A 57,671-nucleotide genomic window follows, 5' to 3' on the forward strand; every position below is an offset into this window, starting at 1 on the left:
TACCAACGGAATCAGGGAACTGTTCGGCTTTTCCGTCAGGACGGCACGCTGTACTCACATGTTGTTCCAGAACGGTAAACTCCGCCTTGATCCTGCGCGACTCTCGTATGTAGGGATACATAGCCAGTCCGTCATCTGTACCGACGATATCTGGACGCAGGCGAAGACCAGGGTAACCTTGCCCGCCATCAGGTCGAGGAGCTTCCGTTTGCAGCCAATAAAGCAGGGATAAGCTAAGTTGTTTCGCATCCCATAGGTGCTTCTCTCTGTCCTCTGCGCTGACATCAATCACAGAGCCCAGCCAGTAGTCGTTCTGCGGCCAATTGACCAATGTAATGTCTCCAGGATAAAAGCCTTCCTCGAAGTTCCGGCTATCGATAATGCGCCGATAGAAGAATAAGGAGTATTTGTCCGTGCCCTCAAACAGTTCATAGGAGACATGTTCCAGAGTACTCGGGCGAACACCGGACCAGCTGAGCAGACGATCAGGCCAGAATTCCGCTTTGTATGCCTTCCAGAAGTCATAGCGCTCAGGGCGCGCAATGGTGTGATCTTCGCCTTCGATGTAATCCATAGCGAAGCAGTAAGTGAATCCTTGCATGTCTTGCGGTAGTGCGTCGCCCTCTACGGCATTCGGCTCACCGGTCTGACTTTTAGACTCAGCCCCTGTCACATATTCCGCACCCGCAAGTGGCAGCGCATCGCCGCATTCGGTAGCGTCAAGGAAATAAGCAGCATGGAGCGTAATGCTATCGCCGCTAGTCAAATTGCGCACCGTGACGGAACGCACATCATCGCCGTCCACAGATACGGATTCTAGGCGATGGCGAGTTAAAATCTGTAAACGCCCGCTGTTGACATAGGGAGCGAGCATATCTTGCAGGACAGCTAACGCAGCCCGCGGCTCATGGCATAACCGTGAAACGCCGCCATTACCAGGATTAAGCAGCGTTCGTGAACGCGCCTCTGAGGTAAGTGGGAAATGGTCGCGGTAATAATCACGCACGCCATCTCGAAACTGACGATAACTGCGTGTGCAACCAAATTGTTCGATCCATGGGTGCTCATCTGGCGGAACGGCTTGGCTCGTTAATTGCCCGCCGATCCAGTCGGTTTCCTCGGTCATGATCACTTTTTTGCCGGATTTGGCAGCGGCAAGCGCAGCTGCGAATCCGCCAGTTCCACCGCCGATCACGACGATATCAGCCTGGTAGTTGTACGTATGTGGATTGCTTTTTGTGTTAACCAACGATGATTGTCCCTCCTTTAACCAATTCGCCTGCTAGCATTCACAGGTTATCCCTATTGTATTACAGCTGGTAAATAGCCACAGCGGAGGACCATGACTTCTTTTGGTACTTTAATAACCCATTCGTTGTGAAAAAAAAGGGATTAAACAAGCGAGGGCGAAGAATGAATACCTAGCAGGATAACCGTGTGTGAATGTAAATTCGTAATAAGGGGAGATAGTTAGAATGAAAAATCAACAACAATCAAGTGACGTCTTAAAATTGGATGCCAATATGAGGATTCCGCAACTGGGTGACCAACAGTTCGAATGGTACTCACCGATGGAGCAACCTTTTTCTTTAGCAGGTTTTGGATGGCTGAGGGAGGAACAGCTGTATCGTAGGCTGCCAGTAAATCCCGCTTGGAAGCTGCCTGAGGCAGTGGATAACTTGTCGAACTGTACGGCTGGTGGACAAATTCGCTTTACAACGAATGCGGTCTCACTTTCTATTAAGGTAAAGCTGGCCAGCGCTGCGAACATGTATCATATGCCAGCAACAGGTCAATGCGGATTCGATTGCTACATCGGAGATCCAGGTGAACAGTACTATTACAGTACGGCTCGCTATGATGCGAAGCAAACCGAATATGAAAGCGTTATGTTTACAGATATGGAACGCGCAGATAGAAGCATTACGTTGAATTTCCCACTATACCAAGGCGTTCAAGAGGTATGGATCGGTTTGGACCCATCTGCATCAATCTCCTCTCCACCAGCCTACGATAACAGCGAGAAGATCATCTTGTATGGGACTTCAATCACGCAGGGAGGTTGTGCGACCCGTCCTGGCATGGCCTATCCCAATATCCTATCCAGGCGAGTTAATATGGAATTTCTAAATCTAGGCTTCTCGGGTAATGGTAAAGGAGAGCCTGAGCTTGCGCACGTTATAGCAGAAATTCCGGATCCTGCCTGTCTCGTCTTAGACTATGAGGCCAATTGCGTATCTACGGAGCTCCTGCAAACGACTTTGCCGGAATTCATTCGTATCTATCGAAATAAACATCCATATACGCCGATTCTCGTGCTATCTTGTATTACTTATGCGAAGGAAAGGTATAGCAAGTCGTTGACGTTAGAAAAGGAAGAGCGTAAACAATTCCAACGCCAGACCGTCGAGCAGCTACGTGAAAAAGGGGATGCCAACATTTATTTCTTCGATGGCTCAACGTTACTAGGCGACAATGCGCACGAATGCACCGTCGATGGTGTACATCCGACTGATCTCGGATTTTTGCGAATGGCGGACGGGCTCACTCCTTTTCTCAAGAAAATACTCGCTTAATTGTTTACCGGTTGGTTACGATGGAAGGGGATTGGAAGGATGAAAAGAATGAAGGCAGCTGTTCTAGTCATACTCGCTTGTTGTTCAACTGCTGGCTGCGGCATTCCGAATCTGACATTGAAGGAAGAGAATAAGGTGGGTACAGCAAGCGAACCCGCTATTCGAATCGTTGTAAACGGCCTAGGTATGAATTTCCCGGAGGGAATGGATGAGAATCATAATCCTTATCTTCGTTATATTGAGAAAAACATTGGTGTTAAGGTCAATGTGACGCTCCCTCCGCTCAATGGTTACGATGAAAAGCTAAATGTCATCATGGCGTCTGGCGAGCCCCCGGATTTGTTGAATACAAGTGATCCATCGTGGTTTATCCATTTCGTCAATCAAAAGGCGCTGACGCCTTTGAATGAGTATATTGAGAAATACGGGGCCAATCTGAAGGCCAAAATCCCCAAGGAAGCTTGGGATAATGTCACCGTGGATGGCAAGATCTATGCGATACCGAGTTTGAACGAGGTGAAAGGAACCGAAATTATCTATGCCAGGAAGGATTGGCTGGATAAGCTTGGGTTGCAGCCTCCTAAGACGATTGAGGAGTATACAGCGGTGATGAAGGCATTTGCGGAGAGAGATCCAGATGGCAATGGGAAAAAAGATACGTATGGCTTATCGATTCTGGAACGGCTTCGCAGAACTTCGCCATTTCTAGGCGCATTTGGTGTACAGATGAAAGCTTGGTACGAACGCGACGGGAAGCTAGTTTATTCCGGGGTTCTCCCTGAAATGAAGGAGGCGCTTCTGTATCTACGTGGCTTGTATGACGCTGACCTACTAGACCCCGAATTCCCTTTGAATAAAATTGACGTGCTTGGCGAAAAGATTGTTAGCGGTCGCGTCGGTCTATTCTCAGCAGCATGGTCGGATACGCGCGCACATATTGCCGCAAACCGTAAAATCGATCCGAAAGCGGAATGGATTCCGCTGGATTTCCCCATCGGCCCGAATGGGAAGCATGGTGTCTACAGCACGTCCAACGTCCGTTCCTATAACGTGATTCCAAACAAGAGCAACAAAGCTGAGGATGTTGTTAAGTTCTTGGATTTCGTCGCTGGTCCAGGACAAACAAGCTTAAAGCTCGGTTTTGAGAACGAAATTTGGACGAGGGTTAACGGGAAATTGTCCATTCGCTTTGATGAACATACGAAGCATGGCTATCGTGGAATTTATGGCGCTTTGGCGGATATGGCAGATCCGAATGTCACGCGAGATCGGCTGGATGCTCTAGGTTCACAGTTCCGCCTCTATGATAACATCCAACGGATCGAACAGAATTTGATGGTTGACCGATTCAATGGGCCCCCAACACCAGCTATGGGCAAGCATCAAGTTAAGCTGTCTAAGCTGCAAGAGGATACATTTACGCGAATTATTGCAGGCTTAAGCCCCATAGAGGAGTTCGACGCTTTTGTGAAAAAGTGGAAGGAAGCCGGCGGTGATGAAATTACTGGGGAAGTGAATGAATGGTGGCGAGAAACCAACAAATGATTAGAGAGTTCCTATCCAAAATTCGTAAATTACTAGCCAGTTATATTCAGGTTCGGCTAACCTGGTATTTCCTTCTCATATTGCTCCCATTAGCTGGATTTAGCCTGTTTGCCATAGCCAAATCGCAAGTCATTCTGGAAGTGCAGACTGGGGAAAGAACGCAGGGAGCACTACATACAATGACGGATTATCTCGACCTGACCTTGCAAAATATTGAACAACTGTCCTCCTTGATCGCGTTTGATACGAATGTCAACACAACCCTGCAGTCGGTTGGTCAAGAGCCGGAAAAGCAGTCGTTCGTTCACTTTGCCCAAGTGATGGATCAGATTACAAGTATGACGACGGTCAATCTGATTGTTGATCAAATCACGATTATCCATATGCCTTCACGTACGGTTATTTCCACCAAATTCGGTGGAGGCAAGCTGCCATCCGGGGCTGAGAATCAAGAATGGTATCAGCATTTGATGGAGGCTAACGGGGGAACGATTTTTTTTACACCGCAGGCGGGTGAATCCTATTTCGATTCAGATAGTGTGCATCTGATTCGGACGATGGATCCGTATAACCGCACGCTGATGAATCCGAATTTACTTATTTTATCTGTCAAAAAGAGTGCTCTTATCGAGCTTGCGAAACCGCTGCTGCCTTCCAAAAACGCGAATATTTATCTCTTCGACAATGACGGGAAATCGATCACAGGGACAGGTGGAAGTGTAAATGCTCAAACGTGGGAGAAGGTTGACCAGGTAAGAACGATTCGTAAATCACCACAAACAGGAACGGAGATGGTCACGATTAGCGTGAAATCGAAGTTGTCTGGGTGGTCGCTTATGATGGAACAGCCTCTATGGGAAATTCGGAGTCATACCGACTCGTTGAAAATATTTTCTTATGGTATTTTAGTCGTCAGCTTAGTCTTGGCGATTTGGACTTCTTGGATCATTTATCGAGGCATATCTGCGCCGCTGCGTAAATTAGCTTATGGGATGAAGCAGCTCCGCACGGGAAATTTCACCATCCAACTGGAGGATACAAGGGTTGATGAATTAGGTTATGTGATCGAATCTTTTAATCGGATGGCGGAGAATCAGAAAACACTGATTCGGGATCACTACGAGAAGCAGCTTTTATTGTCCAAAATGGAACTGAAATTTTTGCAGTCTCAAATTAACCCGCATTTCCTCTACAACACATTGGATTCGATTTATTGGACAGCCAAAAACTATGAAGCTGATGAAATCAGTGAAATGGTGTTGAATCTATCGAAATTTTTCCGTTTAAGCTTGAATAAAGGAAATGAGACCTTTACGGTTAAGGAAACGATCGAACATTTGAAGTATTATATTAAAGTGCAGCAGCTGCGATTCCTAGACCATTTCACGGTACGCTTCGACATTGCAGAGGAAAGCGCGCACTATCATGTGCTCAAATTACTCCTGCAGCCATTGGTAGAAAATGCCGTACTGCATGGCTTAGAGAAACAGAGCAGCGGCGGGGAACTTGCCATTTCCTCCTATGTGGAAGACGGTCATCTCGTCCTAGAAGTTCGCGACAATGGTGTCGGTGTCAGCGAGGAAAGGCAGATCTATATTTGCGGCAAATTAGAAGAGGCGGCTACGCAAGCGGCCGAAGGGAATTCTACGAATACTAAAAAAGAAAAGGATCTGTTCGGGTTGCGAAATGTTGTCGCGCGAATGAAGATGTATTATGGGGATGACTCCCAATTTCTATTTGAGAGCGGTCATCAGATGGGGACACGGATTACACTCCGTCTCCCACTGGGCATGTGTGAATCACCGATAGAAGAGCAGGCAGGGTAACGCTCACGGATGTAATCAGCATGATAAATATAAATATAAATATAAAGAAAAAGAAGATGATGTGATGGGACCTGCATTTAGCTTGAGACGAAAAGCTTTTATGCATAAGTATTTCTCCGGTAAAGTGATGGATTATCAACAAATTATTGGCTTGTATATACCGATTCTTATTGATCAGTCTTTCCTTGTCGGACTTAACTTGGTGAACATTGCGATGATCAGTTCGTCGGGTGTTGCCGCCGTTAGCGCAGTAAGCATGATTGATTCGCTTAACATATTTCTGATCAGCGTATTCGTGGCCGTTTCGACAGGTGGAACAGTTGTGGTCGCCCAGTATAAAGGTAGCGGAAACGACGGCATGGTAGCCAAAGCTGCAGCTAGCTCGATTTCCTTGGTGTCATCATTTGCGCTTGGTATTAGCTTGTTAATGATTGTGTTTCATACGCCCGTCTTGACGCTGCTGTTTGGGACAGCCTCTGCAGAAGTGTTTGCTTATGCCAAGACCTATCTGATCGGGAGCTGCGTATCCTATGTGGGTATTGCCATAGTAGAGGCAGTTTGCGGTGCATTGAGGGGAATCGGAAAGTCCCGAACTTCCTTGAAACTCTCTTTAATCATGAATTTATCGTATGTGTTTCTGAATGTCATCTGTATTCTTTTCTTACATATGGGAGTACAAGGGTTGGTCATCGCTGTGAATGTGTCCAGATTTCTGGCGGCTTTCGTAGCTATCCTGTATGTGGTGAAATTAGATACGAATTTCCGTATGCGATTGTATGACTTACTGCATGTTAATATAGTCATGATGAAGAAAATTTTATTTATCGGGCTGCCCTTTGCGGCGGAGCAGATGTTCTTTAATGGCGGTAAAATTGTAACGCAAGTGTTTATCGTGAGCCTTGGCACGCATGCGATGGCGACGAATGCAATTGGCGGCACGCTCGCAGGTGTGTTGCAGATTCCGGCTGCCGCGTTATCGCTGACTACGGTAACTGTGATTGGACAATGTATGGGAGCGCAAAATGTGAAAGACGCCCGCAAATTTGCCAAATCGTTTCTCTGGCTTGCGTCGTGTACACTCTTCCTAACGGCTCTGATTCTCCTTCCGTTGTTTAAGCCGCTAGTCAGCTTATTTCACCCACCGGATGATATCCTGCGGGAGCTTTTCATCATCGTGTTGATTAACGCCGTTGCACAAATCCCGCTCTGGCCAATCAGTTTCCTCTTACCAGCAGCGCTTCGAGCCGCAGGGGATTCTAAATTCACATCCGTCACTTCGATGCTGTCGATGTGGCTGTTCCGGGTCGTTCTGGGCTACGTGCTTGGCATCGTATTTCATATGGGCATTATCGGTGTATGGTTAGCGATGAATATTGAATGGGGCGTTCGTGGGCTTATATTCCTTTGGCGATTCAAGGGGGATCAATGGTATCGTCATCGATTGATCGAGCCAGTTACGGATACAAAGTAAGGAAGACACCTTCTTAGCGAAGGTGTTTTTTCTTGGCGTGTGGGTGTTTGGGTGTCTGTAAATCGATAATTTCGACTTACAGGTGGGAGCGATTGGCGTTTGGAGCATGTAACTTCTACATTGACGTATATCTCACATAAGAACACGACAAATAGGGTGTCCCGAAGTAGATTTCTCTACTTCGGGACACCCTATCCCTTTAAGGCACTAAAGTTCCCATGTCATGTTCAATTGTCGAAATAGCACTTATTTTGCATGTGAGTTCTCTTGACAATTGAGTCTAAACGACACCTTGAGCGATCATTGCGTCAGCTACTTTCGTGAAGCCTGCGATATTGGCGCCGACTACGAGATTGCCAGGATGGCCATATTCCTCGGCTGCTTGCACAGCGCTTCTGTAAATATTTTTCATAATCGCGTGGAGCTTATCGTCTACCTCATGGAACTGCCAGGAGTATCTCATGCTGTTTTGAGACATTTCTAGCGCCGATACAGCAACGCCGCCTGCATTTGCCGCTTTAGCTGGCCCGAACAAAACGCCGGCCTGTAGGAATACATCAATCGCATCTAAGGTGGATGGCATGTTCGCGCCTTCGCCTATGGCTTTTACCCCATTGCTGACAAGCAGTCTTGCTGATTCTTCGTCGATTTCGTTCTGTGTGGCACTCGGAAGCGCGATATCACATGGAATGGACCAGATACCATTACAGCCTGCATGGTAAGTTGCATGAGGATGTTCCTTCACATACTCACTGATTCTCGTACGCTCAACCTCTTTCAAGCGACGAACGGTTTCGAGACAGATGCCTTTTGGATCGTGGATATAACCATTGGAGTCGCTGCAAGCAACAACTTTAGCGCCTAATTGAACGGCTTTTTCAATGGAATAGATAGCCACGTTGCCAGATCCAGAAACGACAACTGTGCTTCCGTCGAAGCTAAGACCTTTGGAGTTCAGCATTTCATTTACAAAGTAAACACAGCCGTATCCAGTCGCCTCTGTCCGGCCTAAGCTGCCACCATAGATTATGCCTTTCCCAGTGAGCACACCAGACTCGTAAGCGCCGCTTATGCGCTTGTATTGACCGAACATATAACCAATCTCACGCGCGCCTACACCAATGTCCCCTGCTGGCACGTCCGTATCCGGTCCAATATATTTATAAAGTTCTGTCATGAAGCTTTGTGTGAAACGCATAATTTCATTATCGGATTTGCCTTTAGGATCGAAATCGGATCCACCTTTACCGCCGCCGATCGACTGACCCGTAAGGGAGTTCTTGAGTGTTTGTTCAAAACCTAGAAATTTGATAATGCTAGCATTAACGGAAGGGTGAAAACGCAACCCACCCTTGTATGGTCCAATTGCACCGTTAAATTGCACACGGAAACCACGATTTACTTGCGTAATCCCTTGGTCATTTACCCATGGAACTCGGAAAGTGATTAAACGCTCTGGCTCCACAAGGCGCTCAAGAATGCCGTGTTTCATGTACTTCGGCTGCTTAGTGAGAACTGGAATTAAAGATTCAATAATTTCTTTAACAGCTTGATGGAACTCTGTCTCATTCGGATTACGTTTGACTACGGTTTCGTATATACCTTGTACATATTCTCTTGCAGCTACATCATTTTCAACTTGAACTAACACGCTGTCATCCACCTTCGCAATTTAAATATAATAAAAAAGTTTATTAGTATAGTTTTACCTTATTCGAGCCATTTGGGCAATCAAAATTTACATGTCATGTAAGCTTACTAAATGATGTTACGAAAGTGCCCATTGGATTAAATTTACAAGTTGTAGTATACTTTGCAAAGTGTGAATTAGGTTTGAGAATATGCAACATTCTGGCATATAAGCTTATTATGGAAAAGAAAAGGAATTGGGATACATGGATAATCGAACACCACGCGTAGATCCTCGGGTTCTTCGAACACGTCAACTGCTTAAAGACGCCTTTGTCGAATTGCTTCAGGAAATGGATATCGAGAAAATTTCGGTTAATCGCATAGCAGAGCGCGCCACCATTAACAGAGTTACGTTCTATCTGCATTATCGAGATATTCCGGATATGTTGGGGAAGATGGCGGATGAAATGATTGAAGACGTCAATCGCATTTTGAATAATGTGTCGGCGAATCAGATTTCGAAGGAAGAAGAGGATTGGCCGATGTTGGTGAACTTGCTGGAGCACTTTGCCGAGCATGCGAAGTTTTATAAAGTCGTACTGGCTTCAAGAAGAACCCCGATTTTTACAGATCGCATGTTAAGGCTTCTGACGGAATTGGTAACCTCACGCATTGAGAGGATGGGGGATGAATCCGTTTTAGCCACAGCGGGTATTCAAAAGGATATTGCCATATGGTACGGTTCATCCGCTTTAATTGGTACAATTGTTGCTTGGCTTCGTCAAGATATGCCTTATACACCTGTCTATTTGGCCAAGCAATTTATTTTGATGCGTACGCTTTCCTAGGAATGAATAGAAAAACAGCGGGAGCCTTGGACAAATGTAGTCGTTCAGGGCTTCGGCTATTTTCATTTTTAACGGGATGAATTTCTATCTGATGCTCCTGATATGCATCTCATGACATAGTCAATCAGTGGAAACTGATATCACGAATTAGCGATTGTCACCTAATTGGCTGCTAGATATACTTAGGGCGAATCGATGAAAGACGAACATGATGGCATGTAACGGCGAGAGATCGAATCACGATCCGCAGGTGAAAATCACGAAGCATGTCCTTGTCATTCACGGCTTAACATTATTAAGGAGGTCTTCTCGAATGAGTTTTAGAAAAAAAACGGCTCCTATTAAATTGGCTTCTGTCGTTGCCTTATCCATGATTGTTGTAACGGGTTGTGGCTCTAGCACAAATGTTGAATCTTCATCAGAAGCACCAAAAGGTACGACTGCACCAGCAGCGCCATTGAAACTGTCATATTGGGTCGGCATGCCTACAGACGGCGCTCGGGTAATGAAGAATTATAATGATTCGCTGTTCTATCAGGAATTAGAGAAAAAAACGAGCGTAAAGGTGGATTTCCAACACCCCGCGATTGGCTCTGAGAAGGAACAGTTCAATCTGCTTATTGCCTCGGGTAATTTACCGGATGTCATTGAATACAATTTTATGAACTATCCTGGTGGCCCTGAGAAGGCGATCTCCGATAAAGTTGCTATTCCACTTAACGACCTCATTGCGAAGAATGCGCCGAATTTGAAAAAGTATTTGGATGAGCATCCCGAGTTGAAGAGGGACGTGACCACCGATTCTGGCACGATCTATGCATTCCCTGCGATCGGTGTTGGAAACTCTAACGTGAGCAGCGGGTTAATGCTGCGTAAGGATTGGTTAAATGAACTAGGGCTGAAGACACCGGAGACGATGGAAGAATGGACTACAGTGCTTCGAGCGTTTAAGGAGAAGAAAGGCGCGAAAAGCCCGTTGACGTTAACGAGAGATGATTTTAAGATTGATCGTTTAAATGGCGCTTTCAATATAGGCGCAACGTATTACATCGACAACGGCAAGATTAAATATGGACCGTACGAAACAGCATTTAAAGATTATTTGATGCAGCTCAATGCTTGGTATAAGGAAGGTTTACTAGATAAGGATTTTGCTACTCAGGACGCAAAAGCGAAGGATGGCAAAATTACGAATAGCAGCTCTGGTGCTTTCGCAGCAAATATCGGAAGTGGTATGGGTAAATATTTGAATGCCATTCCAGAAAGTGCCAAAACATTCGATCTAGTGGCAGCCCAACATCCTGTGATGAAGAAGGGGGAGCAACCTAAAATTTTCACGGCAGCCTATGAATATCGCGGCGATGGCAGCGCAGTAATAACGCCTAACAATAAGAATGCGGCGTCAACGGCAAAGTGGCTGGATTATTTATACTCCGATGAAGGCAATACGCTAAAATCGTTCGGAGTGGAGGGAACCACCTTCAATAAGGTCAATGGATTCCCGAAATATACGGACTTGATCACAAACAATCCGGAGAAGCTGTCCATCGGAGAGGCTATGGCCAAATATCTTCGCGTGGCAACTCCAGCACCTGGTTTTGTTGGAGATGACCGCTATACGGAGCAGTATTACAAGTATGACCAGCAGAAGGAAGCTCTAACTGTTTACAATAAATATTATAAAAACCTAGAGCAAACGCGATTACCGCGCATTTCTCAAACCCCTGAAGAAGCACAAGAACTATCTGCGATTATGGCAGAGGTTGATACGTATAAGGATGAAATGTTCCTTAAGTTTGTAATGGGTTCGGAATCGTTTGATAACTATGATAAATATATCAAGCAATTGAAAAGTATGAAGATTGAACGTGCGATTGCACTCAAGCAAGCAGCCTTCGAGCGATTCAAAACACGGAAATAGTCATAGGTAACTATAAATAGGGCACCGAATGGCAAGGTGCCCTCCGGTTAAACCGGTGGATAGGAGGCTGGAAATGAAAGCGCTGTCTAAGGATTTCCGAAAGCATAAATATTTGTACTATATGATATTTCCGGTTATCCTGTACTATTTGATTTTCCATTACGTGCCCATGTATGGGGCGATAATTGCTTTCAAGGACTACCGGATCGCAGAAGGTTTTTTACACAGTCCGTGGGTTGGGTTCGATCATTTTACCAGTTTCTTCCAAAGTTATTATTTTTGGAGATTGATTCGAAATACACTTCTCCTCAATGTTTACATGTTGTTGATCTCATTTCCAGCACCGATTATCTTTGCGCTCCTCATTAATGAGATCGTCGGCAAGAGATTTAAGAGAATCGTACAAACGATAACCTATCTCCCCCACTTTATTTCAATGATCGTCGTATGTGGGATGATCACTCAGTTCTTAGCTAGGGAAGGTTTCATTACAGATTTCCTTGTATGGCTAGGGATGGAGCGGCAGGTACTACTGGCACATCCACAATATTTCCGCAGTATTTATATTATTTCGGATATCTGGCAAGGAGTAGGCTGGGGCTCCATCGTTTATTTAGCTGCCATTACCGGTATCAATCCTGATCTATATGAGGCTTCGCGAATGGACGGGGCAAATCGATGGAAGCAAACGCTGCATATTACCTTACCTGGAATCTTACCCATTATCGTCATTTTGTTTATTTTGAAAATCGGTCACATGCTGGATGTAGGATTCGAGAAAATCATCCTGCTGTATAATCCAAATACGTATGAAACTGCTGATATGATTAGTACCTTCGTATATCGCAAAGGCCTTGAGGGGTCCTTCGAATTTAGCTATGCAACCGCTGTTGGTTTATTTCAAGCGGCAGTTAACTTTATCCTGCTGATCATGGCTAACCGAATCAGTAAAAAGGTGAGTGAAAACAGCTTATGGTAAACGGCACGATTCGCAAAAACGTGGGAGGAGTCACCTTCCAAACTGTCAATACGCTGTTTATGGTGATAATGATTGTGATCACGTTGTACCCGTTTATTTATGTGGTATTCTCATCTGTCAGCGACTCAAAACAGCTGCTCTCGCACACCGGTGTGCTGCTGAGTCCCAAAGGCTTTACTTTGGCGGCTTATGCGATGGTTTTCAAGAACCCTAATGTAGTTGGTGGGTATATCAATACCTTATTTCTAGTCTCGATAGGAACAGCACTTAATTTGATTATGACAAGTCTTGGCGCTTATGTGCTGTCACGCAAAGGGGTTGCTTGGAGTAGACATGTCATGCTGATGATTGTGTTTACGATGTTTTTCTCTGGCGGTCTGATTCCGATGTATTTGCTGGTCAATAATTGGTTGCATTTAGGCAATAATCTACTTGCACTAATCGTTCCTGGCATCATTTCAACGTGGAATTTGATAATACTTCGTACGTCGTTCAGTGCGATCCCCGATAGTCTCATTGAATCAGCACGGATGGACGGTGCACAAGATTTCACCATTCTGTTTCGGATTGTTATTCCGCTTTCTTTGCCAGTCATGGCGGTAATGGTTTTATTCTATGGCGTAGGGCACTGGAATTCCTGGTTTGGAGCTATGATTTACCTTCGGGATCGGGATCTTTTTCCGCTGCAATTGATCTTACGGGAGATTTTAATTCAGAACAACACGAATTATATGTCGGGTAGTTCTTCTATTGAAGATGTAGAGGCTGTAGGAGAAAGTATTAAATATGCAACCATCGTCATTGCCACGTTGCCGATTCTGTTCGTATACCCCTTCTTACAGAAATATTTTGTGAAAGGTGTTATGATAGGGTCGATTAAAGAGTAGGCAAACTGGCTATGGGAGTGTTGATGAGTGAAGATTAATTGGAGATGGAAAGGTATGCTGAGCAGGTGGCTGTGGTCTTATGCCATTGTGCTTCTAATTCCAATTATTGTGATGGCGGTAACCCATCTGCAAACGCAGCGGGTCATTGAAGACGAGATTTCCAAGGCGAACTCCGCTTTGCTCTCACAACTTCAACAGGAAATCGACAACTACATCGATTATACCTATCGCTTGTCGGAGGTGATCTCACTCAATCCGAAGGTGAGCTCTTTGATTCGTAGCCAGAAAGAGATTGGTACGGCAGAACGCATCTCTATCGTTCAGTTGCTCGCGGAATTCAAAGCATACAATATTACTAAGCGATATGTGAGCGGTTTCTATATTTACTTTCATGAGGGAGATTTTGTCTTGACCGACAGTTCCTATTATGAGACGGACATGTTTGTTCAACAGCATCTCAGTCCAATGGGGGTGTCACTAGAGCAATGGAGAGGCTATTTGATGCAGATGCATAAGGGTTCATTCTCCACACTTCGCGAATTTGGTGGAGAGAGAAAAGGCACCATCATGCAAACACAATCATTGCCGCTCCAACTTGGAAGTGTACCTCTTGCAACGCTAGCGATTGAGTTGAACGAAGAACAGCTGATGTCTTCTATCAGCAACATTCAATCCTACAATCAGGGTAAAGTATATATCCTTGATGCCGAGAATAAGCTGTTGGCTACATCCGAAACAGAAGGACATGGGGAACGCGTATTTGATATTCCGCGCAGTGAAGGGGAACAACGCATTCTTAAGACCTCTGCCATATGGGATGGGGAAGAAGTTATCCTGTCTTATATTGAATCAGGCCGGAATAGCTGGAAATATGTATATGTGCTACCAGCACGCTTGTATAGTGAGAAGGCCGAGTATGTCTGGAATATGACAGTACTAATGCTTGCAGTTGCTGCTGTAATTGGATTTATTATCTCCGTCTTGCTTGCGAGGAAGAACTATTCGCCTCTACGCAGATTAGTTCGCAATGTTGCAGAACGAAGCGAATTAAGCATTATAAACATGTCGGAATCGAATGAATATGACTACTTGGAAGAAGTACTTGATAATGCACTAGATCGCTATACATTAATGAATCGCACACTGGAGAAGCAGAACAAGACACTTCGTTCGAATTTGCTTACACGTCTTCTGAAAGGCCGGATTGAAAATGGTTTTCCAATAGCAGATGTACTGCCAGAGTACGGAATTAAGCTTCATTCCGAGAAGTTCGCAATTGTCTTGTTTTATCTAGAGGATTACAGCGGCTTCTTCCGTCAAGACGAACAGGACGCAGAGAAAAAAAGAGAATTCGTTCATCATATTATGTCCAATATCGTGGAGGAGCTTGCCGCTCAGAAACATCAGGGCTGGATGACGGAAGTTGACGAAATGCTGGCATGTATTGTGAATTTCCGGCCAGATACGTCACCTGAATCAGCGTTGGAAGATCTGAAGAACTTGATCGAAGAAGCACAGCGCTTTATTGGAAATCGCTTCCACATTTTGTTTACTATTTCAGTAAGTTCCATCCATAGGTCATCTGCGGAGCTTCCGGTCGCCTATCTGGAAGCCTTGGAAGCCATGGAGTACCGCATGTTGCTAGGTGTTCAGTCCATTATTTGGCATAACCAGCTTCAACAGCAAAAGCCTTCCTACGACTATTCGATGGAGATGGAACAGAAGTTGATCAATAATGTGAATGCCGGGGATTTTCTCGGAGCAACTGCGATGCTGGATGAAATCATTGATAGCAATCTAGCTGGGGACAACATCTCCGTCGATATGATCCGATGTCTCATGTTTGACATGTGCAGCACGATGATGAAAGCAGCGATGGAAACCAATATGGATCGCTCTGAGCTGTATGAAGAGAATTTACAGGCGATTCGTGAGCTGATGAGCGGCAGTACAGTAGCCTCGATGCGAGAGCGGATGACCCAGTTTTTGCATAAAGTTTGCGGGTATGTAGATGAACGTAAGAAAAGCAACAAAAAAATACGCTTGAAGGAAAGTGTATTGGCCTACATTAGTGAAAACTACCAAAACCAAGATCTTAACATCAGCACCATTGCTGAGTATTTCAGTGTACATCCTTCATATCTATCACGCTATTTCAAGGAGCAAGTAGGCGACAATCTGACGGATTATCTGAATAAATATCGCGTGGAACAATCCAAGACGCTGCTGCAACTGCCACATATTTTTATACGTGATGTCAGCGAAATGGTTGGATTTTATAGTATCAGTACGTATATTCGTCTGTTCAAAAAGTACGAAGGCGTGACGCCGAGTGTTTACCGGGAAGGAAAGAGTAATTAAATAAATTGAGGTGATTCGATAATGTCGGACAATAGATACTACCCGACGATTATATTGGGAGCGACGTTTGCTGGTTTGGGTGCAGCCTATGCCTGTGGGAAGGAAGCACTTCTTATCGAAAGATCGGCTCTTGTCGGTTATGAATTTATTAACAGCTATAACCTTGGTGAAGACTGGCATGCAACGGTTCTTTCCGAAGAAGGAGAGAAGTTGAAAAACGAACTACTGGAGCGAGGGATATTGTCCGAGGATGGCAGGGTACATATTCCCGCAATTGCTCCGGTACTTTATAACAAAATAGGTTGCGATTCGCTTCCGATCCTCTTGCATTCGGATATAGCTGATATCCGCCAGTTAGGGGCTGGCTATGAGGTTACGATCTACAATGCTTCGGGCTTTAACAGCTACAGAACAGACCGGATCATAGATACGAGGCCGGAGTACGCACCCTCACATTTGATCAAGTCGAAGAGCCTAAATGCGATGCTGAACTGTGGTGAGGATGATCCGGAGGTTTCGACTACAGCTGGAAGTTACCTTTTATTAACCAAAGGGAAATTAAAGGGTGAAGTTGTTGCGAAGGTTCCCATAGAAGTGGAAGACGACTGGATTACTGCAAGACATAAACTGCATCAATTATGGGCGGGCAGACCGAAGGAGTGGGAAAGCTGGACGATTTCATCGGTAGCTGGCTTCTTTGAGCTGCAAATCGAACCGGAAACAGGCGGTGAGATTGCGCCGAGTTGGTTCAGTCTGCCGTCGGCTGCCTATAGAAATCCGCTGGAAGCGTTTGAAGCAGGGTTGCTAGTTAAAAGGAGGTATTAATTTGATATTATCTCAAAAAGTAAATGGAGAAATTGTCACTGTTGAAGTTGGTGACATCGAACTTTCTCAACAATACGACGTCATTGTAGCCGGTCTTGGTACATCGGGAGCCATTGCTTTAATAATGGCAGCCAGTAAAGGACTGAAAGTGCTTGGTATTGAACGAATGAATTGCATGGGGGGCATGGGAACGGCTGGTTCAGTTAACGGTTACTACTTCGGTTCCTCAGGTGGATTATACGAGCAGTTAGATCAAAAAGTAACGGCTTTAGTCGATACCATCTACACGAAGTCTAGCGCTTATAACGTAGAAGCGAAGAAATATGTATTGGAGCAGGAAGCGATAAAGCACGGTGCAGAGCTTGCCTTCGAATCCGCGATAACGGGCGTTTATTTGGATGGACAACAGGTGAAAGGCGCGAGCTGGGTTGGGCCGGATGGCATACAATCGGCTAGCTGCAAGGTACTGATCGATTGCACGGGTGATGCAGAGGTGTGCAATCTGGCTGGTTGCGCGTTTAATTACGGCAGGACGTTAGATGGAAAGACGCAGCCTTTCACAAGCGTTAAGGTATTTGCGGTGGGTAACAAAGTGAGCTGGAGGAATTTCGATTCAGGTTGTACGAACCAAACGGATGGGAATGAACTATCCAAGGCGCTCATATTTGCACATGCCCAGCATCTGGAAGATACGTATTCGGATGAGAACCGTCTGCTGCATTTAGCTCCACTGTTAGGAATTAGAGAAGGTCGATTGATTGAAGGCGAGGAAACGGTGACACTTCAACAGTTCTTTGCTGATGAGACCTCCAACAAACCGGTATTTTATGCGTATGCAGATATTGATAAGCATGGCCGTGACAACGCTTTTGAGAGTCAGCTACTGAAGGATTGGTTCGTAGCAAGTAATCTAGGTGCTGTTAATGTAACCGTTCCCATTCCGCTCGGGGCTATGATTCCGAAGGGGTATGAAGGGCTGCTTGCCGCTGGGCGCTGTCTGGCGGTCGATCATGATTTATCCACATGTGTCAGAATGAACCGAGATATGCAAAAATCCGGGGAGGCAGCGGCTACAGCGGCTTGGCTAGCGATTACAAAAGGAACGTCAATTAAGGAGATCTCCTATGAGGAGTTGATCGCGCATCTTGCGGATACAGGATGCTACAACCCTGCGAACAATAAAGGCTATCAATTTGCCTATCCAGGGGATCGAAAGCCGGCGCAGCCGATTACATGGTTAACGGATTCAGCGGAGATTCGACAAGGCTTGTCTGGCATTCAGCCAGGGGTGGCTATTTGGTCTTCAAGCAGGTTAGGTGAATCGATACGTGAATCGTTGAGGACATGGATACATGAGGAGGATGAAAAGCTTCGTAAACATAGCGCTTTTGCTCTAGCGTTAATTGATGATGGGGCTTGCCTTCCTATACTTAGGGAAATGATGAGGAAGCGAGATGCGCTCATGCTCCAAGACTGCAGGAAAAACAACCAACTACGTGGTTATATGGCTATTTACCTTTTAGGACGAATGCGGGATAAGGATGTTGTAGAGGAACTGATCCGCCTCATCACAGATCCTGAAGAAATGGAAAGGCCACTCTATCAAGTGGAGGACGGCGCGGATAAAGCACGGCAAAATAAATACAATGACGTATATTTTCAATTTTTTTCTCACGCCATAATGGCACTGATCCACATCGGGGAGCATCATACTACGTTGCAGGAGGTGATTGGAACAGCTTTGAAGCAAGCGGTAGGCAATGGTGAGTATATCGAACGAATTACGCATAAACCGAACGGCACGTATCTTCATTCGATAGCCGAGAATATCCGATCGGTGGTTGAACGAAAGCTACTGCGTTGGGCACAGTAAAGATTATAGCAGGCGACTGGGCATTCATTCTATGGAAAAGGAAGGGAATGTAGGATGCAAATTAAAACATGTGAGAAGCAACACAATCAAGTTTGTAGGCTTATCGTTCTTGCATTCATTAGTTTTCTGCTTCTGTGGGTTGCTATTCCTGCGAAAACGTGGGCTGACGATCCGCTGCCTGATGCGGCACTTCGTGATGTATTGGGGGAAAATGACATCGTTGTGGACAATACGGATACTGCCGTTACTAGGACGGGGACATGGAGCACAGGCACCAGTAATCCTGGTAAGTATTTTGGGAGCAATTACGAGTTCGTTAACGGCGGTACAGGACAGGTGCAAACCATTAAATATACGCCGAGTGTACCCCAAACTGGCGTTTATGAAGTGTTCATGGTGTTCAGCTCTTCTTCCAATCGTGCGGACAATGTGACCGTTCAAGTTTCCCATCAAGGGGGAGTTGCTACACAAACCGTGAACCAGGAAAAGAACGGCGCAGTCTGGTATCCGCTGGGGCAATATACGTTTACCGCTGGGAGCAGCGGCTATGTACAGATCAACGTCGCTGGGGCGAATGGCTATGTGATAGCAGATGCCATACGTTTGGCGGTGCCAGTGCCTGATCCTGTAGATCCGGGGCCACTTGCAGTCAACGAGCCATTAGGACCGGTCATTTTCCGTTCTGGCTTCGAAGCGGGCTCTGTCGGAGTGACAGATCCTTCAGACACAGGTACGATTACGCGAATAACAGGCACCGATACTTCGGTTTCAGCCCCGAATGATTGGACCACACATTTGAACGGGTATTCCAAATTTGGCGACTTGGTCTTCGAAGGGCATTCCGGTGGTGACAATTCCACTTCAAGATTCGCCAAGATCATAGCTGATCCCACGCCTGGTGGGAGTGGTAATAAAGTGCTTCAATACTGGCTGGGAAATTCCGGAGGAACAGCTGATCGGGGTCGTGTGCAAGCATTGCTCAAGAATAATACGAATCTGACAGAGGTTTTCTACAAATACCGGATGTATCTCCATCCCGATATCGAATTAGTGAAGGATAGCGTCGACGCTAACGGTTGGTTTACGTTAGCAGAGTTCTGGAATCAGCCTAGCTGGACCTCAGGCGCACAGTATCCATTTCGAATGTCCCTTAATTTGACTAAGGATCTAGGCGTAGGGAAGCCGTTTAAACTCCGTATTTCAGGCCAAACAACGCCGACTTCCAGTGAGGATGACACGACCCAATTCGTGACTCAATGGGAAGAAAGAAATGACTGGAATGTGCCTACTGGTGTCTGGCTTAATATGGAAGTGTATTACAAGCAAGGGGATGCGAATTCAGGCAGATTCTATCTAGCCATTACGCCTGAAGGCGGAGAAAAGCGGGTAGTATTTGATGTGACCAACTGGACCTATCATCCTCAGAATCCAGCACCAGAAGGGCTTACGCATTTTCACCCCCTTAAATTATACACCAGCAGATCACTGACGAACTTTGTTAAAGACCACGGCGGAGCGCTACAAATATTGTGGGATAATCTGGAGTTCTGGCCTTCGATGGCCCCAGATGCCGCTCTGCGAAATGCAGTTGGACCTAACGATATCGTCGTAGACAATGCAGACACTGGAGCGGTCAAAACGGGTGTCTGGTCCACAGGAAACAGTAATCCTGGTAAATTTTACGGCAGCGATTATAACTTTGTAAATAACGGCACTGGTCAGACTGCAACCTATAGTCCTGTCATTTCCACCGCCGGCATGTACAGAGTCTATGCGACCTTTATTGGCTCTTCCAATCGTTCCAATAGCGTACCTTATACCATCTATCATAATGGTGTGACCTCGACAGTGTCAGTCAATCAGAGGATTACCTCCTATCATAAAATGTGGTATCCACTCGGAGATTATTATTTCTCGTCGGGCACTGGCAATTATGTACAGATCAATAGCGCGGGAACTAGCGGCTATGTTATGGCAGATGCAATTCGTTTGGAGCCGTTATAAGTCCGATTCAATCAGATAGGGATTATCAAGTGTAAAAGGAGGTAGTATGTTGAGAAGAACAGGGAAACTAACTATTGCACTGTTTGGGCTGGCGGCAGGATTATTCATCCTGCCCTCAGGCCACACGCGTGCAGCTGCCGAGGTGTTACCCATTGTGGTCCATGACACCTTCGACGATGTAGAGGGAAATAGCGATTTGGCGGACTGGAGCTATCCAGCAACGACCGTTTCAATCGTTGACCGACCGAAAAACGGTGGAACAGAAACGTTAGAAGAGGGCAATAAAGCGCTAATGTCAACGATTCGTACGCTAGGCGCTGCTCACAGACCCGTAAGAAAGTTTCCCTCATTAACCGGTAAGCTAGAAATCAACTATGATTTGCGGTTAGATGGTAAACCAATTGATCAGATTAAGCTACCGGAAATTTATGCTGGTGCTACTTTGCTAACTTCCATTTCGGCTATTAACTCCACGATTAACGCTGAGAACTTCTTCCGCTTTGATATTCCTACTGGGCCCACCAAAAGAATCCGATATGACAGCATGCCATTCAAAACCTGGATGGCGGTAAAAGTAGAGATGGACACGGAGACGGATTCGTTTTCTGTTTGGGTAGACAACACGAAGGTTGCCGACAACCAACCCTTTTATAATGATGCCAAAATTACTGAAATAAATGAGATTAGATTCAGTCTGACCAAAAGCAACGTCGCAGCACCTAATTTTTATGTGGATAATCTGATCGTGAGAGGGATTCCAACTCCAGCCCCCGATGTGAGGGAAACCAAGCTTTCTACACCGCCAAGTGTGCCTGTGGCGGCACATATTCGGAATGAACATCCCCGGTTATTCATCCAGGATTTTCAGGATATTAAGCGTAAAATCTCTTCGGATTACATTCCCATGAATTGGTACAGTCGCATCAAAGAGCAGGCTGATGAATTGCTAAATACGCCGGTAAGGGGTTTCGGGACGAATCCGGATAACGGGGCTGTTCTGGAACACGCAAGGGAAATGGAGAACCGCACGTTTCTCCTCTCTATGGCCTTTCAAATAGAACGGGAGCGCAAGTATCTGGACCGACTCTGGCTGGAAATCCAGAATACCGCTTCCTATCCAACTTGGAAGCCGGAGAGCTTCCTGTCCGTAGCAGAGATGCTTCAGGCTTACGCTGTCGCCTATGACTGGAATTATTATGATTGGACAGAGGAACAGCGCAAGCTAATTGTGGACACCATGCTCGATAAGGGATTAACTTACGGTGTCGACCGTTATAATGGTAAAAGCCAAGGGGGTACTCGATTTACGGAAGTTACCCATAACTGGAATGTGGTTTGTAATGGGGGGTTGATGATAGCGGCCTTAGCCATTGCCAATGAATACCCTGATGTAGCTGAATTCGTTCTAGAAAAGGGAACCGAAAACATCAAGAAAGGTTTGACAGCTTACGCGCCTCTAGGTGCCTACCCGGAAGGAGCTATGTATTGGGCATATGGGACCAATTATTTAACCTATACGATGGCTGCATTTGAAACCGCTTTCGAAGCGAATTTCCCGCGTCCTGAAAAATACAAACTATATGAAGCACCTGGCGTTGCCAAAGCACCTGAATTTCCAATTTATTTGGCTGGCATGACGGGCTCCTTCAATTACGGGGACAGCTCCATTGGGAAAGTCAACTCACCAACGATGATGTGGTTTGCGGAAAAATTCAATAAACCGCAGTATGCTTGGTATTACTTACGGAACCAAGAGGCAGCAGAGGATAGTGCCAGTGTGACATCCAGGGGAACTGTATATGCTTTACTATGGTACAACTCAGCGTATCGATCGATCACGGAGAGCTTCCCACTGGATAAGGCCTACCAGAATCCAAACGGTACGAACAGTGTGTTGATGAGAAGCTCATGGCAGGATACCAATGGGGTGTATGCGGGGCTAAAGGGTGGATATAACCGGGAGAATCACTCGTCCCTCTCCATCGGTACCTTCATCCTTGAGGCAGAGGGTCAGAGGTGGGCAACGATGCGAGGAGCCGGCAACTACGACTGGCCTAACTATAATGATCTCACTGGCGGACGCTTCCAATACTACAATAATCGGGCGGAAGGTCAGAATACATTGGTCATCAATCCGGCCAAAGGCGGTGTTGACCAAGATATCAATGCGACAGGTACTGTTGTAGATTATCAGAGCAATTCCACCGAAGCGTTCGGAATCATGGATATGTCCCAGGCGTATGCACGGGATGTGACGAGCGCACGAAGAGGCATGCGACTATATGATGGCCGTTCTAAGGTGCTCGTGCAGGATGAGATCACGTCGACACTGGCTTCAGATGTCTGGTGGTTCATGCACACTGCTGCTTCTATCCAGATCGCCAATCATGGCAAATCCGTCCTGTTAACCCAGAATGGGAAAAGAATGTGGGCACATATCGCAGATGGCCCGCAGGATGCGACCTTCAGTGTCATGGATGCGAAGCCTTTTCCTTGGTCGCCTAATCCCACAATTCAGAGCAGCAACTATGGGACTAAGCTAGCTATTCACATGAAAGATGTAACAAGTGCACGTCTGGCAGTACAGTTTATCCCTTTGAAAAGTGGAGAAGCACCGCCAGATGAATATGCAGAGGTTGTCAACTTGTCGGAGTGGCATGCTGCCCCTGATGATCTCCAGCTATTGAGCGAGAAATTAGGGGATAATGCAGCACTTCTTGTGAACAGTCCTTTTGCCTATGCGGGTGGTACCAAAGTCATGGTGAATGCAACTAATCCTGTCGTTAGTCCAGTGGAGGTAGATGGGGAGTTGATGATTCCTGTGGAATTTACCGCCAACGCGCTTGGAGCCAATGTGGAGCGAGATGAAGCAAGTGGGACGACGATGATCCGATATCAGGAGCGGTTAGTTGTATTACCTTTGCAAGAGCAGACACAGGGTTCCAATAACGAGTCGGTTACTCCTTCCAACCCGGGAATCCCGCAAGATGGCAACAAGGTAATCGGAAACTCGGTGGAAGTAAGTCCGATTGTGCAATCAGACGGCTCCGCTAGAGGAAAGGTAGATAGTAAAGCTTTTCTGGATGCTTTGAAACAGGTAACCCCTGACGACAATGGCGTGCAAAGAATAAGATTGAATGTCAAACCCGTTGATAAGGCAACATCCTATATCCTAGATCTTCCCATCGATACAATGAAAGCGCAGCGGAGCAAACTAGTCGTGGAGATAGGTACTCCAATTGGCGAAGTGACACTACAAGGCAGCTTATTCTCTCAACCGGAGTTAACTCGGTTTGCATTGGTCATGGAACCGGTCAACCCTGCTCAATTGGATGGTTTAACGCCAAAGGCGGTTGGTGATCGACCGATTATTCGAGTGAATCTGTTAACTGACGTCGCTATTCCGAAGCAAGATACCTTGCTTCCGTCTATCGGAATTTCTCTCCCGTATAAGCCGACAGCTGAGGAACTGGCGAATTCTGAGCATATCGTCGTATGGCGCATTGGAGCGGATGGCGCAGTTGTTCCTATCGTGGATAGCAAATATGATCAAGCAACAGGTAGGATTGGCTTCCATGTTCGGAGTTTGGATCCTGCGGTATTCGTTGTAACCTTCGTAGATAAGAAATTCCAGGATATGAACGCGTATGCCTGGGCGGACAAAGCTGTCCGTGTTCTAGCATCCAAGGGTATTATTGCAGGTATATCCGAAGCTAACTTCGCTCCAGGTGAGCAGATGACAAGGGCAGATTTCCTTATGCTGCTTGTAAAGTCCCTCGGGTTGTCGGCTGCTTTCCAAGATAATTTCAGCGATGTGGACGCGAAGGCTTATTATGCTCAAGCTGTGGGGATCTCCCGTATCTTAGGAATAACCGAGGGCATGGGAGGCAATCAATTCGAACCTCAGACACCGGTATCAAGGCAAGATATATTCACTTTGACGGCTCGTGCCTTACTCATTGCTGGCAAAATGGAGCGTATGGGGCTGAAAGCCGATCTCTCTTCTTTCACAGATGGCACGGAGGTGGCACAATATGCAAGAGAGGGGATTTCGCTCTTAGCAGGGGCGGGTATCCTACAGGGAGACGATCAAGGGATGCGTCCTAAGGAGCAAATTACGAGAGCGGAAGCAGCAATCATGCTATACCGGATTTATAACAAGTAAGCGCCCATTAGGGCGAGGGAAGTACGCAGCTACGGCGGCCTTCGCCCAGGGCATTATTAGCTAGCTGTGGCCTGTGTATAGGAGGAGAATGACAATGAAACAAAAAAGAATAACCATAAAGGCTTTTCTTCTTGTGATGATTCTTGCTCTGCTAGTAGGCAACGTCCAGGTTGTTCAAGCTGCTGTGTTAGAGGATGCGCTAGGAATGAATGATATTGTCATTGACAATAGTAGTTCAGGTGTAACGATACAAGGAGCTTGGGACACAACTTCTACAGCAAGCAATCCTGAAAGATCAATTGGGAGTGACTATCGAACTGTAAAGCCGGCCGACCACAACGGCCAATTCCTGCAATACAATACACCGGCTTCTTTTCAGCAGGGGAGATACAAGGTTTATTTATCAACGTATCGATCACAATCTAACCGCTCTACGAATGTGCCCGTAGATATTTTTCATGTGAATGATGGTAATGTCACAACACTAAGTTCAGTCACGGTGAGCCAGAAGGGGAGCACAGGTGCAGTTTGGATTCCGATTGGTGAATTTGAATTTCAAGAGGGCGACGGCAACTATATTCAAATAAAAGTGGATGGCGCTGAAGGCTATGTGTTAGCGGATGCTGTGCGATTCCAGCCAATGTTTACGCCTGCACCACCAATCCTGAGTAATGATGCGACGCTTTTAAGCTTACAGGTCAATCCTGGCTTACTTGATTTCAATCCCCAAGTGAAAGACTATACGTTAGATGTTCTTGGGAATGTTTACAGCAGTATCGACATAACACCTACAGTTACTTCAACTGTTTATAAAAGTCTGCAAATCAATGGACAGGAGACGGTATCGGGAAGCACCTATACGGTTCAGCTAATGTCAGGCAGCAATTCCATAGCTATTGTAGTTATTGCACAGGATAATACGACTCTTACGTATAATCTGCAGGTCAATCGTATATTGCTAAGCAATGAAGCGTCCTTGAGCAACCTGACACTCGACCGTGCGACATTGGACTTTAGTCCGGATGTGACCAGCTACCAGGTGCAAGTAGGTGATGAGGTGAACAGTCTTGAGGTGACGCCAGTTGTATCATCAGCAGTGTACAAAAGTTTAACTGTTAATGGCCGGTCTCAATCTTCCGGCGACCCTTACTTGATGACATTATCAACTGGCAATAATTCGATTTCTATTCGGGTAACTGCGCAAGACGGAACAGAGAAGGAGTACACCGTAAATGTGAGCAAACAGGGAGAAGTAGCCACGCTGAGCAGCTTGTCACTCACAAGAGGGGCGTTGAATTTCAGTCCGTGGCGGACCGTGTATAGCATTTATGTGGGTAATAATGTGGACACACTTGCGTTAACGCCTACCTCGACTTCCGATTTCTTCGATCATATGACGGTTAACGGAGTTCCTCATGTCTCTGGGACGCGATATAACATCCCATTGATTACTGGGGAGAATCCAGTTGTCATTGAAGTGACGTCAAAGGCACAGCGACAGATGATGTATACGGTTAACATCACACGTTTAGATGCTAAAGCCAATGCTCAGATGGTCAATGGCGCTGTAACACTTCCTGCGGAAAAGCTTGCGGAAGCGTTAGGGGTACACTTGCATCAAGACACTTCGGGTCTACTTGTTTATAGTGAACGCCCTTTTGAATTCGCCAGTCCTGCGGATACTGCTCTGCAAGAAGAACTGACGCAACTCCTCAACCTTCGATTGAAAGTGGATGGTGAACATGTTGCATTTTTCAATCCCAAGCAGACAGAATATCGTCTTCTGCTGCCAGCAGATGAGCACATTCCTTTCATAGACCTCGAGAGTGGGGCCGGAACGAGCTTTACGGTAAAACAGGCAGCGAATCTTGATGAGGCAACAGTTCTGACCATTGAGGGTGTAGGCACCTACTCGTTTACTTTCGTGGAGGATAAGATTGCAGACACGTCGCAGCCGTCGCTTGCTGGGCTCAAAGTAACCATTGAAGGTGAAGAGGAAGTGGAATTTGTACCTACTTGGATTCCTGTGACCTACGTAGATGCTAATGATGGCTATGCGAATGTGAACACGCCAAATAAGACAGTAGATAATGATCTGAACACCAGATGGTCGGCTACTAGCCAAGGTGAAGTTAAATGGATTCGTTACGATTTGGGAAGTAAGGTAAATGTTCACTCGATGTCTGTTGCAGGATATTTGGGCAACGAACGTTCCTACAATTTCGAGGTAGAGATTTCTGATGATGGTGTGAACTGGACGCAGTTGCTTCCCATGCAGTCGACTAGTGGAACCATACTGTATCCCGAGATGTTCCAACTGGGAGATGTTGAGACCCGATTTGTCAGGCTGCCCTCTTATGGCTATGGACCAACACGGGATGGTTGGAACGGATTTTCAGAGGTTCGCTTCTATTCAAGCCAGGAGCAAGCCAATGTAGATGCTTCCAAATGGGATGAATATTTTGCACCTTCTTCGAATAAGTTGGGGGACCAATTGAAGTTGTCAGTGAAAGGATTGACTTCAGAAGGTGTTGAGCACAATTTGAACCCAGATACGACCACAATCGCATTCTATACCGATAATGCTGCGATTGCTGAGGTGGATCAAGCGGGCAATGTTCTCCTGACTGGTGTAGGAGAAGTGCGGATCACTGTCATGGCAACGCAAGGTGATGCGGTACGGCTGGGCAGTCTCATCATTAGTGTTAGTAATTAAGGATGCAGTATTGAACCCGTCAGAGTGCTCTTCTCTGGCGGGTTTTTCTCACCTTACATGTAAAGGCGAGCGCATACGTGAAACGTATAATCCTTGTGAGCGGAAGCCCACCTTTTTTTTGCGATCTCTGAGGTTGTGAATCACTAACAACGACACCAAAGGCACTTAACGCAAGACTAGCTACTCTACAATCTACGTCACCTAGACAAACACATCATAGACAAGCCACTACCCGAACCCCAGCTACTCAACAAATTCAATCTTGAAGACTAGTTAAACTACAAACTCCCACAAAGACTAGCTACCAAACAAGCCACTACCCGAACCCCAGCTACTCAACAAACAATGCATACATTCAGCTACTCCACAAACTTCACGCCCCGAACAACGGCTACTCCATATACTCCACCTCAAAGACCAGCTATTCAACAAACTCTCCCACCAGTCCAGCTACTCAACTAACCACGCCAAAATCCACGCCTCAACCTACACCACAATCCACAACCACAATCCCTAGCTGCCACTTTGCAATTTAACTGGATAACCTGATGTTAATTTCTCGGTTTTAAGTCATTTTTAAGGATTAAATGGAAATTATGTAGTTAATTTGGCTGGTTTTGCAGGAATCAGAGAATTATGATGAGATTAGATGTATGTTTTCCAGCTATTATTGGAAAAGGCAAGAAATACCTAAATATAACTGTAGGTTATCCAGTTATTTGGAAAACAAGGCGTCACACAAGGTTATTTCCCTTGGATGGCGCCTTTTTCACGTTTCGGGATGCCTACACGCCGAACCTGTTAACCGAACGAAAACATGTATATTGAGCAAGCGGCCTCGGATCGATATGCTTGGGACATTCAACGAAGAGGGAGTGTAGAGATAATGATACAAGAACAATGGATAGGAGATGCCTGGGAACAAGGCGTCCGGAAAGTAAAGAATACGAGCCTGCGAGTAGGTGCAGCATTTCCTCACGGTTCGAACGAGGGTCAATTTCAATTGACCTCGCCGCATTACTGGACAGCAGGCTTCTGGCCTGGAATCCTATGGCTCATTTATCAAGATCGCCAAGATGAACAATTACGCCTCTTAGCAGAGAGCTGTGAAACACAGATGGATGCTGTTATCGAGGCTTACGAGCCTCTTGATCATGATATGGGATTCATGTGGACGCTAACTTCGATAGCGAATTGGCACCTCACCGGCAATGAGCAGTCCAAACGCCGAGCTTTGAAGATAGCCAGCCATTTGGCGGGGCGATTCAATATCAAGGGAAGCTTTATCCGCGCATGGAACAGCCCGGAGCGGGTCGGGTGGGCAATCATCGATTGCATGATGAATTTGCCGCTGCTCTACTGGGCGTCGCAACAAACGAACGACCCACGCTTTAAGCACGTTGCAGAAGCGCACGCGGGAATGGCCGCCAAGCAATTTATTCGCGAGGATGGCTCCGCGTATCACATTGTCTGCTTCGACCTTGAGACAGGCGAACGCACAGGTGCGCTCGGTGGCCAAGGCTATGCGGAAGAGTCCGCATGGGCACGGGGTTCCGCCTGGTCGATCTATGGCTCGGTGCTCAGCTACCGCCACACGGGTCGTGCCGATCTCTTGGCAGCAGCGGAGCATGCTGCCTCCTTCTTCTTAGCACACTTACCCGAGGATAAGGTGCCGTATTGGGACTTCCGATTGCCTGCCTTCGAGGGGGCATCGCGTGATACGAGTGCCGCAGCGATTGCGGCAAGCGGACTGCTGGATCTGGCTGCGGTATGTGCAGGCGATCGGGCACTATTTTATAAGGAACAAGCGTGTGCGATCTTACAATCATTGTCTCAACATTATTCCACAGATGATTCCGAAGAAGCGATCCTAAGCTCAGGTACGGGCAACGTGCCGATGAATCAGAATATCAATAAGCCGCTGATTTACGGTGACTATTACTATATGGAAGCATTGGCGAAGCTGCAAGGACATCCCTCTTTCTGGGAAATAGGGGCAACGAAAGCCTAATATATCAAGGTTTTTCAAAATTTAGAGATATATATGTTTTACATAATAAGTTGGCTATATTTCTAGATAAATACTCTCGTCATATGTGACGGTGTAGCCATTTATTGTGCATGTATATCACTAGAAAAAGTGTATATCGGACAGCAAATATCCGCATTGTATCAGCCTGTTAACTGATCGAAATCATGTATATTGTACGGATGCCGGATTAACAGGTACGATGAGTTCAAATTACAGAGCAAGGAAGTGACACCGATGAGTCAGACACTCCCTCCTTCAACACCAGCGATGGTTAAGCCGAAGGCGAGTACAGCAAAAAACAAAAGTAATTGGCTAGTAAGGAAGTATGGCAAACGCGTATTAAAACAGAACATACCGTTGTACATCATGTTTGTGCCTATCATCCTTTTCTTCTTTATATTTAAATACTACCCGATGACGGGACTCGTCATTGCCTTTAAGAAGTACAGTTTCATTAAAGGGATCTGGGGCAGTCCTTGGGCAGGCTTGGATAACTTTAAAATGATCTTTCAGACGAAACAAATTTTTAGTATCGTGTGGAACACCTTAAAACTGAGCGGGTTAAGCATCGTCATTGGTTTCCCTGTTCCCATCATATTAGCGCTGCTTCTCAATGAAGTAAGGAAGATGAGGTTCAAAAAGTTAGTTCAGACGCTGGTATATCTGCCGCATTTTCTCAACTGGGTTATCGTAGGAGGCATTGTTGTTACGGTGTTCTCGCAAAGTACAGGAACGCTCAATCATCTGATCGAAAAACTTTTTGGTGAATCGTATCCGTTCTTATATAAAGAGTTTTCCTGGATTTCCATCTATCTGGCATCAGGTGTTTGGAAGGAATCCGGTTGGAACGCGATTATTTATCTCGCAGCACTTACAGCTATTGACCAAAGCTTATATGAAGCATCAAGCATTGATGGTGCGAATAAATGGCAGCAAACGATACGTATTACATTGCCTGCGATTCTGCCAACGATCATTATTATGTTAATTCTGAAGATCGGACATCTGATGGAATTAGGCTTCGATCAAGTGTTTGTCCTGCAAAATAACGCAACCCTTGAAATCTCTGAGGTCATTAGTACTTTCATGTACAAAATTGGTATCCAGCAAGCGAATTTCAGTCTTGCAACTGCAATGGGACTGTTTGAATCCTTGGTTGGTTTAATCTTAGTACTTGCAGCAAACCGAATTGCACGCCGCTTCGGCCAAGGCTTATGGTAAGCAAACACATGACGAAGTGACAAAAGTTAAGAAGGAGAAGCTTATGAAGCATACACAAGGAGAGAAGGTATTTTACGCCCTCAACTATATATTTTTAATGATCTTGGGTCTCAGTTGCTTGTTACCTATCATTCACATTGCAGCGTTGTCCTTGAGTGATAAGCATGCGTTAATGTCAGGAACGGTAAGCTTTTGGCCTGTTAATTTGAGCTTAGATGGCTATCATGCACTGTTCAAGGAAAGCCCAATACTTACGGATTTTAAAAATAGTGTAATTATTACAGTGATAGGGACCTTCCTGAATATCGTGTTCACGATCCTAGCAGCATACCCGTTGTCCAAACGTTATTTTATCGGACGCAAATTTTATTCATTCGCTATTATTTTCACCATGATCTTCTCAGCAGGTCTCATTCCTACTTATTTACTCGTTCAAAAATTGGGGCTCATCAATAGCTACGGTGCCCTTTGGTTGCCAGGTTTGATTACAGTGTGGAATCTTTTGGTTTTGAGAAGCTTTTTCGAAGGATTGCCTGAAGAGTTAGAAGAGGCATCGCGTATAGATGGCTGCTCCGAATGGCGCTTGATCTTTCAGATCGTGTTGCCATTATCATTGCCAGTCTTAGCTGCATTAACCTTATTTTACGGGGTAGGCCATTGGAATGCTTTCATGAATGTACTGATTTATATTAATGATTCCAGCAAGCTGAATTTAGCTGTCCTCGTACAGCAGATGATCCAGAATCAGACCCTTATGCAAGAATTGACACAAACACAACCAGATTTAGCAGCAGCCATTACACCAGAGGGTGTTAAAGCGGCAGGAGTCATTGTAATGACATTGCCGATGTTGATCGTATATCCATTCTTACAACGTTTCTTCGTCAAAGGTGTCATGGTCGGTGCTGTGAAAGGGTAATGGTAAATCTTTGAAAGGGGTGATGTGCAGCGCTAAACATGGTAGTCTTAGTTTAAAAGTAGAGGAATTCATCGGGGTTATCTTAAAAATTGTACGTACAAATCATGAGGGGTGACTTATTCATATGAAAAAAATCAGCAAAATGAAAGCAACATCCGTTTCCTTAGCATTAGTACTTTCCAGCACAGCGCTACTTACGGCTTGTGGATCAGATAAGGACAAGGCAGCTAGCACAACAACACCAAGTACCGCAGCTGCAGCTACAGCAAGTGCGAAACCAGCAGGACCTAAACCTAAGATTACGGTTTCCATTTATGATCGTAATAATGTACCTGAGGGTGAAGGCTCGATTACGAATAACCGGTGGACGAAGTGGATTAATGAGAATGCACCTGTGCAAGTTGAGTTTATCCCTGTTCCACGTACGAACTCTTCGGAGAAGTGGAACGTTCTGTTCGCTTCTGGCCAAGCACCTGATTTAATCTTGGAATTCTCGAATCCTTATATGAAGGATTTGGCGGCCAAAGGACAAATTATTCCGATCGATGATGCTATTTCGAAATATTCCACGAATTACAAGAAGATGATCGCTGGCAATGAGTCTTTACAAAAATTAACGAGATTTAATGGGAAAACGTACTTCTTTGGTCGCAGTCTTCCATTTGCAACCAACCACTATGTGATGGTTCGCCAGGATTGGTTGGATAAATTGAAGCTACCAATGCCAAAAACAACAGAAGAGTATCTGCAAGTTGCGAAAGCGTTCACAGAGCAAGATCCTGACGGTAATGGCAAGAAAGATACATTGGGTTCAACTTTCTGGGATGTAGACTATATGTACCAACTAGGGCAAGCGAGTGATGAAACATTGCCAATGATCACGTCCTATCATTTAATCAATGATCAATATGTACGTACATGGGATCGTCCAAAAGCAGATTTAGCTTTCAAGAAAGCTCTGTATGATGCTGGCACTGTAGATAAAGATACGTTCACAGACAAAAATATGGCTAAAGCACAGCAAGATTGGGTTAACGGCAAGCTTGGCATTTATGGATCAGATGGTTTAGAAGGTGCAAAAGGATACGATGTCTACAATACGCTGATCAAAAATAATCCAGATGCAAAAGTAGCGATTATGCCGCTTCCGAAGTCTGAAATAGGTCAATTTTCACCTGCAGGTGCAGTACCTATGCAATTTATGGGTGCTATTAATGCAACAGCGAAGAACGTAGAAGCCGTTGTTCAATATGTGGATTGGTTGATGACGCCAGAAGTTCAAAACACATTGAAGTATGGTATGGAAGGCGTTAACTATACGATGGTAAACGGTTGTCCGAAACCAATTGATGCAGCGAAAAACAAGAAAGAATTAGATTGGAATGGCGATTTCCAAATGGTGTCTCAACTGGGCACAATGGGGAAATGTGCGGATTACGTGAACCAACTAGATCCTTCGAAGCCGAATGATAAAACCTATATTGACTTGATCAACCAAGGTAAAGCGGCATACATTACAGCTGATCGTCCAACTACGTCCGAAATCGTACTTCCAGTTACTTTGACAGATGATCTAACTGTTATTAAAAACACGTTGAAAAATACACTTACAAACATTTATACAAAAGCTGTTGTAGGTGGATCAGGTTATACCGTTGAACAAGCGATGAAAGATGCTCAAGATGCTTGGGAAAAAGGCGGCGGTAAAAAAGTCGATGACTTCTATACAAAAGCCTATACAGATAACAAAAAAGACGTTATTTACACGAAAGATTACTATAAATTGTTGACGAAATAAGTTAACGACAATCATGTACACAAGTTAAATCAAAGTTTTAGTCCAACATGTGCTTCCTTCCTGCTGTTAGTTAGTTCGGAAGGAAGCATTTTTTTTCAATATAAGGACTCGATTTTTGCAAGGAGCGGCTGAAGTAAAGCCAACAAATCGTTCGACTTAAGAGGGGGCTAATTATGTTAATGGGTAAATTTCGTTTTATGAAAGCGCTTATATTGGTGCTAGCTATGATTGTCAATGTACTGGCACTGCCCATTCAACCTGCCTATGCGGCAGATGAGTATGACACATTACGCGCGAAAATTTATGACCTTACCACGGGAGGACCTACTTTCGATCCAGCGGACCCGGACATCAGCGGCAAGATTACCAATATTACGACGCTTGCTCAGACGAATTGGGATACGATGAATAAGACTGCAGGAAGAACTTATCTGTGGAGTGACATGGCAACAACAACAGAATCAGAGCACGTTTCTGGAAGTTACCAACGTTTAGAAGCGATGACGCTAGCTTATGTGACAAGAGGTTCAACGCTTCAAAATAACGCAGCTTTACTGGCGGATATTATAAGTGCCATGGACTGGATGTACACGAACCGATATAACACTAGTGTAGTGTATAGAGGTTATGACAATTGGTTTGACTGGCAAATCTCTTCTCCACTCAGCATCAATAATATAACAACTTGGATTTATTCCAGTTTAACCGCAACGCAGATTACGAATTGGCACGCTGTCATCGACTATCAAGCGCCTACTTGGGGAGCCAGCCTGACTGGAGCTAATCGCGTATGGGCTTGCAACATTAAAATTACGAGCGGGATTATAGTCAAGAATAGTGGCAAAATCATCTTAGGCAGGGACCAGCTTAGTTCGGTATTTGATTATGTGACTTCCGGTGAAGGGATGTATAGCGACGGTTCATTTCTTCAACATACCGCACTCATTCCTTACAACGGCGGATATGGCATAAATTTGCTCGATAATTTAACCAAAGTGATGTATGTCGTTGCAGGTTCTACGTGGGATATAACAGATCCAGATGTGAATAACATCTATCAATGGATTTATAATGCTTTTGAACCGCTATTTTATAATACCTCCATGGCCGATATGGTCAGAGGAAGAAATATTGCTAGATTAGCCAGCGATGATAATGGATTAACGTCAATGGGTGCGCTTGGCGCTTCCGTGGTAAGGATGGCATTGTCAGCACCATCTGCTGATGATCGGGCAGCCTATAAATCGATGATTAAGAAATGGATGACAGAAGCTACGTCTCCTACCAAGTATGCTGATTTGGTTATGATCAGCTCCATCGTGCAAACGAAACAAATCATGAGTGATCCCTCTGTTACCACGAGAGATGCGCTGATCATGAACAAACAATACCCCAACATGGCTAGAGCCATACACCATAGACCAGGATTCGCTTTTGGCATCAGTATGTCATCCAATAAAATCGGGAATTTTGAAATTGTTAATAATGAGAATTTAAAGGGTTGGCATACCGGAGACGGAATGACCTATCTCTATAATTCCGATTTGACACAATACAAGGATTCTTACTGGCCAACTGTAAACAGCTATCGTTTACCTGGCACGACAGTCAATCAGAACACAACGGCAGCAGCTAATGTCAAAAATCCGAATAGTTGGGTTGGCGGAACAGAAATATCGGGCCAATATGGGATCACAGGCATGCAATACACGGCTAATGCCGCTACGCTGACAGCGAAGAAATCATGGTTCATGTTCGATGATGAGATTGTAAGTCTGGGAGCTGGTATCACGTCCACAGACAACAAGGTAGCTGAAACCATTGTTGAAAACCGAAAACTGAACAGCTCCGCTAACAATGCGCTTACTGTAAATGGCGCCGCAAAGTCAACCACGCTAGGTTGGAATGAGACGATGACCGGAGTCACAAAGGTTCATTTGGCTGGAAATGTGGCTGGTTCCGACATCGGTTACTACTTCCCAACAGCAACGACATTAAAGGGATTGCGCGAGGCGCGAACAGCCCAATGGTCGAGCATTAACCAGTACTCTACAGGTCCAGAATACTTTACGAACTATACACGCAACTATATGAATCTGTGGTTCGATCATGGCACGAATCCGACGAATGCCCAGTATGCCTATGTGCTACTGCCAGGTATGTCAAGCGGGCAGTTGGACACGTATGCAGCTAATCCGGATATTACAGTCGTTGAAAATTCAACCGCTGCACAGGCTGTGCAAGAAAATGCACTTGGCATACTAGGAATTAACTTCTGGAATGATGCGGTCAAAACGGTGAGCGGTGTCACCAGCAATAAAAAGGCGTCCGTCATGGTCCGCACGACCGAGAATGGAACCGAAGTTTCCGTATCTGATCCAACGTTAGCCAACACGGGTACCATTCAACTTACGCTGACGCAACCTCTAGGGCCTGTGGCATATAAGGATTCACGGATAACAACCAGCACGAGCGGCGGTACGACTACGCTTACGGTTAATGTGAACGGTGCTGGCGGCAAAAGCATCAAGGCGTTTTTTGCAACGCCAACCGGTGTCCCGATTGCCGGCTATACAGTGAACGAAGATTTTGACGACATGCTGCCTGGCACGCTGACCGGGCAAAACGGCTGGATTTTCAATAACGCAGGTGTTGCTGCGAATACGGTTGTCGTGCAGAAGGACAATGGCTCTATTACGGACAAATCGCTGAAAGTAACAGCGGGCTCAACTAGCGGAAGTGCCGAAGCTTATCGTCTGTTTAATGCTCCTCAAGGCGGCTATATCACAGCGGAAGCGACCGTAACAGCTGATGATAGCAATTGGAAAAATGCGCTAATCATATCAGACAACAGCTTAACTGCCAATAACGTAGCGGCTCAATTGGTGATGCAAAGCGGTAAAATTTGGGGCTATAACGGCAGCACCAAAACCGATGTTTTGACAGGAATTACGAATGGTCAGCCGTACCGCCTAAAGGTCGTGATCAATGCGTCAACGAAAAAATACGACGTCTACGTCAATGATGCGCTGCTCGCCTCGGGTTGGAATTATCGCTTCACGGGCTTGACCGCGCTCGACAAGGTTTCTACTTCCATCGCTGGCAACGCCAGCTCGATGAGTGTGGACGATGTGAAAGTATCGTATGCACCACTCACGTTAACTAGTTTAATCGATGAGAATTTTAACGGCATGACGCTCGCTAATCTGAATGGGCAAGGCGGTTGGGTATTCGATAACGGCGGCGTCACGGGGAATACGGGCGTCGTACAGATGGTAAGCGGATCGGCTACGAACAAAGCTGCCAAATTGACAACAACGTCCACTAGCGGCAAAGCCGAGGCGTATCATTCATTTACTGCACCGGCAGGTAGCACGGTCATCGCAGAAGTGACCGTGACCGCCGATGACAACAACTGGAAAAATGCCTTAGTCATCGCTGACAGCAGTCTCACTTCGAACAACAGTGCTGTCCATCTCATAATGCAGAACGGCAGAATCTGGGGCTACAACGGTAGTACCCAAACGAACGTGCTGACTTCGATCGAGAGCGGCGTTCCATACCGTTTGAAGGTAGTAATCAATACATCAACCAAAAAGTTTGATGTCTACGTGAATGGCGAGCTGCGAGGCTCACAGTGGAACTATCGGTATACCGGATTGACCAAGGTTGACCGGCTGGGCTCAGCGATCGGCGGCAACGCCAGCTCGATGAGCGTAGATGATGCCAAGGTGAGCTATATTCCGTAAGGTATTCAAGTAGATTAGCCTAACTTCTAGTTCAGTCATATGCTCCTCTTCATTCGTATGGTTAATTCCTAATCCATTCATTGAAGAGGAGCATTCTTTGGCCTGAGACAATTTAGCATGTGAAAGGGGTTATTAATGTTGACGAGTAAAAACCTAATTAGGAAAGCACTTGTGTTGATACTAGCTCTAGTATTCATTGCAGTGGCACTGCCCATTCAACCTGCCAATGCGGCAGATGAGTATGACACGTTGCGAGCGAGAATGTATGATTTTACAACAGGGGGCTCAACGTATGACACTGCTGATCCGGACATCAGCGTCAAGATCACGAATATTACGACACTAGCACAAACCAACTGGGATACGATGAATAAGAGCGCGGGTAGAACTTATCTGTGGAGCGACTTGGCAACGACAACGGAATCGGAGCATGTTTCCCAAAGCTACCAACGGTTAGAAGCAATGACACTGGCTTATGTGACGAGAGGCTCATCCCTTCAAAATAACGCAGCTTTGCGCACGGACATTATCAGCGCTATGGATTGGATGTATACGAACAGGTACAATACCAGCATTCCTAAAAGAGGGTATGACAACTGGTTTGACTGGCAGGTCACTTCACCGCTTGTGATCAATAACATTACAATTTGGTTATATGACAGTTTAACCCCGACGCAAATTAGCAATTGGCATGCGGTTATCGACTATCAAGCTCTTGCATGGGGGGCTGGCTTGACTGGAGCCAATCGTGTATGGGCTTGCTACATTAAAATTCAAAGCGGGATTATCGTCAAGAATAGCGCCAAAATTATAGAGGGCAGAGACCAGCTTAGCTCCGTATTTGATTATGTGACTTCTGGAGAAGGGGTGTACAGCGAGGGGTCCTTTATTCAGCATACCGCATTCATTCCCTACAACGGGGGATATGGCACAGCTTTACTCGATAATTTAACAAAAATCATGTATGTCGTAGCTGGGTCCACTTGGGATATCGTAGATCCGGATGTAAATAATATTTATCAATGGATTTATACGGCTTTTGAACCGCTATATTATAATAACTCTATGTTTGATAATGTCAGAGGAAGAGGTATTGCTGGTTATAGAGATGATGATAAGGGACTTACTTCTATAAAAGCGATTGGACCTTCCGTGGTTCGGATGGCATTGTCCGCACCAAATGCCAGCGATCGGGCTGCCTATAAATCAATGGTCAAAAAATGGTTGCTAGAAGCCACTTCGCCTACGAAGTATGCGGATTTGGTCATGATGAGCGATATCGTTCAAGCGAAGCTAATCGAGGGTGATACATCCGTTACCCCAAGAGCACCGCTGATCATGAACAAACAATACCCGAATATGGCTAGAACTGTACACCATAGACCGGGATTTGCCTTCGGCATCAGCATGTCTTCCAATCGAATTGCGAATTATGAACAGATTAATGATGTCAATTTAAGGGGGTGGCATACCGGAGACGGGATGACCTATCTGTATAATTCGGACTTGAAACAATATAAAGATTCCTACTGGTCTACGGTCAATAGTTATCGCATGCCAGGTACAACCGTTAATCAGAATACCACGGCTGCTGCTAATGCCAAAAATCCCAATAGTTGGGTTGGAGGCACAGAAGTTGCAGGCTTATACGGAGCAACAGGCATGCAATACACGGCTAATGGCTACAATCTCACAGCAAAGAAATCCTGGTTTATGTTTGATGATGAAATCGTGAGTTTAGGTTCCGGCATTACATCTACGGACAACAAAGTTGTTGAAACCATTGTCGATAACCGCAAGCTGAACAGCAGCGGAAACAATGCGATCACCGTCAACGGTGCTGCTAAATCGACAGCACTTGGGTGGAGCGAGACGATGACTGGCGTAAATCGCATTCATTTGGCCGGAAGTGTGGCCGGGTCGGATGTCGGTTACTACTTTCCTACGACAACAGTGCTTAAAGGATTGCGTGAAGCGCGAACAGACCAATGGTCGAGTATCAATCAATACAATCTTGGCACCGATTACACGACGAATTTTACACGCAACTTCATGAACCTATGGTTCGATCATGGTATGAATCCGACCAATGCTGGGTACGCTTATGTACTGCTGCCTGGCAAGTCTAGTAGTCAAGTGGACACCTATGCCGCAAATCCAGACATCACGGTGGTTGAGAACTCGACAGCGGCACAAGCCGTACAAGAAAATTCACTAGGAATTCTAGGGATTAACTTCTGGAATGATGCTTCAAAGACGGTGAGCGGTGTCACCAGTAACAAGAAGGCGTCCGTTATGGTCCGTACAACCGAGAACGGAACGGAAGTTTCCGTATCCGATCCAACGCTGTCCAATACGGGCACAATTCAACTTACGCTAACGCAACCTTTGGGGCCAGTGGCTTATAAGGATTCTCGGATAACAGCCAGCATGAGCGGCGGAACGACTACTCTTACGGTTAATGTGAATGGTGCTGGGGGTAAAAGCATTAAGGCGTTTTTTGCAACGCCTACAGGCGTCCCGATTACCGGGTATACGGTGAATGAAGATTTCAACGACATGTTGCCTGGCACGTTGTCCGGGCAAAATGGCTGGATTATGAATAACGCAGGTGTTGCTGCGAATACCGTTGTTGTACAGCCTTTGAATGCTGATAACACAGAAAAATCACTGAAAGTAACGACAGCATCAACTAGCGGAAGTGCCGAAGCGTATCGTCTGTTTAATGCTCCTCAAAGCGGCTACATTACAGTTGAAGCGACCGTGACAGCCGATGATGCCAATTGGAAAAATGCGCTCATCGTTGCGGACAACAGCTTAGCTACCAATAACAATGCGGCACAGCTAGTGATGCAAAGCGGCAAAATTTGGGGCTATAACGGCAGCACCAAAACCGATGTGTTAACAGGGATTACGAATGGCCAGCCGTATCGCTTGAAAGTCTTGATCAATGCGTCAACGAAAAAATACGACGTCTACGTCAACGATGCGCTGCTCGCTACGGGCTGGGACTACCGTTACAACGTGGCCACGCTCGACAAGTTCTCTTCTTCCATCGCGGGCAACGCCAGCTCGATGAGCGTGGACGATGTGAAAGTATCGTATAAGCCGCTTGCGTTAACTAGTTTAATCGATGAGAATTTTAACGGCATGACACTCGGTAGTTTGAATGGGCAAGGCGGTTGGGTATTCGATAATGGCGGTGTCACGGGGAACACGGGCATGGTGCAGACAGTGAGCGGGTCGAATAAATCCGTCCAATTGACGACAACGTCCACCTCTGGCAAAGCTGAGGCGTATAAAGTGTTTACCGCGCCGGCTAACAGCACGGTCATTGCAGAAGCGACTGTTACCGCCGATGACGATAACTGGAAAAATGCTTTAGTCATCTCTGACAGCAGTCTGACTTCGAACAATAGTGCTGCCCATCTCATTATGCAAGCAGGCAGAATTTGGGGTTATAACGGTGGGACTCAAACGAACGTACAGACCTCAACCACGAACGGAGAACCTTACCATCTTAAAGTGATTATCAACACGGCAACGAAAAAGTTCGATGTCTACGTGAATGGTGAGCTGCGTGGCTCGCAATGGAGCTATCGGTATGCCGGGGTGACCAAGGTCGACAAGTTGGGCTCCTCCATCGGCGGTAATGCCAGCTCGATGAGTGTAGATGATGCGAAGGTGAGTTATAATCCTTAATTTACTAGAAAGAAGCCTGAGGCTCAAAGTCTCAGGTTTCTTTGTTTATCTTGCATGCATGTTAATCCAACAAAGAAATGTAGATTGATGAGCCCTATCAAATTCGGTATGTTAAACCTGTTAGCTATGAAGCCTAGGAGGATTATTATGCCTGCAACGATTGAAACTTACTCCGTGCCGTCAATTTACGCGGAATCAATGTATTATTCAGTGAAGGCGGATCATATCGGAATACCGGTAATCTCTTTTCTGACGGATCGCGATTATGATTACGCTCATTTCTCTTTTTCCGGTTCAACGACCATAACCATCACGGCGTGCGAGCCGATCGATACCTATTCAATAAGTCCGTTAGCTTTTGAGATTCAAGGCAAGGTAGTGGGAAACAAGCTGACCTTCGACCTCCAGGAGTCCCGATATCTTATTGTAAAAATCAACCAATTGAAGGAGCTCGTCCTCATCGCAGATCCCCTTGTAGTGAGCGCTCCACCTTCAACTGGCGATGGCATCTATCATGTGGTTGCTGATTATAGCGCTGATCACACGGGGACAACAATGGCTACTTCCGCGATTCAAGCAGCCATTAATGCTGCAAACGCAGCTGGCGGAGGAATTGTGTATGTTCCCGAAGGCGTATTCCTGATCGGTAATTTGATCCTGAAAAGCCATGTCACCCTCTATCTACAAGGTGGAGCTGTGCTTAGAGCATCAGACTATAAAGAGGATTACACGGTTGATTTTCATAAGGATAGTCTTGATATGGACGGAACCTGGCTCATCCAAACAGAACCCTATTCCACCAACATTGTCATTACAGGGAGAGGGACGATCGATGGAAATGGTTCCTGGTTGAGAGCGAATCAACGCTTTATTAGTAATTTAATTGTCCCTTTGCAGACCTCCAATTTTACAATCGATGGCATTATCGGTCGTGATGCTGGTCTGTGGGCGCTAATTCCCACTCGCTCCAATCATGTGAAGATTACGAACTACAAGGGCTTCCAATCGTTGGTCGATTATGAGGATGACGCCATTGATATCGTAGAGTCACAGCATGTGCAAGTTACCCATACCATTGCCATTTCAGAGGATGACCCGTTCTCCACCAAAACCTGGAATGAAGCAACGGATATTGCCCGAAATTGGCCGGGCTCGCCGCAAATGCTTGAGAATGTGACGTTCGATGATTGTATCGCATGGACCTGCTGTGCGGCTTTTAAAGTAGGGATGGGGGTAGAACAAGCGCAACGGAATGTCGCTTTTACCAATAGTTACGTCTATCAAGCTAGCCGTGCATTAGCGATCCACCACCGCTTTGGTACATCTACCGCGGATAATATCACCTTTGAGAACATCGATATTGAGCAAGTCATTTATACAAGAAATGGCCCTTATTGGCTGCAGCTGGAAATCGAGGAGAGTGGAAGAGGGATTGGACCCGTCACCCATGTGCTCCTCAAAAATATTAAGGTGCGTGATCAAGGCCGACTCCCGTCCATAATACGTGGAACAGAACCTTTCTTAATTGAAGGGGTTACCTTTGATCAGATCTATATGCTGGGCAGCACGAAGTCGGCAGCAACTTTGGAAGAGATGAATATACACATTAACGAACTATGCGTATTACAGGATATCCGATAAGGAATAAAGGAGAAGAAAATTGATGGAGTGGCAAGCAAAGTGGATCTGGCATCCAAATGGTGAGAAAGTCAATCAATACCTTGATTTTCGAAAGACTTTCGAGAAGAAGGCGAACGAATTGGCAAATTATCAACTCCGTATCTCAGCGAGAACGGAATATGTTTTATGGGTGAATGGTAGGTTTGTCGGAAGAGGTCCGTCTCCTTGCGATATGGAACACCAATATTATGACAGCTACGAAATAGCGGATTGGTTAATAGAAGGAATTAACGTCATTGCTGTAACGGTTTACTACTTTGGTGAGAAAGATATCAGGACTCGGCAAATGCAAGGGAAGGCAGGCTTCCTCCTGCAATTGGAACGGGACGAAAGCCTATTGTTGGCATCTGACGAGAGTTGGCTCGTTCGGACATCACCCCGCTATGGGGTTAAGACCGAGCGGATCAGTCGTTGGGGAGGTTTCAAAGAAATTTATATAGCTGAGCAAGAAGACGGTTGGGAGCAGCGGCAATATTCAACAGAGAGCTGGGTTTCTGCTACTAGCTTATCCAGTCCCTATGGCGAGGGGAGCCTGTGGCCACGTCTAATCGAAAGGGAAATTCCAGCCTTGAAATATTGGATCGTTTTGGCTGAAAGTATTCTGAGGACGGAATCCAATTACGGTTCATTCAAAGATGCGGAAGTGCTACTTGATGAACTGGGCAGAAGACATGCTACTGTGGATGCGTCAGTTCCGGGAGCAATGCCAAGTGCGGTGATTGATTTTGGGAAAGAGGTTGTAGGTAGGCCTGTTCTCGAGTTGACTGCGCCCCAGGGAGGCGTGTTGCGTCTTGCATATGGAGAATCACTGGAACTGCAGTACGTAGATACTTTTATCCTAAAGCCGGGACAAAATCATCTGCAACCCTTTGGTCGAAGAGCTTGCCGTTATTTACAGCTAACGTTCATGGCGGCACCGGAGACGATTATTATCAACAAGGTACAATTCGAGATGACTGGTTATCCATTTGAGCAGGAAGCGTCATTTTATTGTGATGCGCCCATGCTGAATAGGATTTTTTCTATCAGTTCTTACACCACTTTGATGAACAGCCACGACCATCTCGAAGATTGTCCATGGAGAGAAAAGGCGCTGTGGGTTGTGGACGCAGTTATCATGGGTAAGGTGATTTACAGTCAGTTCGGAGATACAGCGTTGTTGCGTAAATGCTTGCTACAAGGAGCACGAATTCAAAATGAGGAAGGCTCTATTCCAGGAACGGGACCGGAGCGAAATCATTTCCTGTTGCCCGATTTTTGTGCATATTGGATATTAGGCGTTTCCGATTTTTGGAATTATACGGGAGATATTCATTTTGTAGAGACATTATGGCCTTCCATGATGCGCGTACTGGACTGGTACCGTAAACAGAGAGACGATACAGGTCTATTCGCAAACGCCACGCGTGAAGGCATGTGGTGCTTTATAGATTGGACGGATCAAATCGATCGACGGGATAAGGTAACGGCAATATCTCTTTTGAATTACAAAGTGCTTCGTTCCATGAGCCAAATGGCTGAACAGCTTGGAAAAATGACAGAAAGCAAGGAGTTGACTGTGGAAGCAGATGCTTTAAAAGAGGCCATATGCCAATATTTATGGCTACCGGAAATCCGCTTGTTCTCCGACTGTATGGATGGGAATGAGCTCTCTGGTCATCTCTCCTTGCAAACAAATTTTCTTGCCGTCTGGTGCGGAGTGATGGAACAAGACGAAGCTCTTCAGTTCATAAATGAGTACTATTTTGGCGGGAAGTTGGCATCTGTTCGAGGTGCATTCTTCCAACATATCGTGATTGAGGTGCTACTTCAACTTGGATTGGCCGAGAAAGCAGCTGATATAATTGAAGGGTATTGGGGTGAAATGGTAGATCGAGGGGCTACGACATGGTGGGAAACGTTTGATTCTGATAGTGCCTTATGTACGATACCAAGCACTTATTTAGGCAACACCCCGACTTATTTGTGGGAAGGGGTCCCGGTTAGTTTGTGTCATGCTTGGGGAGCCTCACCAGCATACCTGATTCCCCGCATTGTTTTAGGGCTTGATTTGTCCCGTGCCGGTCAAGGCAAATTAGAACTGAGGATACCTACTTGGGAGGGAGCGGAGGCTTCAGGTGAATTTCCAACAAAGCATGGAAGCATTAGGATTCGTTTTGAAAGGCGTAACGGAAGGATATCAGGTATTACAGAAATCCCGAAAGGTTTTGAAGTAATCAGTCCGGAGGACTATCCCTTGCAAATTCATTTTTATTAATAATAAAGTTAGAGCAAACTTTAATTCAACGGATGCGATAACACTTAGCACCCTTGTTTACATTCTAAATCACAATTTAATAAAGGAGGAGGCGCTCGGAATGCGAATACTGCTAACTGACTTACCCTACAATGGACAAATAGAGACAAATCAATCCCAAAAGCCGTGGGAACAGACAACGGGTTGGCCATGTCGCTGGGTGACATACAGTGAGGCGGCTAAACCTCCCTATGTGATTGTTTACCGCTGCACATTCACTTTAAGTGAAGCTATTCGTCTAAGGGTGCACGTCTCTGGCGATGAAAGGTATGAGCTGTTTCTGGATCACGTAAGGATCGGCCGAGGCAGCGAACGTGGGGACCGCACCAACTGGTTTTATGAGACGTATGAGGTCGAGCTTGCCGCAGGAGAACATCAATGGATTGCACGCTGCTGGGCGTTAGGCGAACATAAGCCGTGGGCACAGGTCAGCGTACAGCCAGGTATTCTACTTAGTCCGGATGATGAAGCACTCGCACCTCTGATGGGTACAGGTGTTGCTCATTGGGAAGCGAAGCCGATGCCCGGCTATCATTTTGTACCGTTGCCATCCAGCATCGGTACCGGTGCAAAGCTGGACATTGACGGCGCTTCTTTCGATTGGGATGCCTTGCAAGGGGGAGGGGACGGATGGCTTCCGGTACAACCTTTGGCGAATGTCTATCATAGCAAGGACAATTATCACTTTTCATCGGTACAGCGGCTTATGCGACCAGCTACATTGCCAGCGATGCAAGAGAACAGCGTGACGACGATGGGGGTACGTTTTGTAGAGCAAGCCGGTATCCTAGAATCAGATGGATTTCCGGTTATCGCGAGTCGCGATTTGATAGAGGAGCATGAGCGTTGGAATGGTTTACTTACCGGGCAACCGATTCACATTCCAGCAAATACCCATAGACGAGTCATTATCGATCTAGGGGATTATTATTGTTTCTACCCAGAGCTTGTCGTATCGGGAGGAAATGGTTCTGTCATTCGACTCCATTGGGAGGAGTCTTTCTATGATGAAGCGGATGGTGGACGCAAGACGAACCGGAATGCTATTGCGGGTAAATGGTTTAGAGGATACGGCGATACGTTCCGTCCAGATGGCGGGACGGGCAGGAGTTTCGATACGTTGTGGTGGCATGCGGGACGTTATGGCGAGTTGATCGTGGAGACGGGGATCGAGGTGCTGGACTTGAAGGCGTTTAGGTTGCTGGAAACGAGGTATCCGTTGGAGATGGAAGGTTCAATCGAGAGTAGTGATAAACGCCTAAATCATGTCGTTAAGTCATCGTTTAGGACGCTGCAAATGTGTGCACACGAAACCTACATGGATTGCCCTTATTGGGAGCAGCTCATGTATGTGGGGGATACACGCATTCAGTCGCTTATTACCTATGTGAGCACGCTCGACGATCGATTACCGCGTAAAGCACTGGACATGTTCCGAGTCTCTCGCAACAACCATCTTGGACTTGTGAACTGTGCTTATCCGGATCAAAGCGGTAAACATATTGCTTCCTTCTCCTTGTGGTGGGTGGCGATGGTCTATGATTATGCCCTGTGGAGAGGTGACCGGGAATGGATTCGTTTTATGATGAGCAGCGTCCGAGATGAGTTGGATCGGCTCTTGCAAAATCGTGCATCGAATGGGGCTGTAAAGCTGCCTATTTCATGGAACTTCATGGACTGGCAGACTGCGCCGTCAGATGCATGGAACTCGGGCACACCTCCGCATGGCGCAGATCGCTTGAATGCAGCGTACAATCTCCAGATGATTCATACGTTGGAGCTAGTTGCTAAACTTGAAGCCTATTTAGGCGAAACAGAGCTGGAGTCACGAGCAAGACGTCTGGCCAAAGAACTAGGCAGCGTCGTCGAGCAGCTGTTTTGGAATGATGAGAGAGGGCTATTTGCGGACGAAACTTCCCATCAGTATTATTCGGAGCATGCACAAGTGCTTTCTTTATTATGCGAGCCGATTTCGCCTGAATTAAACCGTCGCCTTGTACCTGGAATACTGAAGACGGCCAACGATTTGATGCGTACTAGCGTGTATTTCGATCACTATACGTTCGATGTGTTAGCGTCTGCCATTCAAATAGAAGCGCTGCTGGACAGACTCGAGCCTTGGTTCGGCATGGAGGCAAATGGTCTTAAGACGACGCCGGAAATATTCCTAGATTCCACACGTTCGGATTGTCATGCTTGGGGTGCTCATCCGGTTTACCATCTCTACACCAATTTGCTTGGCATTCGCCCGGCATCGATGGGTTTTGCTTCGGTCGTGATTCGTCCACAGCTAGGGTCTTTAACAAGACTGCACGGTAAGCTTCCGCACCCGAATGGTTTTATCGAAGTAAACGTGGCGTGTCGGGGCAGCCAATGGCACGTCGAAGTTACAGTGCCCCAGGGTTTGCCTGGTAGTTTGGTTTGGGGCCAAGAAAGCTATCCCTTACATGAGGGGCAGAATGAATTTGAATTTTCCAGATAAATACATGTTAACTCCGCGAAAGGATGTATATTGCTCCTCCGTCGTTTCAAGGATAGAATGGTAGGATAAACACCTCTTTATCATGAAGGAGAGAGCCCAACTTGAGAAGAAATTGGTTCCATCGCTTGCTACTTTCCTATGTTCCTGTGCTTATTCTTATCGTTTGTTTATTCGTATTTATCGGGGTCGTTCAGCTCAATGATCTGTCCCGCAAAGAAGCCCTGAAATCCAGTGGCGTATATGTCCAAAATATCCAGAACAGCATCGACATGTCGCTGAACTCCATTGAATTAATGATGTTAGAAACAATAACGCGTAATATTAACATAACGACGTTCGCTGGGATGCAAAGCGATACTAACTTTTTCATCGAACTTTCCCGGCTGCTTCAGAGCTTAACATCTACCAATCCATGGATTGATTCTGCCTACTTGTATCGGGTAGGTGATGGGACGGTTATTAGTGATAAAACAAAGCTGAATGTCGAGCAATTTGGAGATAAAACATTCATTGAAAATCATATTAATAATCCTGAACTAGATAGCTGGAGTCTGCCTCGTCCCTATCGGACTGTAAAAGACGGGAATCTGGAAGGTACCGTCATTTCTTTGTCCAGAAGTGTTCCCCTGCAAAGCAAAGGCATCGCTATGCTTGTTATTAATGTGAAAATCAGCGGCATTCAAGAGTTTCTAAGCAAATACGGCATATCTGAAGTGAATCAGATTGCACTCAAAGATAGTCAAGGCCAGATGATTTTTGAGCAAAATGGCAAGGATCCGAAGGTTGATGATATCACGATCATTTCCAACTACACTGGTTGGACCTATACGAGCTCGTTGAAGAAGGAAGAGCTGGGTAATATTTTTAACTATATGAAGAGTGACTGGTTTATTGTTGGGTTCTTGGGACTGCTGCTAGCCATTGGCTGGATTGTGTATATTACCCGTAAAAACTATAAGCCAATTGAAACGATTATGTCGCGAATCGAGAAATATAATCAGGTGCATAAAGAACATCCGATACAAGGACCGACGGTCGATGAACTGAGTTACATTGATTACACGCTCAGCAGCATCATTGAGGTTAGTCAGGAGTATCAGAATCAGAGTCTCGTGAATCAGAAGTATCGACGTATCCAGTTATTCCACGAGATTATTGATGGAAGTCGCCCGCTAGAGCAGGCAGATTGGAACAATGAGATCATGGATCTTGGCATGAAGCAATTGGGAAGTGCCGCAGTGAGCATCGTCGAAATTGATAAATATACCGAGTTTATTAGTGGGCATTCCCGAGAGGATCAGGGGCTGTTTAAATATATTTTGAAAAAAGTAGTCGAAGAATCGGCAGAAGCTTGTGGTCTGCGCATTTGGCAGGAATGGGTCACGAATCATCGGTTGTGTATTATTTTTCTTGAAGAGCAGCAAGAGATATCACTGGAGTCGACGATGGTGACGCTGACGGATCAAGTCCGTCAATGGATGCAGAACAATTTGAAGCTGACTGTGACATTCGGTTTGGGCTGTACGGTACACGAAGCTCAAGTGATACATAGGTCCTATGAATCATCGGCACGGGCGCTGGACTATAAGTCTGCGCTTGGCAGCAATCGGGTGATCGGCCATTGGGAAATCGAGCTATTGTCGCATGATGATCTATATGTTTACTTGCAGTATGTACGGACGATTGCTCAAGCTTTCCGTGTCGGTAACGATGGGTGGCAGGAGCAGCTGAAGCTGCTATTTGAGGGTTTACGTCGCCTTTTGCTTCCGAAAGAGGAGATCAGCGGCATTCTCAGTTACATGAACTATTATTTCTATCGGGAAATGATGGAGCTGCCTCCTGAGTATCAAGAACTATGGAATCGGGAGTTCCGCACACCATGGGATGAGAATATGGAGACACTTGAAACGCTGGATGAGTTGGAATCTTTTTATCTGATAACGATTACGTCCTGTGCACAGCAAATGGAAGAAATTCGCGTCAGCAAAGGCAATCACGGTGTGGTGCAAAAAGTAAGGGACTACATCGAGGCCAACTTCAGTGATCCCGATCTATCTTTATCGAGCCTAAGCGAACAATTTAATATGAATTCGTCCAGCCTAAGCACCATTTTTAAAGAGGATTTCGGTGAGAAGTTCGTTGTCTACCTCTGCCAAATACGGATGGAGCATGCCAAGGAATTGCTAAGAACGACACCTCTGCCGATCCAAGAAATTTCGGAACGCGTAGGGTATTTACATCAGATGTCGTTCATTCGTGCTTTTAAGAAAATGATTGGCACAACGCCAGGGGATTACCGCAAGGTTCACCAATAGCAATAGATTCGTCATGCATGTTAATTAGGCAAAGAAATGTAGATTGAAGAGAACCTCCGAAGTAGGTAAAGTGAGTGAAAGTGACCTGATGTTGCCTTTCACCTACAACTACTTTCGGAGGTTTTTATGTCAAATATATGGGAACAATTGCTTCATCCGCCTAATGAGTATCGGACCATCCCGTTTTGGTCATGGAATGATAAATTAGAAATCGCTGAATTAGAACGGCAAATTGAAGAGATGCATAAAGCGGGGATTGGCGGCTTTTTCATGCATGCAAGAGGCGGACTTCAAACCCCCTACATGGGGGAGGAGTGGATGGATGCGATTCGCGCCTGTCTTGTAAAGGGCAAAGAATTAGGCATGTCGCCATGGCTGTATGATGAAAATGGGTGGCCAAGCGGCTTCGCTGACGGTAAGGTGACTGCCAAAGGCGTGGCATTTCAGCAAAAGAAGTTGCTCTGTGAACAAGCGCCTTTTCAAAGCCCCGCGCAACATACGATAGCCTACTATGAGCTGACGGAGAGCGGGTATCGTTTACTTGGGGATGAGGCTGCAGAAAAGGCACAGCTTCGATTGTACTATGAGGTCAATCCCTATTATTTAGATGCTTTAAGCGAGCAAGCTGTGGGGGCATTCATTGAAGCTGCCTATGACGCGTATTGGGAGCGTTTTGGGGAAGAGTTCGGGGATGTCATTCAAGGTTTTTTTACCGATGAACCTCAATTTGCTCGCGGTCAATTACCGTGGTCCTTTGAATTAGAAGCGGCATTTCTCTCAGCGAATGGGTATGAGTTGAAGGACGTATTGCCAGCGTTGTTCTTGCAAGCTGACGGCTATGCGAAAGCCAGATACGACTACTGGGCGTGTGTAACAGCGATGTTCACGAAGGCGTATGCGAAGCAAATCGGTGACTGGTGTCAAAGTAAAGGTTGGTCCTTTACTGGACATGTTGTGGATGAACAAGCGCTGCAGATTCAAGTAACCTCTGTTGGAGATCCCATGGCGTTCTATGAACATTTGAACATGCCAGGTTGTGATTGGCTCGGTCGTTTCATTGGAGATGAGCCGATTGTCCCGAAACAGGTCGGATCTGTCGCCCATCAACTTGGGAAAAAGCAAACGATTACCGAAAGCTTTGGCTGTTCCGGTTGGGACATTAGCTTCGCGGATTTGAAGCGAATTGGTGAATGGCAGTTCGTCCATGGCATCACGATGATTTGCCAGCATTTGCAGAGCTATAGCCTGAAAGGTCTGAGGAAGCGGGATTATCCGCCATCCTTGTTCGTCCAACAGCCGTGGTGGGAGGACTATAAGGGCTTCATTTCGCCAGATTGTCGATGCTGCTGTCGGAGGGGACAAGACAAGTCGACGTGCTGCTCTTGCACCCGATTCGCAGTGCATGGACCTTGCAGCGCGGAGAGGATCGCTCCGACATTCCGCGGTTCCACGCGGCGTTTGCTCAGCTATCACGCTGGATGTGCCAAGCCTTTATCGAGCATGATTATGGCAGTGAAAGCATCATGGAGGGGCACGGCCATGTGAAAGACGGCCAATTCATCATGGGAGAGGCGGCCTATCGTGTGGTGGTTCTGCCGCCAAGCGTGACGATTAGCCGAACGACACTAGTGCTGCTGAAACAGTTCGTGCAGCAAGGCGGACAATTGATTGCTTGCACACCCTATCCTCAGCTAGTTGAGGGTGTGGCCGAGAGTGAACTTGCGGAATTGCTCCTGCAAGCGAACAAACCAGAGTGGACATCCGCTGCGATAATGGGCGCCATAACGAAGGTCAGTGCGCCTTCGATGCGGATGACCGATGAGCGCGGAGTTACCATTGCTGCTGACACCATCAATGTACAAACCTTGGAACTCGAGGGATCTCGTTTGTATTATGTCGTCAATTCCGGGGAGGAACACTATGCTCGGGTTGACATCGAACTGCTTCATACAGGGCAAGTAAGCTTGATTGATCTAACAAGCGGCGACACGGAATGCCTTGAACAGATCGCAACGGCGGATGGCATTCTGGTTCAACTGCCGCTGCATCCTGGTCAATCCTATATGCTGCGGCTGGAGCCGTACAATGCACAACATACGAAAATAATTGAACAAGTATCGGATAAAAGAAAGAGTGAGAGCGAGAATGAGAGTCAACCCGCCGAGACAACGATTTTAAGCTCCCATTGGGGCGTCGTTTCTCTCACCCCGAACAGCCTCACATTGGATACGTGTCGGTTACGTGTGGAGGATGGCGAGTGGTCTGAGTTACAGCCAGTGATTCTTATTCAGGAACAATTACTAGCACGGGGTCGTTCTGTGGATATTGAGCTAGACTTTCCTTTCAATGTTGGATGGGAAACTAGCTATAACAGAGAGCTATTTGTTGTTATGGAAAGCCCTGAGCTTTTCACCATAGAAGTTAACGGTAGTAAGGTCTCCTCGGAGAGCTGTGGAACGTGGCGAGATGGATCTTTCCACAAAGTCGCTATCAGCGGCAATGTACAGCGCGGGGAAAATCACATTCACTTAAACAGGCATTTCTATAATTCGCCTGAAACGTATCAAGCGATTGAGAATGCGAAGATATTTGAATCAGAAGGCAATAAATTAACCTTTGATACCGAAATTGAGAGCATCTATCTACTTGGTGAGTTTGGGGTTGAGTCCCAATCGGGGTATGTGTACGGTGAACGAAATGCGGTTCAAACGGAGGGGGCTTTCGTTCTCAAGGAGATTCCTCAAGTGGTGCATGCGAGTGAACTTGTTCAGCAAGGACTTCCTTTCTTCGCGGGCGCGATTCGATTACGGCAGCACATCCTTGTGAATTGGAAGGATGGCGCTGCTGCTAAGTGGTTCTTCCCTGAACCTCCTCATGCTGCTGTATGCAAACTGTGGATAAATGGACTCGAAGTTCGAACCTTCTTGTGGGAACCGTATGAGGCTGACATTGGAGGATACCTGGTTGCTGGGGAGAATGTCATCGAAATGGAGCTGACGAATAGCTGCCGAAACTTACTGGGTCCTCATCATCATATCCATGGTGAAATTTACAAAGTAGGCCCATCTAGCTTCACGAATACGCCAGGCTGGACGGACAAAGGGATACCTCAGGGAGTTTCGATGTATGTAGACCGATTCGCGTTCGTCAAGTTCGGATTGCCAGTGCCGCCTCGTATTGTAGTTTCATTTATCTAAAAAACAGATCATAGACAGATGTTCATCTGCCTGTGATCTGTTTTTTTGCTTTTAACTGTAAAACATACAGTTAATTTCGCCTGAATTCAATATTTACATGGCATACATGTAAAACATACAGTTACTTTCAATGCATCTCGTCGAAAATGGAAGAATGCAGGGAATTACATGTACATTTTCCATTTATTACACAAAAATGACTAATAAGCTGAAAAATAGCTGGAGTTTTTCCAGTTATTTGGATCGCGCTGTGGTTTCATATGCGAGTTGGAGCAGCACGCGCAACCGTTTAATTCGTTAATTCAACTCTCTAAATCGCTCCGGCGTAAGGCCAATCTGTTTGCGAAAACTCGCTATGAAGTGGCTCGTATCCCGAAACCCTACATGTACAGCTATCTCTTTAACGGCTACATGTCTGTCGGCAAGCAGCATTTCTTTGGATTTGCGAAGTCGCATCATGATGAGGTAGGCATAAGGAGAGAGGCCGAAAGCATGCTGAAACAACGTATTCAAATGTCGTGGTGTAATCGCAAGGACAGCAGCCATATGTTCAATCCCGGTATCCGGATTCGGATAGTGATCTTCTAGCCAATCCGTTAGTGGCTGTAAGTGAAGCATCTGATTCGTAATCGAGGTGCGATTATTGATTTGTGCGTGCTTTTTTATCTGAATCAAGAAATGGTACAAATCTGCGGATGCATCATAGCCGGAATAATCAGCTTGCGTCTGAAGTTTGTTCAAAATATGGGTGAGAGCTAGGTTTAAAGGACCTTCCTCATCCCAACGGAAGACGGCAGATTCCAGCATGCCTAATGTGCTTAAGATCGTATGCACACTAGTGCCTCCGAACGTAACGTACTGTGTGCACCAGGTATCCGTAACGGCATAATAAGCGTGCGGTTCACCAGGCAGCATGAGGACGCCAGAGCCTTTTGATAAAAGGATTTTCCTATTGCCCATTTCATATTCGCCACAACCAGAGAAAGTCTGCAGCCATTGATAGTGAGGGAGGCCATCTTTGCGGTTGAGCATCTCCTGATCTTCGTGATGACCAATACTGTCTATATATAGAGGATAGGGCTGGGCTGAACTAGGGGTTAGTAGAAAACGAGTATGCACAACGAATCATCCTGTTCCATTTTCTTATATAGGATTGCAATTATATTATATTTTAACATGAATATGAATTTAATATAATGTACTTATTCTTATATGAAATTACTTGAAGAGGTGCGAATCGTGATACATCCTAAGCTGCCGAAAATTTGGTATGGTGGAGATTACAATCCAGAACAATGGGATAAAGAGGTTATGGATGAGGATTTACGCATGTTTAATCTTGCGGGAATTGATGTCGCAACGATTAATGTTTTCTCGTGGGCGCTGTCACAACCGAATGAAGATACTTACGATTTTACTTGGCTAGATGACATCATTAATCGTCTCCACGCGAATGGAACCTATGTGTGTTTGGCTACAAGTACCGGGGCTCATCCTGCTTGGATGGCTAAGAAACATCCAGATGTTTGTCGCGTGGATTTTGAAGGACGCAAACATAAATTTGGCATGAGGCATAATTCTTGCCCCAACAGTCCAACATTTCGTACCTATTCGGAGCGAATTGCAGAGAAATTAGCTGAACGATACAAAGGTCATGAACCCATTCTCATATGGCACGTTTCCAATGAATATGGTGGTTATTGCTACTGTGATAACTGCGCGGAGGCATTTCGAACTTGGCTGCAAGAGCGCTATACAACATTAGATCAATTAAATAAGGCTTGGTATACCGGTTTCTGGGGACATACGTTCTACGAGTGGGATGAAATCGTTCCGCCAAATGCACTTTCGGAGGAAACGGCTGGCGATCGTTCACGCTTCCAATCGATTTCATTAGATTATCGTAGATTCATGTCCGATAGTTTACTGGATTGCTACAAGTTGGAGTATAACGCGATCAGACGTCATTCCCCTGAGCTGCCAATTACGACGAATTTAATGGGTCTTTACAAAGAATTAGACTATTTCAAATGGGCGCCTTATTTGGATGTCATCTCATGGGACAACTATCCATCGCTTGACACGCCGGTCAGTCTCACTTCCATGACGCATGATCTTATGCGTGGATTAAAAGACGGTCAGCCGTTCATGCTAATGGAACAAACACCAAGTCAACAGAACTGGCAAAAATATAACTCGTTGAAACGTCCTGGTGTTATGAAACTATGGAGCTATCAAGCGGTTGCCCATGGTGCAGATACGATATTATTTTTCCAATTGCGTCGTTCCGCAGGTGCTTGTGAGAAATTCCATGGCGCTGTCATTGAGCATGTTGGACATGAACATACACGTGTATTCCGTGAATGCGCGGAGTTAGGGCATGAACTGGTGCGCTTATCAGATAAAGTATTGGACGCAAGAGTGCAAGCACGAGTGGGTATTGTTTTCGATTGGGAAAACCGCTGGGCGGTTGGCCTGTCGAGCGGCCCGACAATCGCACTAGATTATGTAGATGAAGTTCATAAATATTATGACGCTCTATTCCAACAAAATATTCAAGCGGACCTCATCGGCACGGATACGGATCTCACGGGCTACGATATTGTCATTGCACCTGTACTCTATATGGTGAAAGAGGGATATGCGAAGCGCGTGGAACAATTCGTTCATGCAGGAGGAACCTTCCTGACTACTTTCTTCAGCGGTATCGTCAACGAGCATGATCGCGTAACCCTTGGTGGATATCCGGGTGAGCTGCGCAATGTTCTTGGCATTTGGGCAGAAGAAATCGATGCGTTATTCCCAGATCAGAGCAACCAAATTCAGCTGAATGAGCAATGGGGCAGCCTAGCTGGGAGCTACGAATGCGGTATCCTGTGTGATTTAATCCATGCTGAGGGAGCCGAAGTAAAAGCTGTATATGGCCAGGATTTCTATCAAGGCATGCCTGTATTGACTGTAAATAAATTCGGAGCGGGGCAAGCTTGGTACGTCGCTTCCAGTCCTGAGCCAGCATTTTTACAAGGGCTGCTAGGCAACTTGTGCCAGGATAAAGGGATTAGTGCACCAATCCCACCTGTGCCTGGTGTTGAAGTTTCTACGAGAACCAATGAACAGAACGAGTCATTTGTCTTTATTTTAAACCATAATGATCAAGCTACTACGATTTCTCTCGGGGATTTGAAGGGGACGGATTTACTATCCGGCGATTTCATTGAACATGAAGCAACACTTGCAGCCAAGCAAGTCCTCCTCATTGAAAAGTAGACTCATTTTCTATTTGTAGGTACTGCCCAGTAGGGCAACTGGTAGGAGGGGGAACGAGGATCCTCTATTTGCGGCAAATAGGTAAAATGGACTGGGAAAGGGAACCACAGTACGCTATTCGTCCGTAAAACGGCAAAAACCACAAAAAACGAACAAATAGCGCACGTACGTTCCTCTTCTCACCGCAAAGGGAGGGTTTTGCCTAAATAGTGCACTCACGTTCCTCTCCAATCGTTTGAGAAAATCAATCAATGAAAGCCCTACATAAAGATGTAGGGCTTTTTACATTATAGTGCGTGTTAACTACATATGGCTAAGCGTCTTTAATAATCTTGTAGTTAGGCTTCACTTTCGTGAAATTTGGATTTTCCCCGCTAACCATTAACCCCATGCCCCAGTCAAAATGCTCTTGCGTGGTCGGGAAATCACTCGCCTCCCGATATTGAAACAACACATTTCTCCGAGTTCTCGAGCTCTTATTGGAAGATGAACCATGGATCGTTAAGTAGTTGAAGAATAGAACATCGCCAGCTTCCGCTTCACAAGGTGTTCCCATATGGATTGGATACTCTTTGTGATTGAGGTAATGCGTACCGACATGTTGCAAGCTTCCTGCAAGATGTGAGCCCGGGATGACGCGTAGACAGCCATTCTCTTCATCCGCACGATCCAAGTGAACACTAGCCGCTAACATCGTATGGTTCTCATGCGGGAAATACGGATAATCTTGATGCATCGGGAAGGCAGCGCCGTTCTCTGGTGGCTTGACCAGCATTTTGGAATGATGAAGCTGAACGTTGGGCCCAATAATTTGTCTCAAAACCGCTACCATATTCGGATGAATGACGGCTCGCATGAAGGAAGCATCGTGATAATGCACATCATGGAAGCCTTTAAGAACAAGCTTCTTCAGCTCTTCAGCAGGTAGATAATCCCCTTGCCAAGCAGCATTACTATCGGCTTTCGCGTGAGCAGCACGTAGAATAATGTTCTCAACAGCCTCTCTCATCTCCACAACTTCCGCTTCATTAAATACCCCTTTGACTAGCAAGTAACCATTTTCTTTGTAAAAATCGACATCTTTAGGTTGTATCATCGTACCATGCCTCCAATTTGTAGTTGCTCATTAAGCCGCTTTCTATCTATAATTATAGGAGAAATCGATGGTGTAATCTTTTTCAACAGAGGACATACTTTTGCACAATAAGGCCATTTTTCCCGAAAAAGGTGAAGCTCATGTTTCAGTATAAGGAAACGTATGCGATGTTGAATGAAGCTTTAACCGTAATCCAAGGCGCGGAAGCTGTCTTTAAAGTACATTATTGGGGAGTGGATCCTTGTTTGTATGATAATCAACCCCATAAGCATTCTTTTTTCGAGATCT

31 protein-coding genes (2 of these 31 cut by a window edge) are annotated in these 57,671 nt (G+C 45.9%); 27 read left to right on the forward strand and 4 right to left on the reverse strand.

The features are described 5' to 3' along the window. Positions 1 to 1,249, reverse strand: partial view of an FAD-dependent oxidoreductase gene (locus GC096_RS15695; protein ID WP_171631482.1) — the 5' portion only. It extends 350 nt beyond the left edge of the window; only the first 1,249 of its 1,599 coding nucleotides appear in the window; its start codon is at positions 1,247 to 1,249; its stop codon lies beyond the left edge, outside the window. 226 nt (positions 1,250 to 1,475) lie between these two features. Here GC096_RS15695 and GC096_RS15700 point away from each other — a divergent pair, with 226 nt between their 5' ends. The 4 genes from GC096_RS15700 to GC096_RS15715 all read left to right on the forward strand — a co-directional run bounded on the left by GC096_RS15700 (position 1,476) and on the right by GC096_RS15715 (position 7,418). Then, positions 1,476 to 2,576 carry an SGNH/GDSL hydrolase family protein gene (locus GC096_RS15700; protein ID WP_171631483.1) on the forward strand — a complete coding sequence of 367 codons (1,101 nt, stop codon included), beginning with the start codon at positions 1,476 to 1,478 and terminating at the stop codon, positions 2,574 to 2,576. Positions 2,577 to 2,615: 39 nt separating this feature from the next. Beyond that, on the forward strand, positions 2,616 to 4,121 hold the full coding sequence (locus tag GC096_RS15705) for an extracellular solute-binding protein (protein ID WP_171631484.1): 1,506 nt from the start codon (positions 2,616 to 2,618) through the stop codon (positions 4,119 to 4,121). Next, on the forward strand, positions 4,097 to 5,947 hold the full coding sequence (locus GC096_RS15710) for a cache domain-containing sensor histidine kinase (RefSeq protein WP_171631485.1): 1,851 nt from the start codon (positions 4,097 to 4,099) through the stop codon (positions 5,945 to 5,947). The genes GC096_RS15705 and GC096_RS15710 overlap by 25 nt, the downstream gene beginning before the upstream one ends. A gap of 64 nt (positions 5,948 to 6,011) precedes the next feature. Continuing rightward, entirely contained in the window at positions 6,012 to 7,418 is a 1,407-nt protein-coding gene (locus GC096_RS15715; RefSeq protein ID WP_171631487.1) for an MATE family efflux transporter, read from the forward strand. 280 nt (positions 7,419 to 7,698) lie between these two features. Here GC096_RS15715 and gdhA read toward each other — a convergent pair whose 3' ends face one another. Then, positions 7,699 to 9,069 (reverse strand): NADP-specific glutamate dehydrogenase, encoded by a 1,371-nt coding sequence (gdhA, locus tag GC096_RS15720; protein ID WP_312886278.1) that lies wholly within the window; start codon positions 9,067 to 9,069, stop codon positions 7,699 to 7,701. A gap of 244 nt (positions 9,070 to 9,313) precedes the next feature. Here gdhA and GC096_RS15725 point away from each other — a divergent pair, with 244 nt between their 5' ends. From GC096_RS15725 to GC096_RS15825, 21 genes are all read left to right on the forward strand, one after another. After that, entirely contained in the window at positions 9,314 to 9,898 is a 585-nt protein-coding gene (locus GC096_RS15725) for a TetR/AcrR family transcriptional regulator (RefSeq protein WP_171631489.1), read from the forward strand. Between the two features lie 313 nt (positions 9,899 to 10,211). After that, positions 10,212 to 11,819 (forward strand): type 2 periplasmic-binding domain-containing protein, encoded by a 1,608-nt coding sequence (locus tag GC096_RS15730; RefSeq protein WP_171631490.1) that lies wholly within the window; start codon positions 10,212 to 10,214, stop codon positions 11,817 to 11,819. 73 nt (positions 11,820 to 11,892) lie between these two features. Further along, positions 11,893 to 12,798, forward strand: coding sequence for an ABC transporter permease (locus tag GC096_RS15735; protein WP_171631491.1), 906 nt, complete (start codon positions 11,893 to 11,895; stop codon positions 12,796 to 12,798). Continuing rightward, positions 12,792 to 13,685 (forward strand): carbohydrate ABC transporter permease, encoded by an 894-nt coding sequence (locus GC096_RS15740; RefSeq protein ID WP_171631492.1) that lies wholly within the window; start codon positions 12,792 to 12,794, stop codon positions 13,683 to 13,685. Before GC096_RS15735 ends, GC096_RS15740 begins: the two co-directional genes overlap by 7 nt. A gap of 27 nt (positions 13,686 to 13,712) precedes the next feature. Next, entirely contained in the window at positions 13,713 to 16,046 is a 2,334-nt protein-coding gene (locus GC096_RS15745) for a helix-turn-helix domain-containing protein (RefSeq protein ID WP_171631493.1), read from the forward strand. Positions 16,047 to 16,067: 21 nt separating this feature from the next. Beyond that, on the forward strand, positions 16,068 to 16,871 hold the full coding sequence (locus GC096_RS15750; RefSeq protein WP_171631494.1) for a hypothetical protein: 804 nt from the start codon (positions 16,068 to 16,070) through the stop codon (positions 16,869 to 16,871). 1 nt (position 16,872) lies between these two features. Further along, the gene (locus GC096_RS15755) at positions 16,873 to 18,744 is read left to right on the forward strand and encodes an FAD-dependent oxidoreductase (protein ID WP_171631495.1); all 1,872 of its coding nucleotides are present in this window, start codon (positions 16,873 to 16,875) and stop codon (positions 18,742 to 18,744) included. A gap of 54 nt (positions 18,745 to 18,798) precedes the next feature. Next, positions 18,799 to 20,748: a golvesin C-terminal-like domain-containing protein gene (locus GC096_RS15760; protein WP_171631496.1), complete on the forward strand. Its 1,950-nt coding sequence runs from the start codon at positions 18,799 to 18,801 to the stop codon at positions 20,746 to 20,748. A gap of 46 nt (positions 20,749 to 20,794) precedes the next feature. Further along, positions 20,795 to 24,913 (forward strand): S-layer homology domain-containing protein, encoded by a 4,119-nt coding sequence (locus GC096_RS15765; protein ID WP_171631497.1) that lies wholly within the window; start codon positions 20,795 to 20,797, stop codon positions 24,911 to 24,913. 94 nt (positions 24,914 to 25,007) lie between these two features. Then, positions 25,008 to 27,629 (forward strand): cadherin-like beta sandwich domain-containing protein, encoded by a 2,622-nt coding sequence (locus GC096_RS15770; RefSeq protein WP_171631498.1) that lies wholly within the window; start codon positions 25,008 to 25,010, stop codon positions 27,627 to 27,629. 886 nt (positions 27,630 to 28,515) lie between these two features. Then, complete coding sequence (locus GC096_RS15775; RefSeq protein ID WP_171631499.1) at positions 28,516 to 29,640, forward strand: glycoside hydrolase family 88 protein; 1,125 nt, start codon at positions 28,516 to 28,518, stop codon at positions 29,638 to 29,640. 255 nt (positions 29,641 to 29,895) lie between these two features. Next, positions 29,896 to 30,882, forward strand: coding sequence for an ABC transporter permease (locus GC096_RS15780; RefSeq protein WP_312886279.1), 987 nt, complete (start codon positions 29,896 to 29,898; stop codon positions 30,880 to 30,882). Positions 30,883 to 30,925: 43 nt separating this feature from the next. Then, positions 30,926 to 31,801, forward strand: a complete 876-nt coding sequence (locus GC096_RS15785; RefSeq protein WP_171631500.1) for a carbohydrate ABC transporter permease — start codon at positions 30,926 to 30,928, stop codon at positions 31,799 to 31,801. A gap of 124 nt (positions 31,802 to 31,925) precedes the next feature. Next, on the forward strand, positions 31,926 to 33,599 hold the full coding sequence (locus GC096_RS15790; protein ID WP_171631501.1) for an extracellular solute-binding protein: 1,674 nt from the start codon (positions 31,926 to 31,928) through the stop codon (positions 33,597 to 33,599). 179 nt (positions 33,600 to 33,778) lie between these two features. After that, complete coding sequence (locus GC096_RS15795) at positions 33,779 to 37,348, forward strand: polysaccharide lyase 8 family protein (RefSeq protein WP_171631502.1); 3,570 nt, start codon at positions 33,779 to 33,781, stop codon at positions 37,346 to 37,348. 135 nt (positions 37,349 to 37,483) lie between these two features. Beyond that, a complete protein-coding gene (locus GC096_RS15800) occupies positions 37,484 to 41,050 on the forward strand; it encodes a polysaccharide lyase 8 family protein (protein WP_171631503.1) in 3,567 nt (1,188 codons plus the stop codon). Positions 41,051 to 41,197: 147 nt separating this feature from the next. Next, complete coding sequence (locus GC096_RS15805) at positions 41,198 to 42,691, forward strand: glycosyl hydrolase family 28 protein (RefSeq protein ID WP_171631504.1); 1,494 nt, start codon at positions 41,198 to 41,200, stop codon at positions 42,689 to 42,691. A gap of 22 nt (positions 42,692 to 42,713) precedes the next feature. Beyond that, entirely contained in the window at positions 42,714 to 44,987 is a 2,274-nt protein-coding gene (locus GC096_RS15810) for an alpha-L-rhamnosidase-related protein (RefSeq protein WP_171631505.1), read from the forward strand. 100 nt (positions 44,988 to 45,087) lie between these two features. Continuing rightward, positions 45,088 to 47,508: an alpha-L-rhamnosidase-related protein gene (locus GC096_RS15815; RefSeq protein ID WP_171631506.1), complete on the forward strand. Its 2,421-nt coding sequence runs from the start codon at positions 45,088 to 45,090 to the stop codon at positions 47,506 to 47,508. A 101-nt stretch (positions 47,509 to 47,609) separates the two neighbouring features. Further along, the gene (locus GC096_RS15820) at positions 47,610 to 49,823 is read left to right on the forward strand and encodes an AraC family transcriptional regulator (RefSeq protein ID WP_171631507.1); all 2,214 of its coding nucleotides are present in this window, start codon (positions 47,610 to 47,612) and stop codon (positions 49,821 to 49,823) included. A gap of 126 nt (positions 49,824 to 49,949) precedes the next feature. Continuing rightward, positions 49,950 to 51,368: a glycosyl hydrolase gene (locus tag GC096_RS15825; RefSeq protein ID WP_171631508.1), complete on the forward strand. Its 1,419-nt coding sequence runs from the start codon at positions 49,950 to 49,952 to the stop codon at positions 51,366 to 51,368. A gap of 1,949 nt (positions 51,369 to 53,317) precedes the next feature. Here the strand turns inward: GC096_RS15825 and GC096_RS15830 are convergent. Continuing rightward, complete coding sequence (locus GC096_RS15830; protein WP_171631509.1) at positions 53,318 to 54,139, reverse strand: AraC family transcriptional regulator; 822 nt, start codon at positions 54,137 to 54,139, stop codon at positions 53,318 to 53,320. 120 nt (positions 54,140 to 54,259) lie between these two features. Here GC096_RS15830 and GC096_RS15835 point away from each other — a divergent pair, with 120 nt between their 5' ends. Beyond that, the gene (locus GC096_RS15835) at positions 54,260 to 56,287 is read left to right on the forward strand and encodes a beta-galactosidase (protein ID WP_171631510.1); all 2,028 of its coding nucleotides are present in this window, start codon (positions 54,260 to 54,262) and stop codon (positions 56,285 to 56,287) included. 313 nt (positions 56,288 to 56,600) lie between these two features. Here GC096_RS15835 and GC096_RS15840 read toward each other — a convergent pair whose 3' ends face one another. After that, positions 56,601 to 57,383: a phytanoyl-CoA dioxygenase family protein gene (locus tag GC096_RS15840; RefSeq protein WP_171631511.1), complete on the reverse strand. Its 783-nt coding sequence runs from the start codon at positions 57,381 to 57,383 to the stop codon at positions 56,601 to 56,603. 140 nt (positions 57,384 to 57,523) lie between these two features. Between GC096_RS15840 and GC096_RS15845 the strand changes: the two genes are divergently transcribed. Next, on the forward strand, positions 57,524 to 57,671 hold the beginning of the coding sequence (locus GC096_RS15845; protein ID WP_171631512.1) for an AraC family transcriptional regulator. It continues 716 nt past the right edge of the window; the window shows 148 of its 864 coding nt (coding positions 1-148); the start codon lies at positions 57,524 to 57,526; its stop codon lies off the right edge, out of view.

This window comes from Paenibacillus plantarum (genome assembly GCF_013141695.1).
Lineage (GTDB): Bacteria > Bacillota > Bacilli > Paenibacillales > NBRC-103111 > Paenibacillus_E > Paenibacillus_E plantarum.

Bases quoted from the DNA above. Each gene is read 5' to 3' on its own strand.
- GC096_RS15700 (WP_171631483.1), top strand. From the start codon at position 1,476: ATGAAAAATCAACAACAATCAAGTGACGTCTTAAAATTGGATGCCAAT.
- GC096_RS15775 (WP_171631499.1), top strand. From the start codon at position 28,516: ATGATACAAGAACAATGGATAGGAGATGCCTGGGAACAAGGCGTCCGG.
- GC096_RS15725 (WP_171631489.1), top strand. From the start codon at position 9,314: ATGGATAATCGAACACCACGCGTAGATCCTCGGGTTCTTCGAACACGT.
- GC096_RS15810 (WP_171631505.1), top strand. From the start codon at position 42,714: ATGGAGTGGCAAGCAAAGTGGATCTGGCATCCAAATGGTGAGAAAGTC.
- GC096_RS15815 (WP_171631506.1), top strand. From the start codon at position 45,088: ATGCGAATACTGCTAACTGACTTACCCTACAATGGACAAATAGAGACA.
- GC096_RS15805 (WP_171631504.1), top strand. From the start codon at position 41,198: ATGCCTGCAACGATTGAAACTTACTCCGTGCCGTCAATTTACGCGGAA.
- GC096_RS15710 (WP_171631485.1), top strand. From the start codon at position 4,097: ATGGTGGCGAGAAACCAACAAATGATTAGAGAGTTCCTATCCAAAATT.
- GC096_RS15715 (WP_171631487.1), top strand. From the start codon at position 6,012: ATGGGACCTGCATTTAGCTTGAGACGAAAAGCTTTTATGCATAAGTAT.
- GC096_RS15785 (WP_171631500.1), top strand. From the start codon at position 30,926: ATGAAGCATACACAAGGAGAGAAGGTATTTTACGCCCTCAACTATATA.
- GC096_RS15780 (WP_312886279.1), top strand. From the start codon at position 29,896: ATGAGTCAGACACTCCCTCCTTCAACACCAGCGATGGTTAAGCCGAAG.
- GC096_RS15750 (WP_171631494.1), top strand. From the start codon at position 16,068: ATGTCGGACAATAGATACTACCCGACGATTATATTGGGAGCGACGTTT.
- GC096_RS15740 (WP_171631492.1), top strand. From the start codon at position 12,792: ATGGTAAACGGCACGATTCGCAAAAACGTGGGAGGAGTCACCTTCCAA.
- GC096_RS15705 (WP_171631484.1), top strand. From the start codon at position 2,616: ATGAAAAGAATGAAGGCAGCTGTTCTAGTCATACTCGCTTGTTGTTCA.
- GC096_RS15840 (WP_171631511.1), bottom strand. From the start codon at position 57,383: ATGATACAACCTAAAGATGTCGATTTTTACAAAGAAAATGGTTACTTG.
- GC096_RS15730 (WP_171631490.1), top strand. From the start codon at position 10,212: ATGAGTTTTAGAAAAAAAACGGCTCCTATTAAATTGGCTTCTGTCGTT.
- GC096_RS15765 (WP_171631497.1), top strand. From the start codon at position 20,795: ATGTTGAGAAGAACAGGGAAACTAACTATTGCACTGTTTGGGCTGGCG.
- GC096_RS15770 (WP_171631498.1), top strand. From the start codon at position 25,008: ATGAAACAAAAAAGAATAACCATAAAGGCTTTTCTTCTTGTGATGATT.
- GC096_RS15800 (WP_171631503.1), top strand. From the start codon at position 37,484: ATGTTGACGAGTAAAAACCTAATTAGGAAAGCACTTGTGTTGATACTA.
- GC096_RS15825 (WP_171631508.1), top strand. From the start codon at position 49,950: ATGTCAAATATATGGGAACAATTGCTTCATCCGCCTAATGAGTATCGG.
- GC096_RS15790 (WP_171631501.1), top strand. From the start codon at position 31,926: ATGAAAAAAATCAGCAAAATGAAAGCAACATCCGTTTCCTTAGCATTA.
- GC096_RS15795 (WP_171631502.1), top strand. From the start codon at position 33,779: ATGGGTAAATTTCGTTTTATGAAAGCGCTTATATTGGTGCTAGCTATG.
- GC096_RS15735 (WP_171631491.1), top strand. From the start codon at position 11,893: ATGAAAGCGCTGTCTAAGGATTTCCGAAAGCATAAATATTTGTACTAT.
- GC096_RS15760 (WP_171631496.1), top strand. From the start codon at position 18,799: ATGCAAATTAAAACATGTGAGAAGCAACACAATCAAGTTTGTAGGCTT.